55 protein-coding genes (2 of these 55 only partly in view) are annotated in these 56537 nt (G+C 61.2%); 18 read left to right on the forward strand and 37 right to left on the reverse strand.

What is annotated here, in order from left to right:
• A protein-coding gene (locus N5D22_RS18695) for a GTP-binding protein (RefSeq protein WP_279658292.1) crosses the window boundary here: on the reverse strand, positions 1-945 show its 5' portion. It extends 165 nt beyond the left edge of the window; 945 of the gene's 1110 nt are visible here — the first part of the coding sequence; the start codon lies at positions 943-945; the stop codon falls past the left edge of the window.
• Positions 946-1058: 113 nt separating this feature from the next.
• The gene (locus tag N5D22_RS18700; RefSeq protein ID WP_279658291.1) at positions 1059-1859 is read right to left on the reverse strand and encodes a creatininase family protein; all 801 of its coding nucleotides are present in this window, start codon (positions 1857-1859) and stop codon (positions 1059-1061) included.
• Positions 1860-1938: 79 nt separating this feature from the next.
• Here N5D22_RS18700 and N5D22_RS18705 point away from each other — a divergent pair, with 79 nt between their 5' ends.
• From N5D22_RS18705 to N5D22_RS18715, 3 genes are all read left to right on the forward strand, one after another.
• On the forward strand, positions 1939-2448 hold the full coding sequence (locus N5D22_RS18705; protein WP_279658290.1) for a MarR family transcriptional regulator: 510 nt from the start codon (positions 1939-1941) through the stop codon (positions 2446-2448).
• A 135-nt stretch (positions 2449-2583) separates the two neighbouring features.
• On the forward strand, positions 2584-3606 hold the full coding sequence (locus tag N5D22_RS18710; RefSeq protein ID WP_003505469.1) for a LacI family DNA-binding transcriptional regulator: 1023 nt from the start codon (positions 2584-2586) through the stop codon (positions 3604-3606).
• A gap of 339 nt (positions 3607-3945) precedes the next feature.
• A complete protein-coding gene (locus N5D22_RS18715) occupies positions 3946-4908 on the forward strand; it encodes a 2-hydroxyacid dehydrogenase (RefSeq protein ID WP_279658289.1) in 963 nt (320 codons plus the stop codon).
• A 284-nt stretch (positions 4909-5192) separates the two neighbouring features.
• On the opposite strand, the gene N5D22_RS18720 is transcribed toward N5D22_RS18715, so the two are convergent.
• The 11 genes from N5D22_RS18720 to N5D22_RS18770 form a co-directional block, all read right to left on the reverse strand.
• Complete coding sequence (locus N5D22_RS18720; RefSeq protein ID WP_279658288.1) at positions 5193-6320, reverse strand: Gfo/Idh/MocA family oxidoreductase; 1128 nt, start codon at positions 6318-6320, stop codon at positions 5193-5195.
• Between the two features lie 189 nt (positions 6321-6509).
• On the reverse strand, positions 6510-7322 hold the full coding sequence (gene iolB, locus N5D22_RS18725) for a 5-deoxy-glucuronate isomerase (RefSeq protein WP_003519834.1): 813 nt from the start codon (positions 7320-7322) through the stop codon (positions 6510-6512).
• A 190-nt stretch (positions 7323-7512) separates the two neighbouring features.
• A complete protein-coding gene (iolE, locus tag N5D22_RS18730; protein ID WP_279658287.1) occupies positions 7513-8421 on the reverse strand; it encodes a myo-inosose-2 dehydratase in 909 nt (302 codons plus the stop codon).
• Between the two features lies 1 nt (position 8422).
• Positions 8423-10249: a 3D-(3,5/4)-trihydroxycyclohexane-1,2-dione acylhydrolase (decyclizing) gene (gene iolD, locus N5D22_RS18735; protein ID WP_279658286.1), complete on the reverse strand. Its 1827-nt coding sequence runs from the start codon at positions 10247-10249 to the stop codon at positions 8423-8425.
• Positions 10246-12162, reverse strand: coding sequence for a 5-dehydro-2-deoxygluconokinase (iolC, locus tag N5D22_RS18740; protein ID WP_279658285.1), 1917 nt, complete (start codon positions 12160-12162; stop codon positions 10246-10248). The genes iolD and iolC overlap by 4 nt, the downstream gene beginning before the upstream one ends.
• 199 nt (positions 12163-12361) lie before the next feature.
• Positions 12362-13177, reverse strand: a complete 816-nt coding sequence (locus N5D22_RS18745; protein ID WP_080819069.1) for a MurR/RpiR family transcriptional regulator — start codon at positions 13175-13177, stop codon at positions 12362-12364.
• A 173-nt stretch (positions 13178-13350) separates the two neighbouring features.
• Entirely contained in the window at positions 13351-14067 is a 717-nt protein-coding gene (locus N5D22_RS18750; RefSeq protein ID WP_279658284.1) for an ABC transporter ATP-binding protein, read from the reverse strand.
• The gene (locus N5D22_RS18755; RefSeq protein WP_279658283.1) at positions 14048-14812 is read right to left on the reverse strand and encodes an ABC transporter ATP-binding protein; all 765 of its coding nucleotides are present in this window, start codon (positions 14810-14812) and stop codon (positions 14048-14050) included. Before N5D22_RS18755 ends, N5D22_RS18750 begins: the two co-directional genes overlap by 20 nt.
• The gene (locus N5D22_RS18760; RefSeq protein WP_279658282.1) at positions 14809-15816 is read right to left on the reverse strand and encodes a branched-chain amino acid ABC transporter permease; all 1008 of its coding nucleotides are present in this window, start codon (positions 15814-15816) and stop codon (positions 14809-14811) included. Before N5D22_RS18760 ends, N5D22_RS18755 begins: the two co-directional genes overlap by 4 nt.
• A gap of 1 nt (position 15817) precedes the next feature.
• Positions 15818-16681, reverse strand: a complete 864-nt coding sequence (locus tag N5D22_RS18765; protein WP_003519826.1) for a branched-chain amino acid ABC transporter permease — start codon at positions 16679-16681, stop codon at positions 15818-15820.
• Positions 16682-16769: 88 nt separating this feature from the next.
• A complete protein-coding gene (locus N5D22_RS18770) occupies positions 16770-17942 on the reverse strand; it encodes an ABC transporter substrate-binding protein (protein ID WP_279658281.1) in 1173 nt (390 codons plus the stop codon).
• 352 nt (positions 17943-18294) lie between these two features.
• Here N5D22_RS18770 and N5D22_RS18775 point away from each other — a divergent pair, with 352 nt between their 5' ends.
• Entirely contained in the window at positions 18295-18666 is a 372-nt protein-coding gene (locus N5D22_RS18775) for a hypothetical protein (RefSeq protein WP_279658280.1), read from the forward strand.
• A 23-nt stretch (positions 18667-18689) separates the two neighbouring features.
• Here the strand turns inward: N5D22_RS18775 and N5D22_RS18780 are convergent, their stop codons facing one another.
• The 5 genes from N5D22_RS18780 to N5D22_RS18800 form a co-directional block, all read right to left on the reverse strand.
• Entirely contained in the window at positions 18690-20423 is a 1734-nt protein-coding gene (locus N5D22_RS18780; RefSeq protein ID WP_279658279.1) for a M14 family metallopeptidase, read from the reverse strand.
• Between the two features lie 5 nt (positions 20424-20428).
• The gene (locus N5D22_RS18785; protein ID WP_279658278.1) at positions 20429-21277 is read right to left on the reverse strand and encodes an ABC transporter permease; all 849 of its coding nucleotides are present in this window, start codon (positions 21275-21277) and stop codon (positions 20429-20431) included.
• 6 nt (positions 21278-21283) lie between these two features.
• Positions 21284-22207, reverse strand: a complete 924-nt coding sequence (locus N5D22_RS18790) for an ABC transporter permease (protein ID WP_279658277.1) — start codon at positions 22205-22207, stop codon at positions 21284-21286.
• Between the two features lie 76 nt (positions 22208-22283).
• On the reverse strand, positions 22284-23819 hold the full coding sequence (locus N5D22_RS18795) for an ABC transporter substrate-binding protein (protein WP_279658276.1): 1536 nt from the start codon (positions 23817-23819) through the stop codon (positions 22284-22286).
• Positions 23820-23860: 41 nt separating this feature from the next.
• The gene (locus N5D22_RS18800; RefSeq protein WP_279658275.1) at positions 23861-25681 is read right to left on the reverse strand and encodes an ABC transporter ATP-binding protein; all 1821 of its coding nucleotides are present in this window, start codon (positions 25679-25681) and stop codon (positions 23861-23863) included.
• 15 nt (positions 25682-25696) lie between these two features.
• Here N5D22_RS18800 and N5D22_RS18805 point away from each other — a divergent pair, with 15 nt between their 5' ends.
• Both N5D22_RS18805 and N5D22_RS18810 read left to right on the forward strand, forming a co-directional pair.
• Positions 25697-26107, forward strand: a complete 411-nt coding sequence (locus N5D22_RS18805) for a hypothetical protein (RefSeq protein ID WP_279703368.1) — start codon at positions 25697-25699, stop codon at positions 26105-26107.
• Positions 26108-26167: 60 nt separating this feature from the next.
• Positions 26168-26470: a putative quinol monooxygenase gene (locus N5D22_RS18810; protein WP_279658273.1), complete on the forward strand. Its 303-nt coding sequence runs from the start codon at positions 26168-26170 to the stop codon at positions 26468-26470.
• Between the two features lie 77 nt (positions 26471-26547).
• Here N5D22_RS18810 and N5D22_RS18815 read toward each other — a convergent pair whose 3' ends face one another.
• Positions 26548-28449, reverse strand: a complete 1902-nt coding sequence (locus N5D22_RS18815; protein WP_279658302.1) for a bifunctional sugar phosphate isomerase/epimerase/4-hydroxyphenylpyruvate dioxygenase family protein — start codon at positions 28447-28449, stop codon at positions 26548-26550.
• 119 nt (positions 28450-28568) lie between these two features.
• Here N5D22_RS18815 and N5D22_RS18820 point away from each other — a divergent pair, with 119 nt between their 5' ends.
• Positions 28569-29261, forward strand: coding sequence for a TetR/AcrR family transcriptional regulator (locus tag N5D22_RS18820; protein WP_020810447.1), 693 nt, complete (start codon positions 28569-28571; stop codon positions 29259-29261).
• Here the strand turns inward: N5D22_RS18820 and aroQ are convergent.
• The 12 genes from aroQ to pcaD all read right to left on the reverse strand — a co-directional run bounded on the left by aroQ (position 29236) and on the right by pcaD (position 38545).
• A complete protein-coding gene (gene aroQ / locus N5D22_RS18825) occupies positions 29236-29679 on the reverse strand; it encodes a type II 3-dehydroquinate dehydratase (protein WP_279658272.1) in 444 nt (147 codons plus the stop codon). The two genes, N5D22_RS18820 and aroQ, sit on opposite strands and share 26 nt — an antisense overlap.
• Positions 29676-30545 carry a shikimate dehydrogenase gene (locus N5D22_RS18830; RefSeq protein ID WP_279658271.1) on the reverse strand — a complete coding sequence of 290 codons (870 nt, stop codon included), beginning with the start codon at positions 30543-30545 and terminating at the stop codon, positions 29676-29678. The genes aroQ and N5D22_RS18830 overlap by 4 nt, the downstream gene beginning before the upstream one ends.
• A gap of 72 nt (positions 30546-30617) precedes the next feature.
• Positions 30618-31376, reverse strand: a complete 759-nt coding sequence (locus N5D22_RS18835) for an amino acid ABC transporter ATP-binding protein (protein ID WP_003505500.1) — start codon at positions 31374-31376, stop codon at positions 30618-30620.
• 30 nt (positions 31377-31406) lie between these two features.
• The gene (locus N5D22_RS18840; RefSeq protein WP_279658270.1) at positions 31407-32246 is read right to left on the reverse strand and encodes a transporter substrate-binding domain-containing protein; all 840 of its coding nucleotides are present in this window, start codon (positions 32244-32246) and stop codon (positions 31407-31409) included.
• Between the two features lie 35 nt (positions 32247-32281).
• On the reverse strand, positions 32282-33121 hold the full coding sequence (locus tag N5D22_RS18845) for a transporter substrate-binding domain-containing protein (RefSeq protein ID WP_020810443.1): 840 nt from the start codon (positions 33119-33121) through the stop codon (positions 32282-32284).
• A gap of 40 nt (positions 33122-33161) precedes the next feature.
• Positions 33162-33812: an amino acid ABC transporter permease gene (locus tag N5D22_RS18850; RefSeq protein WP_279658269.1), complete on the reverse strand. Its 651-nt coding sequence runs from the start codon at positions 33810-33812 to the stop codon at positions 33162-33164.
• Between the two features lie 10 nt (positions 33813-33822).
• Positions 33823-34491, reverse strand: a complete 669-nt coding sequence (locus tag N5D22_RS18855) for an amino acid ABC transporter permease (RefSeq protein ID WP_059758436.1) — start codon at positions 34489-34491, stop codon at positions 33823-33825.
• A gap of 369 nt (positions 34492-34860) precedes the next feature.
• Entirely contained in the window at positions 34861-35922 is a 1062-nt protein-coding gene (locus N5D22_RS18860) for a 3-carboxy-cis,cis-muconate cycloisomerase (protein WP_279658268.1), read from the reverse strand.
• Between the two features lie 12 nt (positions 35923-35934).
• Complete coding sequence (pcaG, locus tag N5D22_RS18865; protein ID WP_065655341.1) at positions 35935-36555, reverse strand: protocatechuate 3,4-dioxygenase subunit alpha; 621 nt, start codon at positions 36553-36555, stop codon at positions 35935-35937.
• A 2-nt stretch (positions 36556-36557) separates the two neighbouring features.
• The gene (gene pcaH / locus N5D22_RS18870) at positions 36558-37298 is read right to left on the reverse strand and encodes a protocatechuate 3,4-dioxygenase subunit beta (protein WP_003505508.1); all 741 of its coding nucleotides are present in this window, start codon (positions 37296-37298) and stop codon (positions 36558-36560) included.
• Complete coding sequence (pcaC, locus tag N5D22_RS18880; protein WP_279658267.1) at positions 37295-37744, reverse strand: 4-carboxymuconolactone decarboxylase; 450 nt, start codon at positions 37742-37744, stop codon at positions 37295-37297. Before pcaC ends, pcaH begins: the two co-directional genes overlap by 4 nt.
• Before the next feature lie 3 nt (positions 37745-37747).
• On the reverse strand, positions 37748-38545 hold the full coding sequence (gene pcaD / locus N5D22_RS18885; protein WP_279658266.1) for a 3-oxoadipate enol-lactonase: 798 nt from the start codon (positions 38543-38545) through the stop codon (positions 37748-37750).
• 94 nt (positions 38546-38639) lie between these two features.
• Between pcaD and pcaQ the strand changes: the two genes are divergently transcribed.
• Positions 38640-39575: a pca operon transcription factor PcaQ gene (gene pcaQ, locus N5D22_RS18890; RefSeq protein ID WP_003519800.1), complete on the forward strand. Its 936-nt coding sequence runs from the start codon at positions 38640-38642 to the stop codon at positions 39573-39575.
• Positions 39576-39697: 122 nt separating this feature from the next.
• On the opposite strand, the gene pobA is transcribed toward pcaQ, so the two are convergent.
• Positions 39698-40870: a 4-hydroxybenzoate 3-monooxygenase gene (pobA, locus tag N5D22_RS18895; RefSeq protein ID WP_279658265.1), complete on the reverse strand. Its 1173-nt coding sequence runs from the start codon at positions 40868-40870 to the stop codon at positions 39698-39700.
• 117 nt (positions 40871-40987) lie between these two features.
• On the opposite strand from pobA, the gene N5D22_RS18900 reads away from it, so the two are divergent.
• Entirely contained in the window at positions 40988-41911 is a 924-nt protein-coding gene (locus N5D22_RS18900) for a helix-turn-helix domain-containing protein (protein WP_174046385.1), read from the forward strand.
• On the opposite strand, the gene N5D22_RS18905 is transcribed toward N5D22_RS18900, so the two are convergent.
• Positions 41881-42642, reverse strand: a complete 762-nt coding sequence (locus tag N5D22_RS18905; RefSeq protein ID WP_279658264.1) for an IclR family transcriptional regulator — start codon at positions 42640-42642, stop codon at positions 41881-41883. The two genes, N5D22_RS18900 and N5D22_RS18905, sit on opposite strands and share 31 nt — an antisense overlap.
• A 136-nt stretch (positions 42643-42778) precedes the next feature.
• Between N5D22_RS18905 and N5D22_RS18910 the strand changes: the two genes are divergently transcribed.
• From N5D22_RS18910 to N5D22_RS18950, 9 genes are all read left to right on the forward strand, one after another.
• Positions 42779-43486 (forward strand): 3-oxoacid CoA-transferase subunit A, encoded by a 708-nt coding sequence (locus N5D22_RS18910; RefSeq protein ID WP_174058767.1) that lies wholly within the window; start codon positions 42779-42781, stop codon positions 43484-43486.
• Positions 43483-44178 (forward strand): CoA transferase subunit B, encoded by a 696-nt coding sequence (locus N5D22_RS18915; RefSeq protein ID WP_003519795.1) that lies wholly within the window; start codon positions 43483-43485, stop codon positions 44176-44178. The genes N5D22_RS18910 and N5D22_RS18915 overlap by 4 nt, the downstream gene beginning before the upstream one ends.
• Before the next feature lie 10 nt (positions 44179-44188).
• Positions 44189-45394, forward strand: a complete 1206-nt coding sequence (pcaF, locus tag N5D22_RS18920) for a 3-oxoadipyl-CoA thiolase (protein ID WP_279658263.1) — start codon at positions 44189-44191, stop codon at positions 45392-45394.
• A gap of 415 nt (positions 45395-45809) precedes the next feature.
• Positions 45810-46838: a LacI family DNA-binding transcriptional regulator gene (locus N5D22_RS18925; RefSeq protein WP_279658262.1), complete on the forward strand. Its 1029-nt coding sequence runs from the start codon at positions 45810-45812 to the stop codon at positions 46836-46838.
• Between the two features lie 342 nt (positions 46839-47180).
• Entirely contained in the window at positions 47181-48104 is a 924-nt protein-coding gene (locus N5D22_RS18930; RefSeq protein ID WP_279658261.1) for a sugar ABC transporter substrate-binding protein, read from the forward strand.
• Between the two features lie 47 nt (positions 48105-48151).
• Positions 48152-49048: a sugar phosphate isomerase/epimerase gene (locus N5D22_RS18935; RefSeq protein WP_279658260.1), complete on the forward strand. Its 897-nt coding sequence runs from the start codon at positions 48152-48154 to the stop codon at positions 49046-49048.
• Between the two features lie 10 nt (positions 49049-49058).
• Positions 49059-50069, forward strand: coding sequence for a Gfo/Idh/MocA family oxidoreductase (locus N5D22_RS18940; protein WP_279658259.1), 1011 nt, complete (start codon positions 49059-49061; stop codon positions 50067-50069).
• A gap of 8 nt (positions 50070-50077) precedes the next feature.
• Positions 50078-50863 carry a TIM barrel protein gene (locus tag N5D22_RS18945; RefSeq protein ID WP_279658258.1) on the forward strand — a complete coding sequence of 262 codons (786 nt, stop codon included), beginning with the start codon at positions 50078-50080 and terminating at the stop codon, positions 50861-50863.
• Positions 50864-51069: 206 nt separating this feature from the next.
• A complete protein-coding gene (locus N5D22_RS18950) occupies positions 51070-52116 on the forward strand; it encodes a LacI family DNA-binding transcriptional regulator (RefSeq protein ID WP_279658257.1) in 1047 nt (348 codons plus the stop codon).
• A gap of 235 nt (positions 52117-52351) precedes the next feature.
• On the opposite strand, the gene N5D22_RS18955 is transcribed toward N5D22_RS18950, so the two are convergent.
• The 4 genes in view from N5D22_RS18955 to N5D22_RS18970 are tightly spaced (at most 2 nt apart) and all read right to left on the reverse strand, a layout consistent with a single transcriptional unit that may run on beyond the window.
• Complete coding sequence (locus N5D22_RS18955) at positions 52352-53401, reverse strand: carbohydrate ABC transporter permease (protein WP_137412009.1); 1050 nt, start codon at positions 53399-53401, stop codon at positions 52352-52354.
• Between the two features lie 2 nt (positions 53402-53403).
• Positions 53404-54399 (reverse strand): sugar ABC transporter permease, encoded by a 996-nt coding sequence (locus N5D22_RS18960; protein ID WP_034498130.1) that lies wholly within the window; start codon positions 54397-54399, stop codon positions 53404-53406.
• Position 54400: 1 nt separating this feature from the next.
• Positions 54401-55504 carry a sn-glycerol-3-phosphate ABC transporter ATP-binding protein UgpC gene (ugpC, locus tag N5D22_RS18965; protein ID WP_279658256.1) on the reverse strand — a complete coding sequence of 368 codons (1104 nt, stop codon included), beginning with the start codon at positions 55502-55504 and terminating at the stop codon, positions 54401-54403.
• A protein-coding gene (locus N5D22_RS18970; RefSeq protein ID WP_279658255.1) for a glycoside hydrolase family 28 protein crosses the window boundary here: on the reverse strand, positions 55504-56537 show its 3' portion. 319 nt of this gene lie beyond the right edge of the window; only the last 1034 of its 1353 coding nucleotides appear in the window; the start codon falls outside the window, past its right edge — the gene reads right to left on this strand; its stop codon occupies positions 55504-55506. Before N5D22_RS18970 ends, ugpC begins: the two co-directional genes overlap by 1 nt.

A 56537-nucleotide genomic window follows, 5' to 3' on the forward strand; every position in this document is an offset into this window, starting at 1 on the left:
ATCGCCCTTGAAGGCGATGATACCCTTGAGGCGCAGGATGTTCGGGCCGTCGGTCTGGGTGACCTTCTGGATCCAAGGGAAGAACCGCTCGGGGTTCATCTCGCCGCCGCGCAGCGACACCGACTGCACCGTCACGTCATGGATCGGCGAGACAGCGCCATGGTGATGGTGGTCGTGCCCATGGTCGTGATCGTGGTGATGATGCCCGTGATCATGGTCGTGATGATGGTGGTCATGGCCGTGATCATGGTCGCAATCGGGGCCGCAGACGTGGTCGTCATGGCCGTGCTCGAGGAAATGCGGATCGTTTTCCAGCGCGCGCTCCAGATTGAAGGCGCCCTGGTCGAGAACCCGGGCGAGATCGACGCCGGAACGGGTGGTCTTGTAAATGCGCGCGGACGGGTTGATGGCGCGCACGATATCCTCGATGCGGGCGACTTCCTCCGGTGAAACGAGATCGGTCTTGTTGACGACGACGACATCGGCAAAGGCGATCTGGTCTTCGGCCTCGCGGCTGTCCTTCAGGCGCAGCGGCAGGTGCTTGGCGTCAACGAGGGCGACGACCGCGTCAAGCTCGGTCTTGGCGCGCACGTCGTCATCCATGAAGAAGGTCTGGGCGACGGGAACCGGATCGGCAAGGCCTGTCGTCTCGACGATGATGCCGTCGAAACGGCCGGGACGGCGCATCAGGCCTTCCACGACGCGGATCAGGTCGCCGCGCACCGTGCAGCACACGCAGCCATTGTTCATTTCGTAGATTTCTTCATCGGACTCGACGATCAGATCGTTATCGATGCCGATCTCGCCGAATTCATTGACGATGACAGCGTATTTCTTGCCGTGGTTCTCGGAGAGAATGCGGTTGAGAAGCGTCGTTTTGCCGGCGCCGAGATATCCCGTCAAGACGGTGACTGGAATGGGCTTGGCTGTTGCTGTTTCGGTCATGGAAAACCCCGCGTGGAGAGAGGCCTGATGGCCTCAGGAAGATGTGTTGTCGTCCATATAGGCGCGACGTCCTGGCAGTTCAAAGAGATTTTGGCCGAATTCGGCCATGGCACTCAAATTTTGTTATGAAATAACGTTATGTCAAAAGCGTGGATATCTTCAAGCAGTTCGACAAGGCTATTCACAGCGTGTGAAATCAGCCTTTCGCCCTTTTCCGCTGTTGCGGCGGCGGCGTTTCCGGCAACGCCGTCGGGGTTGAGATCGCTCATCAGCCAGCCGAAGGCATGCGGGCCATAGGCGCGCAGGTGTTTGAAGCGGCTGGCGAAATCGCTCTGGCGGGAGGGGAAGTTTTCGGCCTTCTGCATCGCCACCCGCTCGGGATGAAGCGCCAGCATGACCGATGTCTCGATATCGCCGCCATGAATATCGACCGCCTTGTCCTTCGGTTTCACGATATCGGCCGGTACGCCGAAACGGGTCCAGCTTGTCGCGACCGCCAGCATGCCGAAACGGGCGCGGGCCTCGGTGGCGACGATGGTCATCAGCGGTGAATTGCCGCCATGGGCGTTCAGCATCACGAATTTGCGCACGCCCTTTTCATATTCTGCTTCCGCGATGCCGAGCCAGCGCTCGACGGCCTCATCGTAACGCAGCGTTTTTGTGCCCGGCACATTCATGTGCTCGATGGAATAGCCAACCGGTTCCACCGGCAGGAAGGAAACGGGCAGATGGCCGGGCAGGGCGGTCGCAAGGCGGGCAGCAATACCCGCTGCAATCAGCGTATCGGTCTCGAACGGCAGGTGCGACCCATGCTGCTCGTGTGCGCCGAGCGGCAGCACTGAAATTGCACCTGTTGCGCGAAGATGCGGGTCTGTTACGTTTTCGTCGTGATAATGCGTGTATGAGTTTGGCATCTGGCAGTCCGCGCGTGCATTCGTTAAGGATTTCCAGCAACATATATCGGTTCCGCCACAGGGTAAAAGGCACTCGCATATGAGCAAGGACAAAACCGGGCATAAGGACAAAAGCGCCAAGAAGGAAAAGGGCGGCAAGAAGGTAAAGGACGCCAAAAAGAGGGATGAGAATTTCAACCCTGAGGAACTGGCGCAATCCATTACCCAGGCGGCCCGTTCCATGCGCACGGCGCTGAGCCACAGCCTTGCCGAAAGCGGGCTTTATGCCGGCCAAGACGGCGTTATCCTGGCGCTGGCGCAGGAAGGCAGCCTCACACCGGGGCAGATCGCCCAGAAACTCGGCGTCAAGGCGCCCACCATGACGCGCACCATCGGCCGCATGGAGGCCCAGGGTTTCGTGGAACGCAGCGGCGACGACGAGGATGGCCGCGTGACGCTGGTGAAGCTGACGGAAGCGGGCCTGAAAAGCGTCGACCACATCAACACCTCGATAGCGGACTGTGGAGCAAGGGCGATAGAGGGGCTTTCAGCCAAGGATGTGCGCAACATCGTTAAACTTCTGAAGGCCATAGACGCCAATCTTCAATAATTTTTGTTGAAATTTTTAAAAGAAACATCTGTTTTGTGGGTATTCCTTAAACGGGTTGCGGATTTTGTTTAAATTGTTTAATTGCAATTTAAACAGGGACGTCCGTCGCTGACATGCGTTTGGGGGAGGAATGCCGTGGCCCAAAAGGTCAAACTGTCCACGATTGCCGAAAGCCTCGGTCTTTCGACCGCCACCATTTCGCTTGCATTGCGTGACAGTCCGCTGGTTGCGGCCGATACGCGCGACAAGATCAAGGAACAGGCGCGGGCGCTGGGTTATATCTATAACCGCCGCGCCGCCAGCCTGCGCACCTCGCGCTCCGGCATTGTCGGCGTGGTATTCCACGATGTGATGAACCCGTTTTACGGGGAAATTCTGAAAGCCATCGAAAGCGAGCTGGACCGCAGCCGCCAGACCTTCATTCTTTCCAACCACTACGATTCGGTGGAGAAGCAGCGCACCTTCATCGAAACGCTGCTGCAGCTCGGTTCCGACGGCATCATCATGTCGCCGGCCATCGGCACGCCGATCGAGGACATGACGCTGGCCGAAGAAAACGGCATGCCGGCCATTCTGGTGGCCCGTTCCATGGACGGCGTCGACATGCCGACCTATCGCGGCGACGACAGCTACGGAATTTCGCTCGCCACCAACCACCTGATCAGCCTCGGCCACCGCACCATCGCCATGGTTGGCGGCACCGACCAGACCTCGACGGGCCGCGACCGTTACCAGGGTTACGTCAATGCGCTGCGCAAGGCCGGCATCGAGGTCGATCCGAACCTGCGCATTCCCGGCCCGCGCTCCAAACAGGGCGGTTTCGAGGCGGCGGTGCATTTCCTCTCGTTGCCGCAGAAGCCTACCGCCGCCGTCTGCTGGAACGATCTCGTCGCCATCGGTCTCATGAACGGCATTTCCCGCGCCGGTCTGGTGCCGGGTGTCGATATTTCCGTCACCGGCTACGACGATCTGGAAGAGGCGGCGATTGCCACGCCGGCGCTGACCACCGTTTCCAACGGTCAGGCCGAGGTGGGGCGCCTGGCGGCCCGCGCGCTGCTGGACAGGCTGGCGGGCAGCCACGAGCCTGACGGTATTCACCTCATCAAGCCGGAAATGCGCATCCGGCAATCGACCGGGCCGGTGCGGCCGCGGGTGTAAGGCTTCAAACGATGGGAAATGGTGTGCATTCTGTGCATTGCACCTTTCCGTCATTCCGGCCTTGAGCCGGAATCCGGCCACCGCGTGTCCACGCGGTGAAAAAGACTCTCTCAGCCCAAGGACTTGGGCTGGCTGGATGCCGGATCCAGTCCGCCATGACGGTGAGGGCGCTTAAAAAAATCGGCATGAAACTTCCGTCTGCCCCCATAGCATCCCCTTATTGCCCTTTTCACGGCCGTCTTTGTTTGAAAGGATCGCCGCCCAGAGGAGTGGGATGGCGAAAGGTTCGCCTGAAACCCGCTCCGGCTATCGGAATGTTATCAGGAGGAATATCCGCTCATGTCTGACAAAAAGGCCGTCGTTCTCGTTCCCGGCAAGATAAACCCGCGCGTTCTCGAACGCCTCGAAGGCAAGGTCGAGATCGTGGCCGTGCCTGCCGGCGCCGAGCCGGTTCTGCCTGATGGTGTGGCCGAGCGTGTTAACGCCATTGCCGTTTCCGGCGTCGTCAACGCCAAATGGATCGATGCGCTGCCGAAGCTCGAGATCATCGCCAATTTCGGCGTGGGCTATGACGGCGTCGATGCCAAACATGCCGCCACGCGCAACATCGTGGTGACGAATACGCCTGACGTGCTGAACGACGAGGTGGCCGATACGACGATTGCGCTTTTGATCAACACCGTGCGCCGGCTCTATCAGGCCGAGACCTGGTTGCGCGATGGCAAATGGGTTGGCGAAGGTCCGTTCGCGCTGTCGCCGTTTTCGCTGCGCGGTCGCAAGGTCGGTCTCTTTGGCATGGGCCGCATCGGCCAGGAAATCGCCAAGCGGCTGGAGCCTTTCAAGGTGGAGATCGGATACCACACCCGCAGCAAGCGCGATGGCCTCCCTTACACCTATTACGGCTCGCTGAAGGAGATGGCGGAAGCGGTCGATATATTGATCTGCATCGTGCCCGGCACGCCGGAAACGCACAAGGCGATCAACGCCGAAATCCTGACGGCGCTTGGGCCTGAGGGCGTGTTCATCAATGTCGGGCGCGGTTCCAGCGTCGATGAGGATGCGCTGCTTGAGGCGCTTAAGAGCGGTGCTGTGGGGGCTGCCGGTCTCGATGTGTTTTATGCCGAGCCGAAGGTGCCGGAAGCCTTCCTGTCGCTGCCGAATGTCTCCCTGCTGCCGCATGTCGCCTCCGCCTCGATCCCGACGCGCAACGCCATGGCCGATCTGGTGGCCGACAATATTCTCGGCTGGTTCAGGGATGGCAAGGTGCTGACGCCGGTGCCGGAAACGCCGGTCAAGGGGTGAGGCTTTGGGGAAGGGGCGAGGGCTGCGAAGAGCAGCCTTCGACGTGTAGACTGGGGCGAAGGCTTCGCCCTCTCCTTCGTCATCCCCGGGCTTGACCCGAGGATCTAAAACCCAGCCTAACCATGGATCCTCGGGTCAAGCCCGAGGATGACGTCGCGGGGGGGGCGGCAAAGTTCCAGGGTTGTCCCGGGGATGGCCCCAAGTGAGCGGTAAAGTTGCCCTAAACCCCTCGGTAGATGACGTCGAGTGGGGAGGCCTTGCCGCCACCCCACGAATGCTTTCACCTATTCCGCAATCTCCGCGCTTCCCACCCAGCGCCCTTCGGCAAACGATCGGGCCATGGCATGGATGCTGCGCTCGATCTTCAGGCCTTCCTCGAAATCGATGATATGCGCCTTTTTGCCCTCGATTGCCGCGATCAGTTCCCGGCATTCGATCACCTTCAGATCGTTGAAGCCGAGGCCGTGGCCGGGGGCGGGGATGAAGCGGTCATAGGGCTTGTGGTGCGGCGCGGTGAGGATGGTTCTGAAACCCTGTTCTTCCGGGCGTCCATCCGTGGTGTAAAGCTGGAACTCGTTCATCCGCTCCTGATCGAACAGGATCGAGCCGGTGGAGCCGTAGATCTGGATGGCGATACGGCCCTTGCGGCCCCAGGCGGAGCGGTTGGCGATGAGCACGGCGGAAATGCCGCCTTCGAGCTTCAGCAGCACGCTGGCGAGGTCATGTGTTTCGACGGCGCGGTCGCCACCGCCGGCAAGCGGCCGGGTTTCGTAAGGTTTCACCATGTCGGTGATGGCGCTTTCGGCATGGCCGAAGAGAGCGAAGAGCAGCGACAGCGGGTGCACGGCAAAATCATCCAACGCGCCATAACCGGAGGAGGCTTCGCTCTTCCAGTAGAAGGGTTGGGTGGCGTCGGCCATGAAGTCCTCGTCCATTTCGGCGCGGGCATGATAGACCTTGCCGATGGCGCCTTCGTCGATCAGGCGGCGGATATGGCGAATGACGGGGTTCTGAATGTAGTTGTAGCCCATCGCCGCTGCCTTGCCGGAACGGCGGGCCGCATCGCGCATCTTCACCGCGTCAGTAAAGGTGGGCGCCATCGGCTTTTCGCACCAAACATGTTTGCCGGCCTCAAGGGCGGCAATCGCCATTTCCGGGTGGAAGGCGTTGGGCGTGGTGACCGAGATCACGTCGATCTCGGGGTCGGAAAGCAGGTCGCGCCAGTTGCCTGTCGAGCGGGCAAAGCCGAACTCGGCGGCTTTCTTCGCGGCAAGCTCGGGATTGACTTCCGCGAGCGTCACAAGGCGGGGGCGTTCCACATCGCCGAAGACGCTGGTGACATTGTTCCACGCCAGCGCGTGGCATTTGCCCATGTAACCGGTGCCGATAAGGCCCACGCCAAGAGCGGCCATGGTATTCTCCTCCCGAGAGTTTAGATTCAAATGGCTTGCGTTTTCCTCTCCTCATTCCTGTGCTTGTCACAGGAATCCAGCCGACACGCGTCTGCGTGGCGGGAAGAGTCCTTTCAGCCCAAAGACTTGGGCTGGCTGGATCCCTGTGACAAGCACAGGGATGAGGCGTGCGCTGTGTACGTTGGCGGCTTAAGGATTATCCCGCTTGAAAATCCAGTCGTGATCCGGGTGGTTCTTGAAGCGCCATTTGCGCATCGGCCCGGCCATCACGTTCAGATAATACATCTCATAACCATAGGGCGCGCCGCAGGGGTGGTGGCCCTTGGGCACCAGCACGACATCGCCGTCCGACACCGCCATGGTCTCATCCAGCGAACCGTCTTCGGTGAAGACGCGCTGGAAACCGAAACCCTGCGCCGGGTTGAGGCGATGATAATAGGTCTCCTCCAGATAGGTCATATCGGGATAGTTATCCTCATCATGCCGGTGCGGCGGATAGGAGGACCAGTTGCCCGACGGCGTGAAGACTTCCGTTACCAGCAGGCTGTCGGCCACATCGCGTTCTTCCATGGCGATGGGGAAGATGTAACGCGTATTGGCGCCTTTGCCACGCTCGGTGAGCTGCACGCCGTTCGGGCCGATCTGCTGCGCCTCGCGACTGCCTTTTTCGCCGGGCGCGGTGCAGACGCCGACGGTGCAGTCGGTCGTGGCGGTCAGCGACCATTCGGAGCCGGCGGGCACGTAGACGCAGTGCGGCGGCTTGCGCTCGAACACATTCATGCGGTCGCCGAGTTCACCGAAATCCTTACCGCCTGCGGAAATCGTCGCCTTGCCTTCGACCAGCACGAGGATGACTTCCGTATCGCCGGTGTTTTCCGCCGCCGTTTCGCCCGGCTTCAGGCGATAAAGGCCGAAACCGACATAGCCCCAATCCGCGCTTTGGGGCGTGATATCATGCACCTTGCCGCTGGTCGCGACCGGCTTGCGCAGAAGTGAGGTCATGGTGGTGTTCCTTTTTGGTCAGTCGTTCGTTGGTTCTTGCCGTCTCGTCACCCCGGCCTTGAGCCGGGGTCCAGCCGACGCGCGTCCGCGCGGCGGGGACAACTCTTTTCAGCCCAAGGACTTGGGCTGGCTGGATACCGGCTCAAGGCCGGTATGACGGGCGGGGTGCGCCACCCGCTGTCGGTTCAACTCAAGCAGCCTGAGCCTTGTCCAGCCCTGCTTCGCGCGCAAAAGCCTTCAGCGATTTCAGCCCGAGGCTCTGATATTCGAACGGGTTGCGCACGTCAGGGTCCTGTTCGGCCTCGATCACCAGCCAGCCGCTGTAACCATGCTCGGCCGCCACCTTCAGCACCGGCGGAAAGTTCACGCCGCCTTCGCTGTCGCCGGGAACGGTGAACACGCCGCGGCGCACGCCTTCGAGGAAGGAGAGCCGCTCATTGCGCACCTGATCGGCAATGACCGGACGCACGTTCTTGGCGTGGATATGGCCGACACGATCCATGTATTTCTGCGCAACGCGCACGGGATCGCCGCCGCCGAACAGGCAATGGCCGGTATCGAGCAGCAGATGCGTCTTCGGGCCGGTATGCTTCATCAGAAGGTCGATTTCCTCTTCGCTCTCGACCACCGTTCCCATGTGGTGGTGATAAACGAGGGTGATACCCTGTTCTGCGGCAAAGGCGGCCAGCGCCTCGACACCCGCACCGAATTTCGCCCAGTCCCCGGCCGCAAGGCGCGGACGGTCGACCAGCGCCTTGTTGTCATCGCCGTGGATGGCATTGGAGGTCTCGCAGACGATGATGACCTTCGAACCCATGGCCTTCAGGAGATCGAGCGCCGGTTGCATCGCCTTCTTTTCGGATTCGATGTCGTCGGTCAGAAGGTTCAGCGAATGCCAGCCGGAGACGAAGGAGAGGCCGCGCGGCGAAAGCACGCCCTTCAGGCCTTCCGGCTCGGTCGGGAACTTGTGGCCCTTCTCGATGCCGTCGAAACCGATCCTGGCGGTTTCATCGAGGCATTGTTCGAGGCTGATATGAGCGCCCAGCGTGCGGTCGTCGTCATTGGACCAGGCAATCGGGTTGGTACCGTAACGGATCATCTTACTGTCTTTCCTTGAGATGGTTTTCATAACGGGCGCGGGCCGGGCCGATTTCGGCGCGGTCGGAAACTTCAGGCACCGCGACATCCCACCAGTGACCGCCGGCCTGCGGCGTCGGGTAAGGGTCGGTATCGATGACGATGACGGTGGTGCGGCTGGATGCGCGGGCCGCGGCAAGCGCCTCTTCCAGCTCGGTTATGGTGGAAACCTTGCGTGCATCCGCGCCCATCGAGCCCGCATGGGCCACGAAATCAATGGCAATCGGGTTGACGTTGGTATGGGCGTAGAGATTGTTGAACTCCGCGCCGCCGGTTTCCATCTGCAGGCGGTTGATGCAGCCGTAACCCCTGTTGTCGGTGATGACGAGCGTGATCTTCACGCCCATGGCAACCGATGTGGCAAGCTCGGAATTCATCATCATGTAGGAGCCGTCGCCGACCATGACGATCACGTCGCGGTCCGGTTCCGCCATCTTGATGCCGAGGCCGCCGGCCACTTCATAACCCATGCAGGAGAAGCCGTATTCCATGTGATAGGAGAGCGGCAGCTTGGATTTCCACAGCTGGTGGAGCTCGCCCGGCATGGTGCCCGCCGCGCATATGACGACGGTATTGTCACGCGACTGGCGCTGCACCGCGCCGATGACCTGCATGTCGGTGGGCAGGCTGTTGGCGTTGTCCTCGCCCGGCGCTGCCGTATCGGCATCGGCCTTTTTAAACCATGCAGCCTTGAGACCGGCATCCGGCGCCGCAAACCGGTGGCTGCCGAGTGCTGCGGAAAGTTTCTCAAGCCCGATCTTCGCATCCGCCGTCAGGCTGATCGCATCATGCTTGGCGCTGTCATAGGGCTGAACGTTGAGCGCAAGAATTTTACGGTTCGGGTTCTTGAACAGCGCCCAAGAGCCGGTGGTGAAATCCTGAAAACGGGTGCCGACGCCGAAGACCAGATCGGCCTTTTCGCTGATGATATTGGCGCTTTCCGCACCGGTAACGCCGACAGGGCCGAAATTGAGATCGTGATCCCACGCCAATGCCGATTTGCCGGCCTGCGTTTCGACGACGGGAATGGAGTGGGTTTCGGCAAAGCGCTTCAGCGTTTCGGTTGCGCCGGCAAAATGCACACCGCCTCCGGCAACGATGATCGGGTTTTTTGCCGCCTTGAGGGCCGCGACGGCCTCTTCGAATTCCACCACATCCGGTTCCGGACGGCGCTGACGCCAGACCCGCTTTTCGAAGAAACTTTCAGGATAATCATAGGCTTCCGCCTGCACATCCTGGCAGAAGGCAAGCGTGACGGGGCCGCAATCGGCCGGGTCGGTCATGGTGCGCATGGCGCGGGGAAGGGCTGTCAGCAACTGTTCCGGCCGCATGATGCGGTCGAAATAACGGCTGACCGGGCGGAAGCAGTCATTCACCGTCATCGTGCCATCGCCGAAATCTTCGAGCTGCTGCAAGACCGGATCGGGGCCGCGATTGGCGAAGACGTCGCCGGGGATCAGCAGAACCGGCAGGCGGTTGACATGCGCGAGCGCTGCCGCCGTCACCATGTTTGCAGCACCCGGTCCGATGGAGGAGGTGACCGCCATGGCGCGTCTGCGGCGCAGCTGCTTGGTGTAGGCAATGGCCGCATGGGCCATGGATTGCTCGTTCTGGCCGCGATAGGTCGTCAGTTCGTCCCTGATACCATAAAGCGCTTCGCCGATGCCGGCGACATTGCCATGGCCGAAAATGGCCCACATGCCGGCGATATAGGTTTCGCCATGTTCATTCATCTGCGCCGCCAGGTAACGAACCATGGCCTGCGCAGCCGTCATTCTGATTGTCTTCACGCTGCCTCTCCCTTTTTGGCGCGCGCCTCATCCCAAATGCGGCACAGGCTGGTATAGCGCTGCGCCATATCCCTGACCGCTTCCTCATCGGTCATCTTGCCGCCGAGCCAGCTGCGGGCGGCATCCGCAAAAATCGTGCGGCCAACCGCGAAACCTTTGACCAGATCGAAACCGGCGGCAAGGCGGAAGCTCTCCTCCAGCTCGCTTTGCGGTGCGTCGAGACCGAGAACGACGATGCCCCGCACGTAAGGATCGTTGCGATGCACCGCGTCGCAGGCGTTTTTCCAGGCTGCGCGGGTCTTCATCGGCTCCAGCTTCCACCAGTCGGGATAGACCCCGATTTCGTAAAAGCGCTCGATGATGCGGGCGGCGGTGAGATCGTCGGTCGGGCCGACCTTGGAGGGAATGACCTCCAGCAGCATTTCCAGCCGGTTGCGGCGTGTCGCCTGGAACAGACGCATGACCGTCTCTTCCTGCGCGGCGCGCATCTCATCCGTATCGTCGGGATGATAGAAACACAGAACCTTGACGACATTTTCAAGCGGCCATTCGGAAAGACCGCCGAAATCCTTGCCGAGATCGGGTTCCAGCGTCAGAGGGCGCGAACCCGGCCATTCCACCGGGCGGCCGATCCACAGGCCTGAGCCGCTGGCGGCAAACAGGGCGTCACGGCCGAGACGACCGTCGCAGAGAATGCCGTAACCCGGCCTGTCGCCCGCAACATGCTGCGCGGCCTGAAGGCAGAGCTTCTTGAAAGCGCCGATCTGCTCGTGCTTCACGCCAAGCTCGTCGGCGATGGCTTCCAGCTGCATGCGGTGGTCGAAGGCGAAGACGCGCATCGTGTCCCAGTCGCCCTTGCGGTTGGTCGACCAGTGCACCTGCTCCAGTGCCTCGTCCTTGCGCAGCGCCTTGTTGCGAATGCCGGCCTTGAAGAAATATTGCAGTTCTTCCCAGCTTGGATAGGCCGGCGTGCAGCCATGGCGGGAGACGGCGAAGGCGCCGCAGGCATTGGCGTATTTCAGCGTCGTCGGCCAGTCTTCGCCGCGCAGCCAGCCGCGGAACAGCCCGGCCATGAAGCCGTCGCCGGCACCCAGAACGTTGAAGACCTCGATCGGAAAACCCTCGCCAGTTTCGCCATCGTCGAGGCTGGAAGGAATTTCGCCGGCGAAAACCGAAGCACCCATCGGGCCGCGCTTGCACACCAGCGTCGCATTCGAGACCTTGCGCACGGCCTTCAGCGCGGTCAGCGTATCGGTGGAGCCGCCGGCAATGTGGAATTCCTCCTCGGTGCCGACGATCAGATCGAAGAGATGCAGGGTGGATTGCAGCTTGGCGGTGACCTTCTGCGATTCGACGAAACGGCTCTCGCCATCGCCATGGCCGGCCACACCCCAGAGGTTGGGCCGGTAATCGATATCGAGCGCGGTCTTCGCGCCATTTTCGCGGGCGAGTTTCAGCGCCTTCAGCACCGCCGCTTCCGTCTTCGGATGCGACAGATGCGTGCCGGTGGCGCAGACGCAGCCTGCCTCGGCAATGAAGGCGGGATCGATGTCGTCTTCGCTGAGCGCCATGTCGGCGCAATTTTCGCGATAAAAGATCAGCGGGAACTGGTTCTGGTCGCGAATGCCGAGCAGCACCAGTGCGGTCAGCCGCTCCGGGTCCGTCTTCACGCCGCGCACGTCGACGCCTTCGCGCACCAGCTGTTCGCGGATGAAGCGGCCCATATGCTCATCGCCGACACGGGTGATGACGGCGCTATTGAGCCCCAGGCGCGCAGCCCCTGCGGCGATATTGGTGGGAGAGCCGCCGATATATTTGGCAAAGGAGGCCATGTCCTCCAGACGGCCGCCAACCTGCGAACCGTAAAGATCGACAGACGAGCGCCCGATCGTGATGAGATCAAGTTTTTTCAAAAGGTTCCTCCTTAGCACCGCGCTTTGGCGCGGTGTGCCTCATGGTGTCGGGCGGATCAGTCATGCCGCCACCTATCGCCATCCCGTTTCGGTGAGCCTCCTCCGCTCACATATCCCGTCACGAGACGAACGATTATGGAACGCCCGTTTCATGGATTTGGATCATAAATTCTATTTTTCCCGTTTTCAATAAAAATATTCAGGCCGTCTTGCGAGTTCCCACAGCCACGGCCAGCGTAATGGCGAGACAGAGCGTGGCGGAAAGCGAGCGGAACGCGCCGAAATCGATCTCGGTGACGGTCAGCAGCGTCGCGCCGGATTTGCGCAGCGGATTGACGGCGGAATCGGAAAGCGCCACGACCGGAATACCGTTGGCGCGGGCGTTTTCCGCCAGCTCCAGCGTCTCAGTGGAATAGGGGGAAAAGGTGATCGCGATCAGCGCATCGTCACGGGAAATGGCGCTGATATTGCCGAGCCCGCCGACCGCACTGTGCAGAACCGCCGGCACCTTCATCTTCTCGAAGGCGTAAGCGAGATAGCTGGCAATGGGGAAAGAGCGCCGCAGACCGATGATATGCACGGTGCGCGCCTTCGCCAGCGCCGAAACCGCCTCGTCAAGCTGGCGGGTATCAACCGATTTCAGCAGCATTTCCAGCGAGGAACGGCCGGCCTCCACGAATTCGGCAAGCAGGCCGGATGCGCTTTCATCGCCCTTCTCCCGCAGATGGTCGAGCCGCGTGGCATAATCCGGCCAGCCGCCGACATAGGAATCACGGAACAGCCGCTGCATTTCCGAAAAGCCGGAAAAGCCCATGATCTGGCAAAACCGCATGAAGGCCGAGGGCTGCACGCCGGCACCCTCAGCCATTTCGGCGACGGTGGAAACGGCAATGCGATCCTGATTGGAAGCGACATAATCGGCGCATTGCCGCAATCGTTTCGGCAAACCCTCCGCGACCTGGAGCAGCCGCTCCTCAAAAGCCTTTACGGATTCTGGCGCCTCGATTGCCGTCATTGTCGTTCCTTTGTGCAGACTGAAATCGTGTGCACTTTAACTGCAGTGGAATTTTTATTCCATTGGGTTTTTTAGGAGACGGTAAATGAGGCTGGGTGGTGCCCGCGAGGCATCGCTTCCGTCATTCCGACGCAAGGCCGGAATGACGGGCTGAAGGTGAATAGCGTTTCAGGTTAGTGCAACCCGCCAACGCCAAGATGCGTATTGATAATATCCGGGTTCTCCGCAAGGTCGCTCGACGGTCCTTCCCAGACGATGCGGCCGCGTTCCATGATGATGGCGTGGTCGGCGAAGTCGATGGCCATCTGGATGCGCTGTTCGACGAGGAGAATGGTCATTTCACCCGATTGCGCCAGTTTGGAGAAGGCCGCCATCAGCTCCTCGCAGATGACGGGGGCGAGGCCCTCCAGCGGCTCGTCGAGCAGCAGCACGCGCGGCTGGCCGAGAATCGTGCGGGCGGTGGAGAGCATCTGCTGTTCGCCGCCGGAAAGTTGCGAGCCAAGATTGCGGCGGCGCTCCTTCAGGCGCGGAAACAGCGTGTAGGCTTCCTCGATGGCCGATTTCGGCCGGGTCTTGAGGCCGACGAACAGGTTTTCCTCGACGGTGAGCGTCGGGAAGACATCCCGCGTCTGCGGCACGTAGCCGAGGCCGGCTTTGGCGCGGGCAGCGCTCGGAAGGGCGGCGATGTCCTGCCCGCCGATACGGATATCGCCGGCAAAGCGTTTCGTCTGGCCGGCCAGCGTGGCGAAGAGGCTGGTCTTGCCGACGCCGTTGCGGCCAAGAACCGCGAAACGCGAGCCCGACGGCACGGAAAGCGACAGGCCCTCGATGACGCGGGTGGGGCCATAACCGGCGGTGAGGTTGACGATTTCAAGCGGCGCTGCGGGCATCGGCGTAACTTCCCAGATAGGCTTGGCGGACTTCCGCATTGCTGGTGACGTCTTCAGGCGAACCGTCGAAGATGACTGCGCCTGCGGCGAGTACCACCACACGTTTGGCAAAACGGAAGACCAGATCCATGTCGTGCTCGATCATCAGGATCGCGAGGTCGGCCGGCAGCCGGTCGAGCGCCTGTTCGATTCGCGCGGTTTCCGTGGAAGGCACGCCGGCGGCCGGTTCGTCGAGCAGCAGGATTTTCGGGCGAAGCGCCATGGCAAGCGCGATCTCGATCAGCCGCTGCTGGCCATAGGCGATTTCGCGCACCTTTGTTTCGGCAAGTGCGAGAAGGCCAAGCGTGCCGAGAATGTCGCGGGCTTCGCTCATCACCGCAGGCATGGCGCGGTAACGGCCTAAAATCCGGCCCGTCTTGCCTTCGCGCTGGAGAATGGCAAGTGCCACATGTTCCTCCGGCGTCATGTCCTGAAACAGCCTTGTGACCTGGAAGGAGCGCACGAGGCCGCGCTTCACCCGCTGGCTGGCGCTGAGGCCGGTCACGTCCTCGCCGGCGATGCGCACCGTGCCGGCCGAGGGCTTGATATTGCCGGTGACGAGATTGACGAAGGTGGTCTTGCCGGCGCCATTGGGGCCGATCAGCACCGTGCGGTCTCCCGGCGAAAGCGACAGCGAGACATTGTTGGTGACGACGAGGCCGCCGAAATTCTTCTTGAGGCCGGAGACTTCGAAAATGGCGCTCATTTGTGACCTCCACGGATGCGCGCAATGATCTGCTCACCCGCGCCATAAAGGCCGCGCGGCGCAAAAAGCACGACGGCAATCAGCAGCAGGCCGACAATGGTGAGCCAGTGGAACGGATTGGCGGCGGAAACGACATCTTCGAACCACATGAAGGTGACAGTGCCGATCAGCGCGCCGTAAAGCGAACCCGCGCCGCCGAGCACCAGCATGACCAGCGCTTCGGCCGAAAGCGTGAAGCTGAGGCTGTCGAGACCGACGACCTGGGTGGAAATGGCGTTCAGCGCACCGCCAATGCCGGCGACGACGCCTGATATGACGAACATCTTCAAAATTGTGCCGTTGACGGCGCCGCCCATGGCCTGAATGCGGATGCTGTCCTGCTTGACGCCACGGCACAACATGCCGAAGGGCGAATTGACCACGACCCTGAGGGCGAGGAAAACGACGAGCAGCAGACAGACGCCGTAAATATAGGCGGTGCGGCCGAAAAGATCGAATTCGAAGGTGCCGAACAGCGCGTCCGGGGAAACGCCGGCAAGCCCGTCGCTGCCGCCCGTCCAGCCCGATGCCTTGTTAGCAGCCTCATGGAACAGGTGGATGACGGCGATGGAAAGAACGAGCTGCGGCAGGCCGTGGGCGCGCAACAGAACCGTTCCGGAGACCAGCCCGGCAACGCCGCCCGCGCCCGCGCCGATTGCGGTCATCAAAAGCGGATCGGTAATCCCGAAATGGGCGGCGGCGATGCCGGCGGCATAAGCGCCCGCACCGAAGAGGGCGGCGTGGCCAAGCGTGGCGACGCCGCAATAACCGGTGACGAGATCGATCGACAGCACCAGAAGCGCGATGGCGATGATGCGGGTCAGAAGCGCCAGATTATCCGGAAACAGGTAATAACCGGCAATCGCGGCGGCGATGATGAGGAGCGGCCCTGCAAGCGTACGCAGCGGCGAGCGCGCCTTCGGGATCTCCGCCGTTTCAGTCACGTCGTTCATGAGCACCGCCATCTCATTTCGCCCTTCCGAGAAGGCCGCGCGGGAACAGCGTGATGATCACGATGACCGCCAGATAAAAGAAGAATTCGCCATATTCGGGGGCGAGATACCGCCCGGTCGTATCGATGGCGCCGAGCAGCAGGCAGGCGATCAGCGCGCCCGGAATGGAGCCCGCGCCGCCGACCGAGACCACCACGAGGAAGGTAACCATATAGCGCAGCGCATAATAGGGTTCGACCGGCAGCAATTCCGCGCCGATGACGCCGCCCATGGCGGCAAGGCCGACGGCGATGGCGAAGCTGACGGCATAGATAACCTCGGTGCGCACGCCGAGCGCGGCGGCCATGGCGGCATTATCGACAGCAGCGCGCAGCTTGATGCCGAAGGCGGTCTTTTCGAAGGTGAACCACAATGCGCCGGCAACAGCCAGACCGCAGGCAATGGCGAAGATGCGATGCGTGGCGATGGTGCGGAAGCCGAGATCGGTGGGGCCGGCCAGCTGCTGCGGCAGCGGAATGGTCTTCAGCGTCGGGCCGAAGACGAAATTGGCGATGCCGATGATGCAAAACGTGATGCCGATGGTCATCAGCACCTGCGTCAGCTCCGGCGCGCCATAGATGCGGCGATAGAGGAAACGCTCAAGCGGTATGGCAATGACGATGGTGCCGACAATGGCGACGAGGATCGCCACGGCATAACCGAGACCGAGGCCGTGGGCGGCATAAGAGGCGAGATAACCGCCGATCATGGCGAAGGCGCCATGCGCCAGATTGACCACCCGCATCAGCCCCATCGTCACCGAAAGGCCGATGGAGATGATGAACAGGACCATGCCATAGGCAAGCGCATCGACAAGGATGCTGAAGACCGTCTGCATGCTGAAAAGCTCCTCCCGGTACTGCAATACCCATCCGGGCCGGAACCAGGCCGCGACGGGCGGCCCGGAACGTCTTTATAAACCGCCGTTATTTTGCGGCGGCGAGGCCCGGATCGCCCTGTTTTTCAAAGGTCTGGACTTCCTTGTTGTAATAATTGCCGTCATCGCCCTTGGCCACTTCGCGCAGATAGATGTTCTGCGTGATGTGGCGGCTTTCCGGATCGATGCTGACAGGGCCGCGCGGGCTTGTCCAGGAAAGACCCTTCACCGCGTCCACCGCCTTTTCGGCATCCTGTTTGCCGCCGGTGGCCTCGATCATCTTGCTGATGACATACATGCCGTCAAAGGCGCCGACGGAAGGGAAGGAGAGCTCCTTCGGATTGCCGATCGCCTTGGCGGCAGCTTCCACGAAGGTCTTGTTCTCAGGGGAATCGTGCGAGACGGCGTAATGGAAGGTCGTCTGCATGCCGAGTGCGGCTTCGCCAAGCGCCGGCAGGTCGGATTCCTGCGTCAGATCGCCCGGTGCGAAGAGCTTGACGCCTGCGGATTTCAGGCCGTTATCGTTGAAGGCCTTGACGAAACCGAGCGTGGTCGGGCCCGACGGCAAGAAGGCGAAAACGCCTTGCGCGCCGGAATCCTTCACGCGCTGCATGATCGGGCTGAAATCATTGGTGGAAAGCGGCATGCGGATGCTTTCGACAACCTCGCCGCCGGCGGCGGTGAAGGCCGCCTTGAAAGCATTCTCGGCATCGACGCCCGGGCCGTAATCGCTGACGAGCGAGATGACCTTCTTCACGCCGCCATCAAAGGCCACCTTGGCGATGGGGGTGGAGGTCTGCCATGTCGTGAACGAGGTGCGCACCACATAGGGGCTCTTGGTCACGATTGCCGAAGTGGCGGCATTCATAATGACCATCGGCACATTGCCCTGCTTCAGCAAAGGCGTAACCGCCATGGCGTCGGGAGTGAAATAGAAGCCGGCGAGATATTGCACGCCTTCCTTCACCACCAGTTCCTGCGCCAGCGCCTTGGACTGCGCCGGATCGGCCTGCGGCACATCGCGATAGACGACCTCGACCGTATCATCGCCGACCTTGTTGCCGTGCAGGGCGAACCAGGCATCGATGCCGGCCTTGAAGTTCTTGCCCTGCAGCGCGAAGGGGCCGGAGAACGGACCGACCACGCCGACCTTGATGGTCTCGGCATAAGCGGCGGAACTGAAGCAGATGGCCGCGATTGCGACGGTGATCCGAAATTTCATGATTTCCTCCCAATTGATCCGTGGCTCCCATCCACCGATCCAGACTGCCAGATTGATGAGTAGCGTGGCCAAAGTAAAATGAAATAAGGGGGGTAATAAATAACCTGACGGTTATCAATACCGCGCCATATGCTCCCTCCGCCGGTGGTTTCCCGCGCGGGGCGATGTTGACTGCGACACGGCCCGGCTTCGCGGTTTCTCAAAAATGCCGGCTGCTTCGTCGTGAAAACAGCTTCGGGCAAACTCGGCGCGCAATAGTGCTCACACAAAGGTGAACGCGGTGCCTTAACCAGTTCTAAGGGGATTGTCCGTAGTCTCCCGAAGCATATTTTGGAACTTTATTCGGTGTCTGATGAGCGAATATCAAAATAGAGCCGTTGAGCTGATGCGTAACCGCGTCGGAGAAAGTAGACTGAGCAACAAGATCGAGCGCCGCGAGGCGTTTCTTCGCAAGGCGCTATCGCTCTATCTTACCATGGGCGGAACGACGGAAGGTATTCAGGAGGCCGCGAAGGACGCCGCCTCCACGCCGCCGCCGACCGTCGATATCGCCGTCGGAGATGTCATGTACAAGCTGGCGGCGATCGGACACGTCGCGGATATCGATATCATCCAGGCGGCCTATAACAAGCTGGACGCCGCCAACCTGCAAATTCTCGACAAGGGCAAAAAGTTGCTGCAGAAGCAGCGGGACCAGAAGCTTACGGTCACGCCGGCAAAGTAAGCCGCCCGTTAAGGGCGGCCGCATCAGACCGTTTCGCCTGCGACAATCTCCTGCCAGGCCTCATAGGCGGAGAGAACCGTTTCCATCTGCGCCGTATGACCGGTGATGAAATCGTCGCCGTAAATCGTTTCATCGGGATATTCGGTAATCAGCGTCATCGGCACGGTGTGGCGGTCGTCGATGGAGGACAGGCACGGGAAGCCGTTGATGATGCGGAAACCGGTTTCGCCGGCGTGGGTTTCATAAAGCGCGATCTGGCGGTTGTTGTAATCCAGAAGGCCGGGAATGGCGCCAAGATGGCGGGTGACCCGGTCGAGCAGGGCTTCTGCCTGCCTTTCCCAGTCCGCATGGTGGCGGATGATGAGGAAGAACCCCTTCGGCAGCGTCCACATGGCAAAATTGCGCGGCACATAACCGGATAGAGGCCGGGTCCATTCATGGGAAGGATAACCGTGCAGGTTGACATGCAGGCTCGCGCCGCTCATCTCCTGCGCCTTGAAGCGGATTTCCTTTTCGTTGATATGGCTGCCGGAATTCTCCGGTGTGCGATATTCGAGATCGTCGCCGAGCGCCGTGTAACGTGCGGCATGGTGCATATGGCGCGGATTGTCGGCGCGAAGCCGCTGGTGCAGGGCGTAACCGTCAGGATTCTCCAGCGGCGAAATGGTGAAATGCGCGCCCCTGCGTTCTGCGAGTTTGCGGGCGGCGCGGATGGCGCCGACGATGCCTGTCGTCTCGTTGGGGTGCTGGCCGCCGCTCACCATCACGGCGGCATCGCTGCCGGCCACGTAACGGGCGGAAAGGACGCGACCCGAGCGCGAGCGGGCCTCGAAGGTCTCGCCGCCGATCTCTTCAAGCAGCTTTACGAGCTGGCCTGCCGCGACCGGTTCGCGGGCCGTATCGATCGGCTGCTCGCCGCCATCGAGGAAGGTGGTGCTGAGCTTGCGGGTCTCGATGCGCAGCGAGATTTCACCTTGGCTTTTCACGATTTCCGGCACGATCTGGCCGGGCTTCAGGCCCCGGTCGCCCAGCGGCCGGCCGGACTTCTTCTGGAAGAACTCCAAGAGCGAGAAATAGAAATCCTCATGTAGCGCCTCGCGCAGGCTGACGACCTCATTGCCGAGGGAGAGCGGCAGGTCTTCGGCCGGATGCGCGACACGGATGTTCAGTTCCTCGAAATAGGGTTCTTCATCGCCCCAGCCGTGGTTGGCGACGGCATGGATCGCCGCTTCGAAAAGCCGTTCGTAATCCGTCTCCAGCCGCTCGCCTGAAGCGTCGCCGGCAAGCCGGAACCAGCCGGTGGGTGAAACATTGGTTTCGCCGACGATATCCGTGTGCACCCGGTTTGGCGCCAGAATCTTCAGGGTTTCCTTCTTGCCGTTGCGGCTCAGCGTAACGTCATAATGGAAGGCGTCGTCTTTTCGGGCGGTGAAATCGATTTTGGCATCGCCCACCAGAGCCGCCAGCGGATAGGCTTCCAGCCGGAAACGGTTGGCGGGCGCGTTGGCGTGCACGGGGTAACGCACCTCGATGGTGTCGACGCCATCCAGATTGATCTCTTCCAGAAAGGTGAAGAGAAGCGGTTTGTAGGCGCTGCGGATGCGGGCGCTGACGCCCTTTTTCTTCAGCCGGTTTTCGGTTTCGCGGCGGCTTTTGGCGTCGTCGAAGCTCCATGCCTCGAAAGACTGGCCGGGCTCGGCATTGGCGAGAAGCGCATCCAGCGTGCGTTCGAAAGTCTGGTCGAAAATCTGGCTCATCTGGATTACCTCGAGGTTCTGCCTGTTGGGTCGAGGCTGTCGCGCAGCCAGTCGCCGAGAAGGTTGAGGCCAAGCACGGTGAGCAAGATGGCAAGACCCGGGAAGACGCTGACCCACCATGCCGTCTGCAGATAGGTGCGGCCATCCGCCAGCATGCCGCCCCAGCTCGGGATGGTCGGATCGACACCGAGGCCGAGGAAGGTGAGGCTGCTTTCAAGCAGGATGTTGTTGGCGACATTGAGCGTCATCAGCACGATGACCGGGCCGATGAGGTTCGGCAGCAGGTGCTGGAGAATGATGCGCCAGTCCTTCACGCCGATGGCGCGGGCGGAAAGGATGAATTCCCGCTCCCTGAGCGTCAGCACCGAGCCGCGCACGAGGCGGGCATATTGCACCCATTGCGAGACGACGAGGAGGATGATGGTGTTGGTGAGGCTGCCGCCGACAATGGCGATGAAGGTGATGGCGAGCAGAATGAAGGGCATGGCGAGCTGGATATCGGCAAAGCGCATGACCAGCATATCCCAGAAGCCGCGATAATAACCGGCCACCAGACCGACCGCGACGCCGAAGATGACCGCGCCGATGACCGAGGTGAAACCGACCAGCAGCGAAATCTTGCCGCCGGCGACGACACGGGCGAGCACGTCACGCCCCAGCGGATCGGTGCCGAGCGGATGGGCGGCATTGGCAAAGGGCTTGGCAAGGCGCGCCATCAGGTCGATCTTGTCCGCGCCGCCCGGAAACAGCACGTCGGAAAAGACGACGGCAAGGCAGATGACCACGGTGAGGAACGCGCCGAGGACGAATTCGAGATTGGTGAAGCGCGCGAGACGCGAGGTTTTGGCAGCCATCGTCACTTACTCCGTGCGGATGCGCGGATCGACAAGCCCATAGGCGATATCGACCAGAAGGTTGATGCCGACGATCATCAGCGACAGCACGGTGATGACAGCCTGAAGCACGGGATAATCACGCGCGCCGACCGCATCGAAAGCCAGCGTGCCGAGGCCCGGCCAGTTGAAGACACGTTCGATGACGACGATGCCGCCGAGCAGCCCGCCAAATTGCAGGCCGAAATAGGTGATGAGCGGAATGGCGCAGTTGCGCAGCGCGTGTTTGTAGAGAACCTTGTTTTCGCTGAGGCCCTTGGCGCGCGCCACCATGATATATTGCGAGCGCAGCGTATCGAGCATGGCGGTGCGCACAAGGCGCACATTGGTTGCTGTCAGGATGACGCCCATGGTGACGGCGGGCATGATGTAGCTGGCGAAACCACCCATGCCGCTTGGCGGTAGCCAGCCGAGCGTGATGGAGAATAAGAGCACCAGCATCGTGGCCAGCCAGAAATTCGGGAAGGACAGGCCGACGAGCGAAAAGATGCGGATCACCTGATCGGCCGTCTTGCCGCGCGAGGTCGCCGCCTTGATGCCGAGCGGGATGGAGAGTGCAATCGACACCGCCATGGAGATGAAGGCGAGCAAAAGCGTGGCGGGCAGGGCATCGGCGATGAGGCGCGAGACCGGCGTGCTGCCGGTGAAGCTGCGGCCGAAATCGAGCGTCACGAGGCCCTTCAGGAAGCTGAAATATTGCACGAAGAACGGCCGGTCGGTACCGAGCGCCGCGCGAATGCGCGCCAGATCGTCTTCCGTCATGCTGCCGCCGCCCTGGAACATGGTGACAGCCGGATCGCCGGTGAGGCGAATGGCGAAGGAAACGAGAAGGGTGATGGCGATGACGACAAAAATCGCCTGCAGCAATCGCTTGATGAGGAAACCGGCCACGTTTTTTACCTTGAAGAGAGACCCGGCCTTGCCCGCATTGCGGCGGGCAAGGTGTGTTGATCAGAAAACAGCCTGATTATTCGACGGTCACGTCGGTCAGCTTCAGGCGGTTATCCGGGGGTGCGACGAAACCCTTGACCCGCTTGTTGATGCCGTAAATGGCATTGGTGTTGTAAAGCGGAATTTCCAGCGCGCGGTCGGCGGTATAGCTGCCGATTTCCTTGAGGATCTTTTCGCGCTCGGCACGGTCGGTCAGCGGACGCTGGGATTCAAGCAGCTTGTCCAGCTTCTCGTCCTTGTCATAGGGGTTCCACTTTTCACCCGAGTGGTACATGGAATAGGCCGTGTTGTCGTAGTCGAAGGTCCAGCCGCCCCATTTCTGCTGGAACATCGCGCCGGTCTTGCCCTGCGGGATGATGTCGTTCAGCAGCACATTGGTTTCATAGGGCTTGATGGTGGCGGTGATGCCGACCATGGAGAGGTAGCTGGAAATGACCTGCGCCACCTCGTTCATCGTCGCGTCATTGCCGCGGATGTCGATCTGCAGCGCCGCACCCGGCTTGACGCCGGCTTCCGCGAGCAGCTTCTTGGCACCTTCCGGATCGTAAGGCAGCGGCTTCAGCTCCGGATCGTAACCGAAGGACAGCGCACTCTGGAAGCTCGCGATTTCGGATGCCTGGCCGGCGAGGATCGACTTGACGATGGTGCCGCGGTCGACGGCCATGATGATCGCCTTGCGCACCTTCGGATCGGCGGTGATGCCGTCACGGGTGTTGAAGCGCAGCGCATCGACCGTCGGGCCGGGCACGCTGACGATCTCAAGCTTGGAATCGCCTTGGATAACCGGGATCATGCCAATCGGAATGGTCGGCGGAATGACGAGATCGACGCGGCCGGCCTGCAATTCGGCAACGGCGGTCGCCGGCTCGGCGATGAAGCGATATTCAAGCTCGGAAAGCTTTGGCACACCGCCCCAGTAATCGGGGTTGGCTTCGAGCTTGATGTTGGTCTTCGGTGCGTAGGAAACGAATTTGAACGCGCCGGTGCCGACGGGGTTGAGGTTGAAATTGTCCTCGCCCTTTTCCTGAATATATTTCGGCGGAACGATCATGCCGCCATAACCGGCAAGCTTGGTGAGCAGCACGGGATCCGGCGCCTTCAGCTTCATGTCGACGGTGTAGTCATCGATGACATCGACGCTTTCGATGGCGACATAGTTGGAGCGCTGCGGACCCTTGGCACCCTGTTCGCCAAGAAGGCGCTCGAAGGTGAACTTGACGGCGGCGGCGTTGAAGGGCTCGCCATTGTGGAACTTGACGTTCTGGCGCAGCTTGAAGCGGATGCGCTTGCCTTCATCCAGCTCTTCCCAGGATTCGGCAAGGCCGGGCACGACCTTCAGGTCCGGGCCGCGATAGGTCAGGCCATCGAAGATGTTGGTGGCGACGGCAGCCCATTGCACGAGGAAGGTGTCGATCGGATCCCAGCTGCCGGGGTCCTGCGGGCTGGAAATGGTCATCTTGCCGGCGGCGAAAGCCGGTGCGGCGGTAAAGGCCGTGGCGGCCATGGCAAGTGCGACGAACGTTGTCGTCATCCCCTTCTTGATCATTGTCATCTACCTGTTCCTCTTCAGATGGTTGTGGGTCTGGTTGTTATTCAGGCGCTCTTCGCGATGAAGTGGCCCGGATTGATTTCCTCATGGGCGAGAATGGCCGGCTCATCGCCGACACGGCGCACGGGATTGGGAATTTCGCCTTCGATCATGGCGGTGTGGCGCTCAATTGTCGGATCGGCGACCGGCACGGCCGAAAGCAGGCGGCGGGTATAATCATGCGTCGGCGTTTCGAAGACCTGCCGGCGGCTGCCCATTTCCATGATCTGGCCGAGATAAAGCACGGCAACGCGGTGGCTCATCTTTTCCACCACCGCCATGTCATGGCTGATGAAGAGATAAGCGAGCCCGCGCTCGGCCTGCAAATCCATGAACAGATTGATGATCTGCGCCTGAATGGAGACATCGAGCGCCGACAGCGCCTCGTCCGCGATGATGAGCTTCGGATCGGAAGCCAGCGCACGGGCAATGCAGACGCGCTGGCGCTGGCCGCCGGAGAACTCGTGCGGATACCGCGCGGCATGTTCGGAGCTGAGGCCCACACGCTCCAGTAATTCATCCACGCGCCGCTCTACGGCCTTCTGATCGTTGATCAAACCATGGGTGTTGATTGGCTCGGCAATTGAAAAACCGACCGTCTTGCGCGGATCGAGCGAAGCGAAGGGGTCCTGGAAGATATATTGCACTTCCTGGCGCATGCGGAAACGCTCCGCCGCCGACATCTGAGAATAGCTGCGACCATTGAAGGCAATTTCGCCCGAGATGGCCGTCTGCAGCTGCTGGATGGTGCGGCCGATGGTGGATTTGCCGGAACCGGATTCGCCCACCAGCGCCAGCGTTTCGCCGGCGTGAATATCGAAACTCACCTTCTGCACGGCGCTGCAACGGTGCGTCGCCTTGCCGAACAGGTTCTTGCGGATATCGAAGCGCACGAACAGGTCCTTGACCGACAAAAGCGGCTTCGCGTCATATTTCGCCGTGTTTTGCACGCGTTCCTCACCGACCACGACCGGCTGGCCGTCCTGCAACACGGTGAGCGGCAGGCGCTTGGGAAACTCTTCGCCTTCCATGCTGCCGAGGCGCGGAACGGCGGAAAGCAGGGCGCGCGTGTAAGGGTGTTGCGGATTGGCGAAGATATCCTTGACCGGACCTTCCTCCACCTTCTTGCCCTTCCACATGACGACCACGTCGTCGGCCATTTCCGCCACCACGCCCATATCGTGGGTGATGAAGACCATGCCCATGCCGAGCTTCTTCTGCAGGTCGCGCATGATGTTGAGGATTTGCGCCTGAATGGTCACATCCAGCGCCGTCGTCGGCTCGTCGGCGATCAAAAGCTTCGGCCGGCAGGCGAGCGCCATGGCGATCATCACGCGCTGGCGCATGCCGCCGGAAAGCTGGTGCGGATACCGTTTCAGAAGTTCGGCCGCATCGGGCAGGCGCACCATTTCGAGCAGCTTCTGTGCTTCCGCCAGCGCTGCCTGCTTGCCCATCTTTTCATGCAGCACAAGCACTTCGCAGATCTGGTCGCCGATGGTGAAGACGGGGTTGAGCGAGGTCATCGGCTCCTGGAAGATCATGGCGATCTCCTTGCCGCGGATCGCGCGCATCTCTTTCTGAGATGCCTTCAGCAAGTCCTTGCCTTCGAACAGGATTTTGCCGGTGGGGTAGGTGGCGCCCATCATGTCCGCAAGGCGCATGGTGGAAAGCGAGGTGACCGATTTTCCCGATCCGGACTCGCCGACGACCGCGACCGTGCGGCCGGGCTCGACGCTGAAGGAGATATTGTCCACGACGCGGCTATTGCCGAACTCGACGCTCAGGCCTTCGACCGAGAGGAGGGCGTTTGCGGGTGCGGCAGTCATGTCAGCGTCTCCGGCGTGGCCTGCGCGGCAAAGCTGGCGCGGCCATGTGAAAATGAGGAAGGGAAAAATGTCTCGGGCAGGCGCGTGCTGGGCGATGCCATGGGCAGGGACGGGAATGTCGCGAAGAACTGCATGTCTTCAGGCCGCTTTGTCGGCAAAATGCGCATTGGCCGTCGCCCGCGGACACTGCACATTCGATGTCACCGAAGCGCCGCAGGCAACCTCATCGGTACCGGCCGGATGATTTGCGTCGGCCGCAGATTCGACGATGCGCATGTAACTCTAATTCCCCACCCTTGTTTTGCGAAAAAGCTAACAAAACCGAACAATCATGTCCAGAGTGTTGAACAATTTTTGTGTACTGCTCTACAAATGCGCAGCTGCACCGATTTTGAGCGCGCATTCCTGAAGAATGCTTCGCAATGATGCGTGTATTCCACGGTTATTGTCGCTAAAAACCTTTGAGAAGAACGATGAGGAATGGGAATGCCGCGCATGAACAACAAGGCAGGCGCAGTCAGGCTGAGGGGCTTTTTACGGTGCTTGTCCAAGGATGATGTCGAACTGGTGCGGCGCCACCTTCCCGAACATCTGCGTCTGACCAGAGCGGAACCCGGCTGTCTTTCCTTCGAAGTGTCCGAGACAGACGATCCCCTGATCTGGCAGGTGGAGGAGCTTTTCGCCGACCGTGCCGCCTTCGATTTCCATCAGCAGCGGACACGGGCGTCCGAGTGGTTCACGGCGACCTCCGCCATACCACGCGACTATGAGATAACGACATTGGCGTGAATGAGAACAGGCCGCAGCGGCATTCCTGCCGGCTGCGGCCTGATTGGATTTCTCCGATTGTATTTCGGTGCCGGGAGTTATTCCTTCGGCATGCCGACCGGCGGCGCAAGCCGTCTTTGCGCGGCGATGCGGAAGGGGGCGTTCATCGCGCCATAACCGCCATAGGCTCCGCGCCTTTCGATGATTTCGAAGAAGAAACCCTCGCCGAAGGTGCGGCTGTAAATCTGGAAATATTCGCCATTGTCGTCGCGGTCATAAAGAATGCTCGCGGCCCTGAGCGCATCGGAAAACTCCGGCTCCAGCCCGAAACGGGCTTCCAGATCGTCGTAATAATTGCGCGAGATCGGCAGGGCGTGGAAACCGCGCGCCTGCAGGGCTCTTGCTGTGGCGAAGATATCGTCGGTGGCAAACGCGATGTGCTGGATGCTGGTGCCGAAGCCCTCGGCCAGAAATTTGCCGGCGAAAGTCTTGCGATTGTCCGCACCGTTCATGGTCAGGCGGAAATGCGGTGAGGGCACGCTTTCAATCGCCTGGCTGCGCACCAGCCCGCCCGGATCGACCACATCGACCATCGGCGTGCGCCGCGTCGCAAACAGAGAGGTGTAGAATAAAAGCCAGGTCAGCATTTCATCGTAATGCGTTGTTTGCGCAAGATGATCGATCCGCCTGAGGCCGGCATCGCCTTCCGGCGTTCGGCCTTCCGTCGGCACGAATTCATTGTCCCAGATGGAGGAAAGCTCTGGTGAGTCGTCGAGGAAATAGATGACGCCGTTGCCCACGCCCTGAATGGCGGGAACGGCGACTTCGCCTGACTTACGCGGCTCGGCGAAGGTGGGCGCGCCGAGCGCTTCGGCCCGCGCCAGCGCTGCTGCGGCGTCATCCACCTTCAGCCCGAAGGCATAGGCATTGGTGCCGTGGATGGAATAGGAGGCTCCCGCGAAACTGTCGCCGCCATCACTTGTATTGATGACGATGCGAATATCGCCCTGCGTATAAAGATCGACATCGCGATTGCGGTGCCGGGCGGTGTTTTCAAAGCCGAGCGTGGCGAGAAGGGCTTCCAGATTGGGTTTTTCTTCCGGCGCGGTGGTGAATTCGACGAATTCCACGCCTGCCGTCTCCACCCGTTCCGGCATGGCGGGCACATCGATGCGGATATCGGGTTCGAGACGGCGCACCTGGTCCATCAGGTTGATGAGCGAGCGGTGGCCGTCTTCGGCCAGCAGCCGGGCCGAGCCGCCACGGAACTGGTCGTTGAAGATTTCGAGCGACAGTGGGCCGCTATAGCCGGTTGCCGCCACGGCGCGCATGAAATCCACCACCGGCAGATCGCCTTCGCCCGGCATGTTGCGGAAGTGGCGGCTCCAGTAAAGCAGGTCCATGTCGATCAGCGGCGCATCGGCAAGCTGCACGATGAATATCTTGTCGCCGGGAATGGAGCGGATCGAATTGGGATCGATCTTGCGCGACAGCGTGTGGAAACTATCGAGGATGATGCCGACATTGGCGTGATCGGCGCGGCGCACCACCTCCCAGGCATCGCGATGGTCGCTGATATGGCGGCCCCAGGCCAGCGCCTCGTAACCGACGCGCACGCCATGTTTTGCCGCAAGCTCGCCGAGGTGATGGAAATCGGCGGCGGCGCGGTCGATGCCGCCGAGCGAGACCGGTGAGACATTCGAGCAGATCAGCATCAGGTCGGTGCCGAGTTCGCCCATGATGTCGAATTTGCGCTCGGCCCTTTCAAAAGCGCGGCTCCGGTGCGGCTCCGGCATGCCTTCGAAATCGCGGAACGGCTGGAAAAGGGTGATATCCAGCCCGTGATCGGCGGCCAGCGCTTTCACCTCGCGCGGCGAGGCGTCGTAGGTCAGGAAATCGTTTTCGAAAATCTCAACGCCGGAAAAGCCCGCTTTGGCGATGGCCGCCAGCTTTTCGGGGAATTCGCCGCTGATCGACACGGTTGCAATGGATGTGCGCATTGGCATGCCGTGTCTTATTGTGTCATAGCTCGCCATATTGCCTTCCTTTTCAGCCTTATGTACTGATTGGTTAATAAAGGGGACGCAGCCAGAGGCCAGCCCCGTCCAGGGAATGAAGCATGAGCAAAAGCACGACCTCCAAAGGCACCCGCGATACCCGGCAGGCGAAGCGCGATCCGGAAGGGGTGCGCCGGGATATTCTTTCGGTCGCGATGGAGGAGTTTTCGCAGAACGGCCTGTCTGGCGCCCGCATCGATGAGATTGCGGCGCGCACGCGCACGTCCAAGCGCATGATCTATTATTATTTCGGCGACAAGGAAGGCCTTTACAAACGCGTGCTGGAGGAAGCCTATGCGCAGGTGCGCGGCGGCGAAGGCAGTCTTGAGCTGGATGATCTCGAGCCGGTCGCCGCACTTGAGAAGCTCTGTCGGTTTACCTTCGAGCACCATCGCCGCAACCCCGCTTTCGTGCGGATGGTGATGACGGAAAACATTCACCACGGCAGGCATATCAGGGTTTCCGAAGCGATCCGCAACGTCAACCGACCGGCCATTGAAATCATGCGCCGAATATTGAAGCGCGGGCAGGATGCCGGCGTGTTTCGGCCCGGACTGGACGCTCTTGAATTGCATTGGCAGATCAGTGCTTTGTCTTTTTATAACGTCTCGAACACGGAGACGTTTTCGTTCAATTTTGGCGACACGCTTTTTAGCGAGGCCGGCCAGGAAGCGCTGTCTGCGCATGTGGCGGAGATGTTGCTGCGCTATGTATTGATGCCCGAGCATATTACGCGGATCGGGAAAGGCGATTGATGAGGTGGCGCAGCGCCACCTCATAACCATCGATGCCGAGGCCGGCGATCACGCCTTCGGCGCGGGTCGAGATATAGGAGTGGTGCCGGAAAACCTCGCGTTTGTGGATGTTGGAAATATGCACCTCGATCACCGGCCCCTCGAAGGCATTGAGCGCATCGAGGATCGCGACCGAGGTGTGGGTAAAGGCGCCGGGATTGATGACAATACCCGCGGACTTGCCGCGGGCTTCGTGTACCCAGTCGATCAGCTCATATTCCCGGTTGCTCTGGGCAAAAAACAGATTGTGGCCCGCGGTTTCGGCGATCCCACGGCAATTGGCCTCGATATCGGCCAGCGTTTCATAACCATAGATTTCCGGCTGGCGCTGGCCGAGCAGATTGAGGTTGGGACCGTTCAGAACAGTGAAAAGGCTCATGCGACGCCCTCCGCCATACAAAGCTCGGTGAAATGCGCCGTCATGCGCCCGGCATCCGGCTCGCGGCCGCAGAAGAGGCGGAATGCGCCGACGGCCTGAAACACCGTCATGCCGCCGCCGGGCAGGGTGCGACAGCCCTTTTTCGCCGCCGTCGCCAATAGCTCGGTGACAAGCGGCATATAGACGATATCGGCCACCCAGTGCCGCCGTTCGATGAGATGGGCCGGAACCGGCATGCCGGGATGGGCGGGCATGCCCATTGGCGTGGCGTGGATCAGGCCATCGGCAAAGGGCAGGGAGGCGGCGGGGTCTTTGACGGCAAGCGCGCGGCCCTCGCCGAAGCGGGCATTGAGTTCCCGGGCCAATTGCTCCGCCCTTGGGAAATCCCGGTCGAGAATGTCGAGACTGATAATATCGAGCTTCAATGCGGCATGGGCCACCGCAACGCCAGCGCCACCCGCGCCGACCAGAAGCGCCCGGTCACGCCGCGCATCCGGCAGGCCGCGCACGAAGCTTTCGTAAAAGCCGTACCAGTCGGTATTGTGGCCGATGCGGCGTCCGCCCCGGAAGACGACCGTATTGACCGCGCCCAGCATGCGGGCATCGTCCGACAGTTCGTGCAGATGCGGAATAACGGCCTGCTTGAAGGGATGGGTGATGTTGGTGCCGGAAAACCCGCGCGCTTCCAGCTCGTCCAGCAGGTCGGGAAGGGCGCTCGGCGGCAGCTTGCGGGCGGTGACATCCACCAGCTCGTAGGAGTAATCGAGGCCGTGGGCCGCCCCTTCGCGCATGTGCAGCGCGGGCGATTTGGAAAGCTGTATATCGGCGCCAATCAGGCCGACCTTGAAGGATGTTTTCTCTGTCATGATCACGTGTCGCTCATCGGACGGTGTGGGAGAGGCGGGATTATCCCCGCCTGTCTTAAGAGCGCGCGAACCTCAGTGGTGGGCGAGAATTTCGCCGAGGAACGTGCGCGTGCGCTGGTGCTTGGGATCGCGGAAGAATTCCTCCGGCGGGCCTTCCTCGATGATCTCGCCTTCCGACATGAAGATCACCCGGTCGGCCACCTGCCGGGCAAAGCCCATTTCATGGGTCACGCAGATCATCGTCATGCCGTCGCGGGCAAGGCCGATCATGGTGTCGAGCACTTCCTTGACCATTTCCGGGTCGAGCGCCGAAGTCGGCTCATCGAACAGCATGGCTTTCGGCTCCATGCACAGCGCCCGGGCGATGGCGGCACGCTGCTGCTGGCCGCCGGAAAGCTGGGCCGGGTACTTGTCTGCCTGGTTGAGAATGCGCACGCGTTCCAGATATTTGCGCGCCGTCGCCTCCGCATCGGCTTTCGACAGGCCCTTCACCCGCATGGGCGCGAGCGTGCAGTTTTCCATGATGGTCTTGTGCGGGAAGAGATTGAAGCTCTGGAACACCATGCCCACTTCGCGGCGAACCGCATCGATGGCGCGGCTGGAATCCGACAGCGTCGTTCCCTCGACCGTGATCTTGCCCTCCTGGATCTCCTCCAGATGGTTGATGCAGCGGATGAGCGTGGATTTGCCCGAACCGGACGGCCCGCAAAGAACGATTTTTTCGCCCTTGCGAACCGTCATGTTGACGTTTTTAAGCGCGTGGAAGGCTCCATACCACTTTCCCACCCCTTCAAGGGCGATCAGCGGAGCCTGAGCGGCGGATTGCGGCATGGAACTTTCCTTCATGCTTTGGCAGCAGTGTTAGTTGACGGTGTAGGGAATGTCGGGAAGCGAAGCCGGGAACTGCGGTACCGGGCGCTTCATCCATTTTGCGTAGACTTTTTCGAGGTCGCCATTGGCCTTGATCTTGTCCAGATAGGCGTTCAGCGCTTCGTTCCAGTCCTTTTCGCCGGGGCGTGTGGCGGCGCTGTTGTAAAGGGTCACGAGGTCGAACTTCACCTCGTAATCCTTGCCGCCGGCAGCCGCGAGACGGTCGCCATAGAACTGGTTACCGCCGATCGCCTCGATCTGGCCCGACAGGATCGCCTGAATGGTGGCGGCGTCATCATCGAAGCGAAGGATATTCGCCTTGGCGCCAGCCCCTGCGGTCAAGGCCGTATCCATCGGGCTGGATTTCGGTGCGCCGACGGTCATTCCGGTCAGATCGTCGAAACCGGCGATCTTCTTGTCCTTGGTGGCATAGACCGACATGACATTATGCGCGTAGGGCTGCGCATATTGCACGTTCTTCGCCCGTTCCGGCGTCATTCCCATCGATGCGAACAGGGCATCGACCTTGCCGGTGCGAAGCGAAGGAATGCGGTTGGCGACGGCAAGCGGCACGAATTCCACCTTCAGTCCCAGATAGTCCGCAAATCCCCTTGCGAGATCGGCGTCGTAACCCTCCTGAACGCCGGTGGAATTGATGAAACCCCAGGGCGCATTATCGCCCTGGATACCGATCACGACCTTGCCGCTGGCTTTTGCCTCGTCAAGCGTTCTCGCATCTGCCGCCACCGGCGTCAGAACCGGCAGCAAAGCTGCCGTCAGTCCCGCCGCAAGGGTTGCTCGCCAACCCGTCAGGGTTTTCAAGATTCTCATTGTTTCCTCCTCCCAAGTCCAGACGGAACCCGTCGTTACTTCACGGTGAACGGGATGTCGGGCAGGCTGTCCGGGAAGGCCGGGACTTCGCGCTTCATCCACTTGTCGTAGATTTTGGCGAGCTGGCCGTCGGACTTGATCTTGTCGAGGAAGGCGTTGACGGTTTCGTTCCAGTCCTTTTCACCGGGGCGGGTGCCGGCGCCGTTGTAGAGCGTCGTCAGGTCGAATTTCGGCTCGTATTTGCCTTCGGCAGCCTTGTTCAGGCGGTCGCCGTAGAACTGGTTGCCGCCGACGACCTCGACCTGGCCGGAGATCAGCGCCTGAATATTGGCGGCGTCATCGTCAAAACGCAGGATATTGGCCTTGGAGCCGGCGCCGGCGGTGATTGCCGTATCCATGGCGCTGGACTTCGGAACGCCGACGGCGATGCCGGTCAAATCGTCATAACCGCCAATCTTCTTGTCCTTGGGGCCATAGACGGAAAGCACGTTGCCGGCATAGGGCTTGGAATATTGAATGGTCTTGGCGCGTTCGGCCGTCATGCCCATGGTTGCGAACAAGAGGTCGACCTTGCCGGTCAGAAGCGCCGGAATGCGGTTGGCCACGGCGAGCGGTACGAACTCAACCTTGACGCCGAGATAATCGGCAAAGGCCTTGCCGATATCGGCATCGAGGCCATCCTGCACACCGCTGGAATTGACGAAGCCCCAAGGCGAGTTGTCGCCCTGAATGCCGATGACGACCTTGCCCTTGGCCTTGGCCTCTTCCACCGTGCCGGCGAAAGCATCGACCGGTGCGACGAAGGGCAGGGCAACCGTTGCCGCGGCAAGCGCGAGCAGGGCGCGACGAGAGAATTTCATGCTGGTGGTTTTCATCTTTTGCTCCTCCTTACAAAGCTGATGAGATATTCATGACTTAGCGGGTTGCGGTCTGCAGCCGCTTTTCAACGCTGGCGCCCCACAGGGAAAGCGGCCAGCAGATCAGGAAATAGATGACGCCGACGAGGGCGAAGACGGTGAGCGGGCGGAACGTCTGGTTGGAGACGATCTGGCCGGCGCGAGACAGCTCGACGAAGCCGACAATGGCCGCAAGCGAGGTGCCCTTGATGAGCTGCACGAGGAAACCGATGGTAGCAGGCAGCGAAATCTTGAAGGCCTGCGGCAGAACCACGTCCTTCATGCGCGAGATGTAATGCAGGCCGAGCGCATTGGCGGCTTCCGTCTGGCCCTTCGGCACCGCCTGAATGCCGCCGCGCCAGATTTCGCCGAGGAAGGCGCTGGCATGCAGCGTAAAAGCGATGGCGACCGCAATCCAGGCATCGACATTGAGGCCGGCAAGCGCCACGCCGTAATAGACCACGAAAAGCTGCATGAGCAGCGGCGTGCCCTGAAAGACGGCGATGTAACCGGTGCTGGCGCGCTGGATTGCCGGGCTTTCGGCGACACGGGCAAGCGCCACGCAAAGGCCGAAGACGCCGCCGCCGATAAAGCCGATGATGGTCAGCGCAAGCGTCCATTTCAGGCCTTGCAGCAGAAAGAAGAGTTCATTGGGACCGATGGATGCCATTGTCTTTTCCTCACTTGACCGGATAGCTGAAGGATGCGCGGGAGATGAGCGAGAAAATGCCCATCATCAGCGAGGAAATGACCAGATAAAGCAGCGTGATCGAGAAATAGACCTCGAAGGACCGGAAGGTATCCGCCTCGATCTTCTGCGCCACCGAAGTCAGCTCGTAGGCGGCGATCGAGGTGCAGACCGAGGTGGTCAGCGTCAGCATGATGAACTGGCTGGTGAGCGAGGGATAGACCGCCCGCAGCGCCGGCTTCAGGATGATGTGCCGGAAGATCTGCGCGCGGTGAAGGCCGAGCGCAAGCCCCGCCTCCACCTGGCCCTTGGGAATGGAATCGACCCCGCCGCGAATGATTTCAATCGCATAGGCGCCGCCGTTCAGAGCCAGCGCAATGATGGCCGTCACTGTCGGGTTGAGCTTGATGCCGATCTGCGGCAGGGCGAAGAAGATGAAGAATATCTGCACCAGAAACGGCGTGTTGCGGATTGTTTCCACAAAACCGATGACGAGGCCGCGCAGCAGCTTGAACCGCGAGCGGCGGGCGACGACGCCCAAAACGCCGATGACGGTGGCGAGCGACATGCCGGCAATCGCAAGGCCGATCGTCGCCAGACAGGCTAAAAGCAGCTCGGGAAGGCGGTCTATGACCGCCGAAAAATCGAGACTGTAAGACATTCTTCCTCCCAACCCGTTCGGGTCCGGACAGGCGTTTCGCCTTGTCCGCATCGCTTTGGAAACCTTGCGGCGCCAAAGCCCTCCATTTGTCGTTCACTGTCGCCGCAGGCTTCAAACCCCTGTCGGCGGCAGGCTGTTAATCTTAATGTTTGTACCAGTTAGTTCATTTTTGTGTCAAGCGGCATGTCCGGTTAAAAAGCAGCTTTCATGCTGTTTTTTTATTTTCTGGATTTCTGAATAAAGTCTTTTTTATCAATGACTAATGCGGGAAAGCGCAAGCGCTTTCCACGCGTCGTCATGCTGCCTCCGGCCTGCCGTTCGGCAGCGCACGGAAGCCCTGTTGGCGCCCGAAATCGACCGGCCCTGCGGCTAGTTTTCGCCTGCGCCCAGCCTGTCTATCTGCCCCGCCAATCGCTCGGCGATCAGCAGCGAAGCGCCCGTTGCCGTCACCATTTGCGGCAGCGATAGCCATTCCAGCATCCAGCCGGCGCCGGACCTTTCCTGTTCGTGGACCAGCGACTGGTGCAGGGCGGATATCTGCACGGCATTGAAACGTGCGAGCGTCACCAGCGTTTCGGCATTGACCGGGTTCTGTTTGTGCGGCATGGCCGAGGAGCCGCCGCCGCCGGAGAGGCGGATTTCCGCACCGAGCTCGGCCATCAGCGCGATATCCTGCCCGAACTTGCCGAGCGCGCCTGTCATCAGCGAGAGGATATTGGCGAATTCGGCGATGCCGTCACGCTGGCTCTGCCATTGCGGCCTGTCGGCAAGGCCGAGCCGTTTTGCGAGATCGGCACGCACCGCTGCGGCATTGTCGCCAAGCTTTTCCAGCGTACCGGCAGCCCCACCGAATTGCAGGGCGAAGCCGCTCTGCGTAAAACTTTCGAGCCGCAGCAGGTGGCGTTCCAGCGGCGCAGTCCAGCTCGCCGCCCGGTCGGCCACGGTGATGCCGATGGCGGCCTGCATGCGGGTATAGCCCGTCACCGCGTTATGGCCGTCGCGGGAGGCAAGGTCTCCCAGCGTATCGATGAGGTGACCGAGCCGGGCGGCGATGATTTCCGCCGCCATCTTCAGCCGCAGCATCAGGCTGGTATCGATGACATCCTGGCTGGTCGCGCCGAAATGCACCTTGTCCGCCGCCTTGCCGGCGACTGAGGCCCGCATCTGCCGGATGAGTTCGGGAACCACAACGCCGTCCTTTGCGACGCCGTTGCGAAGTGCGGTCATATCGGCGGCAAAGTTTGAAAGTCCCGAGACGATCGTTTCCGCTCCATTCTCGGAGATGATGCCGGCCTGTGCTTCCGCCTGCGCCAGCCCCGTCTCGAAACGGACCATGGCGTCGATATCCGTTCTTGCCGAAAACAGCTCGACGATCTCGCTGTCACCGAAAAGGCCCGAAAGGAACGGATGTTCGAAGGGGGAAAGGCTCATCTTCCGTCTCGCTCAGATATCGAAAAACACGGTTTCGCCTTCGCCCTGAAGGCGGATATCGAAACGATAGACGTTGCCTTCCTCTTTTTTGGCGACAAGCGTGGCGATGCGGCTTTTCTGCTCGATGCGGGCAAGAACCGGGTCGGCGGCATTGGCCTCCTGTTCTTCCGGGAAATACATGCGGGTCTGCAAGCCGATATTGATGCCGCGTGCGACGATCCAGAAGGTGATGTGCGGCGCCATCGGCCGGCCATCGCGGAACGGCACCTTGCCCGGCTTGATGGTTTCGAAGACAAACTCACCCGTATCCATGTCGCCGGGCGAGCGGCCCCAGCCGATGAAATTCGGATCGGCCTTGCCCCGCGTTTCGCTGGGGCTGTTGTAATAACCGTCGGTATCGGCCTGCCAGATTTCGATCAGCGCGTCCTTCAGCGCCATTCCGGCGCCGTCATAGACCGTGCCGCGCACGCTGATGCGTTCGCCGCGGGCCTTGTCGTTATAAAGCGGACCGGAACCGAGATCCTTCTCGAACACGCCCTCGATGCCGACGAAATTCGGCGTGCAGCCGATATGCACGTAAGGGCCCGCCGTCTGCGAGGCGGTTTCCTTGAGATAGTTGAGCGGCTGAACCATGGTCAGTTGCCCTCCATGCGGTTTTCGAAAAGGGTCGAGCGGCGGCCGCGCAGAACGATATCGAACTTGTAGGCCAGCATGTCCATCGGCAGCGTCGCATTCATGTCCAGCGGCGCGATCAGTCTTCTGATCGCATCCTCATCCGGAATGGTTTTGACGATCGGACATTTCCAGATCAGCGGGTCGCCTTCGAAATACATCTGGGTGATGAGCCGCTGGGCGAAACCGTGGCCGAAGACGGAGAAGTGAATATGGGCCGGCCGCCAGTCATTGACGCCGTTCGGCCAGGGATAAGCGCCGGGCTGGATGGTCTTGAACCAGTAATAGCCGTTTTCGTCGGTGATCGTGCGGCCGACGCCGCCGAAATTCGGATCGATGGCGGCGAGGTAGCTTTCCTTCTTGTGGCGGTAACGACCGCCGGCATTGGCCTGCCAGAATTCCACCAGCGCGCCATCCACGCCGCGGCCGCGCTCGTCCAGCACCCGGCCGTGCACCAGAATGCGCGGCCCGACCGGCATTTCGCCGGGGCGGGCATAGTTGAGGATGAGGTCGTTATCCAGCGGGTTCAGCATGCCATGGCCGAAGACCGGGCCGGTGATTTCGCTTTTTGTGCCTTCCAGCGAAATCAGCGCGCGCTGCGGCGAGCGCAGGATCGAGGTCTTGTAGCCGGGCGCATAGGCGAGCGGATGGATGTCGCGGTTGCGTGCGAAGAACGGTCCGGTTTCCGGCGGCTGGTTGCTCATTTCGTCTCCTCCTCATCGCCAGAATTATAAGTGCCAGAATTATCAGGGGAACTATCGACTTTCATGCTGGCCAGGGCAAGCTTGGCGATTTTGAAAGCGTGGTTGGCGGCGGGCACGCCGGCATAGATCGCCACATGCAGCAGCGCCTCGCGAATATCCGCCTCGGTGGCGCCGGTATTGGCGGTGGCGCGCACATGCATGGCAAGCTCTTCGTCCTGCCCGAGTGCTGCAAGCAGGGCGATGGTGACCATCGAGCGCTCGCGCTTCGTCCAGTGGTTGCCCGACCACACCGTGCCCCAGGCGGCTTCGGTGATGAGCTGCTGGAAAGGCTGGTCGAAACCGGACGTCATGGTCTGCGCCCGGTCGACATGGGCGTCGCCGAGCACGGAGCGGCGGGTCTTCATGCCCTGTTCGAATCTTGCGTTCTTGTCGATATGGTCCGCCATCGGTCAATGCTCCGGCAAGGTCTTGAGAAAAATGGAGGCTGCCTGCGCGTAGGCGAGCGGCTGTTCAAGGCAGGGAATGTGGCCGCAGCCGGCGATGGTGACGAGACGGCTTGCGGGAATGAGATCCGCCAGCGACCGCACCAGTTCCGGTGGGGTGGAGCCATCCTGATCGCCCGCCACGCAAAGCGTCGGCACGGCGATGTGCCCGGCGGCTTCGGTAAAATCCGCATCGCGGATGGCGGCGCAGGTGCCGCTGTAACCGGCTTCCGGCTGTTGCGAAAGCATGTTGCGCGCTCCGGCATAGGTGGCATTGTCAGGCTTGCGGAAGGCGGGTGTGAACCAGCGCTCCATGACGGGATCGACCAGCGAGACGAGGCCGTCCGCGGCGATCTTGTCGATGCGGGCGTTCCACATCTCGGCCGTGCCGATCCTGTGGGCGGTGTTGCTGAGCACGAGCGCGCGCAACAGATCGGGACGGCGGGCATAAAGCCCCTGCGCAATCAGGCCGCCCACCGACAGGCCCCAGATGATCGCGCTCTTCACGCCAAGATGATCGAGCAGCGCGATCAGATCGCCGGCATGATCGTCGATGGAATAGGGAGCGTGCCCGACATCGGAAAGCCCGTGGCCGCGCTTGTCGTGCAGCACATAGGCATAATCATCGCCGAGCGCTTCGATCACCGCATCCCAGATGCGGAAATCGGTGCCGAGCGAATTGATGAAGGCGATGACCGGCTTGCCTGTGTCCAATCCCTTGACGCGGTAATGGATCACGGTCTCGCCGCAGCGCAGAAAATGCATGATGTGCTCCTCCTGCAGGGGATATTGCAAGCCGGTTCCGGTTAAGTAAAATGACATTATCGATGAAAATCATAACCTGTGGATTATATGAGCGATGGTCGATCAGCGTATCAAGTTCCGGCACCTGCAAACTTTCGTGGAGGTGGCGCGGCAAAAAAGCGTCATCCGGGCTGCGGAAATCCTGCATGTCAGCCAGCCGGCGGTGACGAAGACGATCCGTGAACTGGAAGATATTCTCGGCGTCTCGCTGTTCGACCGGGAAGGGCGCGGCATCCGCATCAGCCGTTATGGCGAGGTGTTTCTGCGCCATGCGGGCGCGACGATGACGGCGCTCAGGCAGGCGGTCGATTCGGTATCGCAGGAGGCGGCGCGCGCCGGTCCGCCGGTGCGGGTCGGCGCTCTGCCCACGGTGTCTGTTCGCATCATGCCGAAGGCGATGGCCGGGTTTCTGGCCGAGAAAACTGGCAGCCCGGTGAAGATCGTGACGGGCGAAAACGCCGTGCTGCTGGAGCAGTTGCGCGTCGGCGATCTCGATCTTGTTGTCGGCCGTCTGGCTGCACCGCAGAAAATGGCGGGTTTTTCCTTCGAGCATCTCTATTCGGAAAAGGTGCGCTTCGTGGTGCGCGCCGGGCACCCGCTGTTGTCACCCGGCCTTTCGGTGTTCGATCACCTGCATGAATATCCGGTGCTGATGCCGACGCGCCAATCGGTCATCGGCCCTGTCGTTGAGCAGTTCCTGATCGCCAACGGCGTGCCGGCCCTGCCGATCCGCATCGAAACCGTGTCCGACGCCTTCGGCCGCGCCTTCCTGCGCACCAGCGATGCGATCTGGATCATCTCGGAAGGCGTGGTGGCGGCCGATGTGGCGGATGGTATTCTGGCGATCCTGCCCGTCGAGACCGGCGATACCAGTGGCCCGGTGGGGCTGACGGTGAGGGCCGATACGCAGCCCTCGCTGCCGCTTTCGCTGCTGATGCAGGCTATTCGCGAGGCGGCGGGCGAGTTGCTGGATGGTAGGGCTGAAGGGTGAACACACTCTCGACGTCATCCTCGGCCTTGTGCCGAGGATCTAATCACGTCGAGTAAAATCACTACGTTGCAGATCCTCGGGACAGGCCCGAGGATGACGTCGACACAAGTGGCGTGGCCGCCCTAATAGGGAAGCCCCACATAATTCTCCGCAAGCGCGGTGGAAGCGGCGCGCGATTGCACGAGGTAGTCCAGCTCCGCCTCCTGAATGCGCTGGCCGAAATCTCCGGTATCGGGAAAACGATGCATCATCGTCGTCATCCACCAGGAGAAGCGCACGGCCTTCCAGACGCGGGAAAGCGCCTTCTGGGAATAGCCGTCGAGGCCGGCCTCGGACTTCTCGCGATAAAATTCGATCAACGCCTCGCTCAGATAATGCACATCGCTGGCGGCAAGGTTGAGACCCTTCGCGCCCGTCGGCGGCACGATATGGGCGGCGTCTCCGGCCAGAAACAGCCTTCCGAACCGCATCGGTTCACAGACGAAGGACCGGAGCGGCGCGATGGATTTTTCAAAGGACGGGCCGGTTACCATCACATCCGCATGGTTTTCCGGCAGGCGACGGCGGATTTCATCCCAGAAGCGCTCGTCGCTCCAGTCCTCCGGCCGGTCCTCCAGCGAACATTGAATGTAATAACGGCTGCGCGTGTGCGAGCGCATGGAACAGAGCGCAAAACCGCGCGGGTGGTTGGCATAGATGAGTTCATGGTTGACGGGCGGCACCTCGGCCAGAATGCCGAGCCAGCCGAAAGGATAGACCTTCTCGAATTCCTTGATCGCGCCCTGAGGCACCGATTTGCGGCTCACCCCGTGGAAGCCGTCGCAGCCGGCGATGAAATCGCAATCGATACGGTGGGTTACACCGTCTTTCTGATAGGTGACATAGGGGCTGGCGCCATCGAAATCATGCGGTTCGACATTGCCGGCATCGTAGATGGTCACAAGGTTTGCCGCTTCGCGGACATCCATCAGGTCATGGGTCACCTCGGTCTGGCCATAAACCATCACATGGCTGCCGCCGGTCAGGTCGAAGAGATCGATGCGGTGGTCGCGGCCGTCGAAGGTCAGCGAAAAACCGTCATGCGGCAGGCCTTCCCGGTGCAGGCGCCTGTCCGCGCCGACCTTTTCCATGAGCTGCACCGTGCCTTCTTCCAGCACGCCAGCGCGGACACGGCCGAGAATGTAATCCTTGCTGACCCGGTCGAGAATGACAGTCTCGACGCCTTCTCTGGCCAGAAGCTGGCCAAGCAGAAGCCCCGAGGGGCCGGAGCCGATGATGACGACCTGGGTGCGCATTGTTTCCTCCCGAACTTGTCTCCTATCAAGAAATTGACCAAGCGATGCGGCAAGCTCAATGGACTTTCTGATCGGCAAATTGCACAATCCGACCATTGTGCTGAGGAGCGAAGGAACATGCGGCTTGCTGCGAGTGAGGGTTTGTATGGCGAAGAAGCGGTGCAAGGCACTGATTTCCGCTTTCATTGCGAGACGCTTTTTTCCAGAAGCAGCCTGCACCGCTTTGAAATCGGCCTGCATCGTCACGCTGCCTTTCAGCAAATCTTGTACATTTGGGGCGGCGAGGGCGATGCGCTGCTGGATGGTCGCATCGAGGCGATCCGCCCACCGGTCGCCATTGTCGTGCCGCCGGGGTTCGAACACGGCTTCCGGTTTTCGCGCGATATTGGCGGGGTGATCGTTACCGTGCTGCCGGGCGCCCTGCCGGCATCGGTGCAGGCGCTGTTGCTGCGGAATTTCCACCGGCCTGTCCTGTTGCCGCTGCGGGATTTTGCCGATGGCGAACGCCTGCGCAGCGGGTTCGAACAGATTTCCGCCGAATATGAAACACGCGAGACAGGCCGGGATGCCATCATCGAAGGTCAACTGGCCATCGTGACGGCGCTTCTGGCGCGGGCGGCGCGGCCGCTCATGGAAGGAACCGGAGAAGGTCTTGCGGAACAGCGTTTCGAATTTTTGCTGTCACTGATTGCACGCCATATTCGCGAGCCGCAAAAGGCGGAGTTTTACGCGAAAAAGCTCGGTCTTTCCGAGACGCATCTCAACCGTCTGGTCCGCTCCGTTTCCGGCCTCAGCCTGCAGCGGCTGATCGCTAAGCGTCAGATCGAGATCGCTCAACAGGAGCTTATCTTCACGGTCTCGACCGTGCAGATGATTGCGGAGGGGCTGGGTTTTGCCGATCCGGCCTATTTCAACCGGTTCTTCAAGCGCGAGACCGGCATGACCCCGCGCGCCTGGCGGCTGGCGGAGCAGCGGAAAATGGGGGATTCCGGCGCGCGGCAGGTGCCGCTTCAGACCAGCATTCTTGCCAGTTCCCGCTGAACGGCAAGAAGCGCGGGCAGGTATCGCTCCACGAGGTCCTCCATCGAGGCGACCGAGGCGGCAAGCCCGACATTGAGGGCGGCCACCGTCTGGCCGCGCATGGTTTTCAGCGGCACCGCGATGGAGCGAAGGCCGATCTCGACCTCCTGATCGATCAGTGCATAACCGCGATTGCCGGTAGCCTCGATTTCGGTGAGCAGGGCGTCCATCCTGGTGATCGTCTTTTCCGTGCGCGGCACCAGCCGGGAGGCTTCGAGAATGTCGCGCTGCCGCTCGGCCGTCTGCGCCGAAAGAAGAACGCGGCCCATGGAGGTGCAATAGGCGGGCAGGCGCGAACCCGGCATCAGCGCAATCGACATGACCCGCTGCTGCGCAGCGCGGGCGACATAAACGATCTCGGTCTCATCCAGAATGGAAACGGAGGTGCTCTGTCCGATATCTTCGGAAAGCCGGTCGAGCAGCGGCTGCACGATGCGCGGCAGCGGCATGGTGGCTAGACAGCCGGTGCCAAGCCGCAGCACCTTCGGTGTCACGGTAAAGAACTTGCCGTCATAAGCGGCATAACCGAGTTCCGAAAGCGTCAGCAGGCAGCGTCGCGTCGTGGCGCGGTCCAGCCCGGCAATCTCGGCGGCATCGGAAATCGACAGGCGTGGCCGTTCCGCGCTGAAGGCCTCGATGACCCGCAATCCCTTGGCGAGACCGCCCATCATGTCTCTTTCGCTGACAGCCATGTTGTAGCTCCATTTGTGCGATATACGAACAAAAATCATATAGCGCACAAAACCCTTGCCGTCGAGCCGGTTTCGGATTTACCTCACGGTCAGGCAGCCTTGCGGGTTCCATCCGTCCGGCTGAATGGAGGTTTTAATGGACAAGACAATCAAGAGCACCGAAGAGGCGCTTTCCGGCATCGGCGACGGTGCGACGATCATGATCGGCGGTTTCGGCGGCTCCGGCGCGCCCATCGAGTTGATCCATGCGCTGATCGACAAGGGCCCGAAGAACCTGACGGTCATCAACAACAATGCCGGCAACGGCCGCATCGGCATCGCCGCGATGATCGACGCCGGCATGGTCAGGAAGATGATCTGCTCCTTCCCGCGCTCTTCCGATCCGCGTGCCTTTACAGACAGATATCTGGCCGGCGAAATCGAGCTGGAACTGGTGCCGCAGGGCACGCTTGCCGAGCGCATCCGCGCCGGCGGTGCCGGTATTCCGGCCTTCTACACCCCCACCGGCTTCGGCACGGAACTGGCCGAAGGCAAGGTGATTGCCGAATTCGACGGGCGGTCTTACGTGCAGGAACGCTGGCTGAAGGCGGATTTCGCCATCGTCAAGGCGGAGCTTGGCGATACCTATGGCAACCTCACCTACAACAAGGCGGGCCGTAATTTTAACCCGCTGATGTGCATGGCCGCAAAGACCACCATTGCGCAGGTCTCGAAGATCGTCGAAGCCGGCGAGATCGATCCGGAGCATGTCGTCACGCCAGGCATTTTCGTGAACGGTGTCGTGGAAATCCCCGATCCGCAACAGGAAGAAGTCCTCATTCGCGCGGGAGTAGCCTACGCATGACCACGACCATCGACACCCGCGAAGACATCAAGCTTTCCAACGCCCAGATCGCCTGGCGCGCGGCGCAGGACATCGAGGACGGCGCTTACGTCAACCTCGGCATAGGCTTTCCGGAAATGGTGGCGCGTTACCAGCCGCCCGGCCGTCAGGCGATCTTCCACACCGAAAACGGTATTCTCAATTTCGGCGAAGCGCCGCCGGAAGGCGAAGAGGACTGGAACCTTATCAATGCCGGCAAGAAGGCTGTGACGCTGAAGCCGGGTGCGGCCTTCTTCCACCATGCCGACAGCTTCGCCATGGTGCGCGGCGGGCATCTGGATGTGGCGATCCTCGGGGCCTATCAGGTGGCGCAGAATGGCGATCTCGCCAATTGGCGCGTCGGCTCCAAGGGCGTGCCGGCCGTCGGCGGCGCCATGGATCTGGTGCATGGCGCCAAGCAGGTCTTCGTCATCACCGAACATGTGACCAAGAACGGCGAACCGAAGCTCGTTGAAAAATGCGCCTTTCCGCTGACCGGCGTTGGCTGCATCACCCGCATTTATACCAGCCATGCTGTCATCGACGTGGTGGATGGCCGTTTTGTGCTGCGTGAAAAACTGCCGGCGATGACCTTCGATGAATTGCAGGCCATGACCGGAGCGCCTTTGGCGGTCGATGGCGAGGTCGCCGATCTCGTCGCCCCGGAACTTTAAGGAAAAACCGATGACCGATGCATTCATCTGCGACTATATCCGCACGCCCATCGGCCGCTTCGGCGGCGCGCTTTCTTCGGTGCGGGCCGACGATCTCGGCGCGGTGCCGCTGAAGGCGCTTGTCGAGCGCAATCCCTCCGTCGACTGGGAAGCGGTCGAGGATGTGATCTTCGGTTGCGCCAATCAGGCGGGTGAGGATAACCGCAACGTCGCACGCATGTCGCTGCTGCTTGCCGGCCTGCCGGTTTCGGTCAGCGGTACGACCATCAACCGACTGTGCGGTTCGGGCATGGATGCCGTCATCGCCGCCGCCCGCGCCATCAAGTCTGGCGAGGCGGAGCTGATGATCGCCGGCGGCGTCGAAAGCATGAGCCGCGCGCCCTTCGTTCTGCCGAAGGCGGACAGCGCCTTCTCGCGCAATGCCGAAATCTACGACACGACCATCGGCTGGCGTTTCGTCAACCCGCTGATGAAGGCGCAATATGGCGTCGATTCCATGCCGGAAACGGGCGACAATGTCGCCGTCGATTATCAGGTGTCGCGGGAAGATCAGGACGCCTTTGCCGTTCGCAGCCAGGAAAAGGCGGCCGCGGGGCAGGCCAATGGCCGCCTCGACAGGGAAATCGTGTCCGTGACCATCCCGCAGCGCAAGGGCGATCCGCTGGTGGTATCGAAGGACGAACATCCGCGCGCGACGAGCCTTGAAGCGCTGGCGAAGCTGAAGCCTGTCAACAGGCGTGATGGCGCGACGGTGACGGCGGGCAATGCATCCGGCGTCAATGACGGCGCGGCCGCACTCATCGTCGCATCGGCGGAAGCGGCGAAGAAATACGGGCTGACGCCGATTGCCCGTATTCTCGGCGGTGCCGCCGCCGGCGTGCCGCCGCGCGTGATGGGTATCGGCCCGGCCCCTGCCTCCGCGAAGCTGCTGGCCCGGCTCGGGCTGAAGCAGGAGCAGCTCGACGTGATCGAGTTGAACGAGGCTTTCGCGAGCCAGGGTCTTGCAACGCTTCGCCAGCTCGGCATTGCGGACGACGATGCGCGGGTCAATCGCAACGGCGGCGCCATTGCGCTCGGCCATCCGCTTGGCATGTCCGGGGCGCGCATTGCCGGCACGGCGGCGCTCGAACTTTCTTTGACCGGCAATCGTCTTGCGCTCGCCACCATGTGTATCGGCGTCGGGCAGGGTATTGCCGTGGCGCTGGAACGGGTCTGATTGTCTGGCGGCATTCGGTATCGTCAAAACGGTGCGAATGCCGCTGCCGCAGTTTCCTTACGTGTGACAGTGGCCATTCAGGCTACTCGGCGAGCGGGGGATTTTCTTGCTCTGACTGTCCCGGCCTCCTCATTCCTGTGCTTGTCACAGGAATCCAGCCGACGCGCGTCTGCGCGGCGAAAGGACTCTTCTCAGCCCAAGGACTTGGGCTGGCTGGATCTCTGTGACAAGCACAGAGATGAGGGGGAAGAGGCGTGCTGGACAAGGCAAGTGGGCCCTGCGGCGCAGCTCTGGCCTGATTATTTTCTGATAGAGCACTCCACGCCCATATCTCTTCACGCATGTTGGATTCCATCATGATTCGTGACATGTTTTGCGAGATATGATGGAAATCTTTCCGTCTGGGGGTATCTTCATGAAACGTCCGACCATCACAGATGTCGCAAAGGCCGCCGGCGTCAGCGTCGCCACCGTCGACCGGGTGCTGAACGGTCGCCTGCCGGTGCGCGAGGAAACCTCGCGGCGGGTGTTCGAGGCGGCGGAGAAGATCGGTTTTCATGCCACCAACATCATTCGCCAGCGCATGCTGGCCGACATGCCGTCCTATAATCTCGGCATCATCCTGCGCAAGGAACGGCACGCCTTTTACCAGACCTTTGCCGACGAGCTGGAGCTTGCGGCGCGCAATGTCAGTGATCGCCACCTCAACCTGCGCATCGAATTCGCCCAGTCGGGCGAGCCGGGGGAGCTTGCGGCGCTGCTGACAGGCATGAAGGGCCGCGTGCAGGCGGTGGCCGCCACCGGGCCGGACCATCACGGTGTTACGGCCGCCGTCGAGGCGCTGAAGGCCAGGGGTATCCCGACCTTTTCGCTGCTGTCCGATTTTGCCCAGGGCGTGCGGGAGGCCTATCTCGGCGCCAACAACATGAAGGTCGGGCGCACGGCGGCGTGGATGATCTCGCGGCTGGCGCGCAGCAGGGGCAAGGTGCTTCTGCTGCTGGGCGGCCACAGGTTCCATGGCCATTCGCTGCGCGAAACCGGTTTTCGCAGCTACATGCGGGAATATGCGCCGGAATTCGAGGTGATGGATGCCCTCATCACGCTGGAAACGCGGCGGCTGACCTATGAGCTTGTCATGGACACAATCGCCAAGCACCGGGATCTCGTCGGCATCTATTGCATCGGCGGCGGCATGGAAGGGGTGATCGAGGCGCTGCAGCAGGAGAACCGGCAGGACACCATCGTCTGCCTCGTGAATGAACTGACGCCCGAATCCCGTCAGGCGCTTTTGGAAAAGCGCATCAGCGGTGTCTTCCAGACATCGCTTCGCGAGCTGTGCGCCGACCTTCTGGCCACCATGGTGCACACCATCGAACATGGCATGGCGGACACGCCGGGGCAGAGGTTTGTGCCCGCGCATCTGTGGGTTCCTGAGAGCCTTTGATGGTTTGATGAATTCCATCATGAAGCCGATGCCCGTTTCTATCAGGCTTGATGGTTTCCGCGCTTCCTGACGCGTTGACGCCGGCTCCGGACTGGGAAATCTTGCCTGCGTGCGGAACGGGCAGGAGGCCGGGTCCATACGATATTAAACCATCTCAAGGCCGTTTGACGCCGCGGGTTTTCCTTCGTGGCGAAGGATCGGCTTTTGCCGGAAAACGGCGGCCGGGCGGCTGAGCCGCGGCCTTGCCCAGACGGCCCGAACGCGCCGGAGCCGGCAAGACAGACGGCCGGCTCCGGCGAAACAGGATGATTGAACGAGCGGCAATTTCCGTGGGAGGAAAACTTGAAAAAATTATTGGTGGCGACAGCACTGTGCATCTTCGCGACACCGGCCCTTGCCGAGACCCGCATTGCGGTGTCGATGACGTCTTTCGACAATCCGTTCCTTACGATTTTGCTGAACGGTATCAGGGCTGAGGCCGGGCGCGATAAAAACATCGAGCTTCTGGTCGAGGATGCCCAGCTCGATCCGTCGAAGCAGCTCAATCAGGTGCAGAATTTCATTGCCAACGGGGTCGATGCGATCATCGTCAATGCCGTGGATGGCGATGCCACCTCGGCGATCACCAAGGCCGCGTCCGCCGCAAAAATTCCGCTCGTCTATGTCAATCATCCGCCCGCCGAACTGGAAACCGGCCTGCCTGACGGCACGGCCTTTGTCGGTTCCAACGAGCTCGATTCCGGCACCATGGAAGCCGAAGCCGCCTGCAAGCTGATGGGCGGCAAGGGCAAGGCCGTGATCCTGATGGGACCTTTGGAAAATCACGCGGCGCTGGTGCGCACCAAGGATGTGGAAACGGTATTTTCCATACCGGAGTGCAAGATCGACATCCTCGAAAAGCAGACGGCGAACTGGAGCCGCACGCAGGCGCAGGACCTCGTTTCATCTTGGCTGACAGCGGGCATCCAGTTCGACGCCGTCATCGCCAATAATGATGAAATGGCGATCGGCGCCGTGCAGGCGCTGAAGGCGGCGGGTGTTTCCATGAAGGATGTCGTCATCGCCGGTATCGACGCCACACCCGACGGCCTTGCCGCGATGCAGGCCGGCGATCTCGACATTACCGTTTACCAGAATGCGACGAAGCAGGGCGAGGTCTCCGTCCAGACGGCGGTGAAGGCCGCTGCCGGGCAGGGCACTGAGAAGACGCTCTGGGTGCCGTTCGAACTCGTCACCCCGGAAAACATGTCCGCCTACGCGAAATAAGCGGGGGCTTCGGCCCCGGTGCATTTATCACTCCACTGGAAACAGCCATGAAACATACGCTCGATCCCCACATGTTCCGGCACCTCTCCTTGGCCGAAACATGCCGCAAGGTCGCAGACCTCGGTTATGATTATGTCGAACTTTCGCCCCGCCCGGATTTCCTTTCCTGGTGGACCCGGCCGAAGGTCTATCCCGAACGCGTCGCCGAATTCAAAAAGGCGCTGAAGGACCATGGCGTCGGCCTCGCCACGCTGCAGCCCATGTATCGCTGGGCAAGCCCCTATCCGGACGAATGGGAGGTGGCGATCGACAACTGGAAACGCGCCATCGAGATTGCCGTCGAGATGGAATGCCCGATGTTCGTTTCGGAGTTCGGCCGTGGCGGCTCGCCGGAGCGCAGCCTCAATGACCGTTCCGGCCTGCACCGCCCGGAAACCTGCGAAGCGCAGTTCTTCCGCGCCATGGATATTCTGGTGCCTATCCTCGAGCGGGAAGGGCTGGTGCTGTCGCTGGAGGCGCATCCCGAAGACTGGATCGAGGAGATCGCGCCGGCCATCGACATCATCAAGACCATCAATTCCAAGGCGGTAAAGGCCTCCTTCATCGCGCCGCACACGTTCTTTTACGGGCCGGACATGGTGGCGAACCTGCGTGCGACCGAGGGCCATCTGGTGCATGTGCGGCTTGCCGATACCTATGACCACAACAAGTCGTCGCAGCTGCGTTACATCGTCAATCCCCCCGGCTCGAAGGTCAGGGTGCACCAGCACACCGATTTCGGCCAGGGTGAGATCGACTGGGAGACCTTCTTTGCGACGCTCGCCGACATGAAATTCGATGGCGTGCTGTCGAACTGCGTCTTTGCCTGGGAAGACCGTGTCGATGAAAGCGCGCGGTTCATGCTCAGCGAAACCCGGCGATATGTCGCCAAATACTGGAAATGAGGTTTTTCAGATGACTGTGAAAATTGGTGTCGTCGGCACCGGCGCAATCGGGCGCGATCACGCCCGCCGTATCAACAAGGTTCTGGGCGGCGCGAAGATCGTTGCGCTGAGTGACGTCAACCGCGCTTCCGCCGAGGCGGTCAAAAACGACATCGCCCCGGATGCCGTCGTTTTCGCCACCGGCGAAGAGCTGATCGCATCGCCGGACGTCGATGCCGTGCTCGTCACCTCATGGGGTGCGACGCATGAGCAATATGTGCTGGCGGCGATTGCCGCCGGCAAGCCGTGCTTCTGCGAAAAGCCGCTGGCGACGACGGCCGCGGGCGCAAAGCGCATTGTCGACGCCGAGGTGGCGCATGGCAAGCGGCTGGTGCAGGTGGGTTTCATGCGGCGGTATGATGCCGGCTATATTGCGCTGAAAAAGATCGTGGACACGAAGATCGGCGCACCGATCATCGTTCATGCCGCCCATCGTAATCCCACGGTTCCGGAACAATATGTGACGCCGATGGCGATCAACGATACGTTTGTTCACGAAATCGACGTGCTGCGCTGGCTGCTCGATGACGATTATGTCTCCGCCCGCGTCCTCTTCCCCCGCTCCGCCGCGCGCAGCCATGCTAAGCTGAAGGACCCGCAGATCGTCATTCTGGAGACGGCGAAGGGCACGATCATCGACGTCGAAATCTTCGTCAATTGCCATTATGGCTACGATATCCAGTGCCAGGTGGTGGGCGAGGACGGCATTGCCAGCCTGCCGGAGCCGATGTCGGTGCAGACCCGCCTCGGCGCCAAGCTGCAGAACGATATCCTAACCGACTGGAAAGACCGCTTCATCGCCAGCTACGATGTCGAATTGCAGGACTTCATCCATGCGGCGGTGAAGGGCACGGCATCGGGGCCCAACGCCTGGGACGGCTACGTGGCCGCCATCACCTCCGACGCCTGCGTGGCCGCGCAGGAAACGGACGGGGCAGCCGTCGCAATCGAGCTTCCCACCCGTCCCGCCCTTTATCAGTGAGGTCTTTCATGCGTTTTGCCATCAACCACATCACCGCGCCGAAGCTTTCCCTTGAAGCGTTCTTCGCGACAGCCCGCGAACTCGGCCTGACCGAAGTCGAAATCCGCAACGACCTGCCTGATATCGTCGGCACGGTGGAGCCGGCGGCCGTGAAGGCGGCGGCCGAAAAGGCGGGTGTGACGATCATCTCGATCAATGCGCTTTACCCCTTCAACGTCTGGTCGGGCGACCTGCCTGCGCGGGCCGTCGCAATGGCCGATTATGCGGCGGCAAGCGGCGCGAAAGCGCTGGTCATGTGCCCGCTTAACGACGGTACGCCGGTGTCCTTTGACGATCTCGTCACGGCGCTGAAGGCCATGAAGCCGATCCTTAGGGAACGCGGCCTCACCGGTTTCGTTGAGCCGCTCGGTTTCCCGGTCTCTTCGCTGCGCACCAAGGCCGAAGCGATCAGGGCCATCGATGCGGCCGGTGGCGGCGATGTCTACAGGCTCGTGCATGACACCTTCCACCATCACCTTGCGGGCGAGACGGAGTTCTTCCCGGAGCGAACGGGACTGGTCCACATTTCCGGCGTGATCGATCCTGCCGTCTCCGTAGCCGACATGCTCGACGCCCACCGTGTTCTGGTGGATGGCGGCGACCGGCTGGAAAATATCGCCCAGATCAGGACGCTTGAGGCGGCCGGTTACAGGGGGCCTTACAGCTTCGAACCCTTCGCGACGGAAGTACACGAGCTGAAGGATCCGGCCGCTGCCGTAAAGAGCAGCATCGACCATATCTCCCGGGCGCTCTGACCGCCTCGCCGCCCGCGGTTCGCCGCGGGCGGCGTTTCTTACGGGGGATTAAAAACCCAGAGAAATCAATTCCGCATTTACGGATGATGCTGTAGTCTTCCGGCGACGAGAGAGCAGCAGACAGGCACGGGTATTCTTCAGATCGACTGCGTGGGGCAGGCTTTCTGCCCGCACCGTCCGAAGTAGAGTGGTTGAATTTCCCCTTTATGAAAATAGACAGGAAAACGACGCTTAAGGACGTGGCGCGGGAGGCGAATGTTTCGCTGAGCACGGCTTCGCATGCGATTAACGGCACTGCGCCCCTGACCGTGCAGGTTCGCGAGCGGGTGCTGGAGGCGGCACGCGCACTTGGTTATCTCGAAAACCGGCGACAGAAGGCGACGATCGCGACTTTGCGCGTCGTGCTTCTGGCCATGACCAATGATGCAGCCCCCCAGAGCGATCTCAACATGGTCAGCTGGACCATGCTGAACGGCTTCCGGCGCGAATGCGAGCGGCGCGGCATTCGCATCGTTCCCTATGTCAGCGCAACGAACCGGCTCGACCCCGCTACGGTGGTGGCGGCGGCGGATGCCGACAATGTCGACGGTATCGTGATCCTCAACGATGACAGGCCGCAACTGGTCGAGGCGCTGGCTGCGCTTGCGCGGCCGGTGGTGCTGATCAATGGCGAAGACCCGGCCATGATCGTCGATACGGTGACGGCAGAGAACCGTTTTGGCGCGCGGCTCGGTATCGAACATCTGCTGTCGCTCGGGCATCGCAATATTCTGCACATCACCTGGAAGGGCCGCACGACCATCCGACGCCGTTACGATGGTTACAGCGACGCGTATCTCGCGGCAGGGCTCACTGTTCCCGCCGATATGGTCATCGAGGTGGAGAGCTACGAGCCGGAATGGGGCGAGGCCGCCACCCGCCGCCTGCTGGCCGAGGAAAAACCGCTTAGAAACGCCACGGCGATTTTCTGCGCCGCCGATAATCTGGCGCTCGGTTGCCTGAAGGCCCTGACAGAAGCCGGGATCCGGGTGCCGGACGATGTTTCGGTCTTGGGGTTTGACGATATCATGCCGGCGGCCTTCAGTGCACCGCCGCTCAGCACCATCCAGTTGCCCGCCGACAGGCTGGGCGGCGCGGCGCTTGCGCTGCTGGAGCAGCGGCTTGTGGCGGCCGATCCGACGCGCCCGGCGCATCGGCTGGAACTCGGTTGTCGCCTTGTGCTGAGGGGCAGCATCGCGCCGCCGCCGAAGTAGGGTGTTGGAGTATCGTCTTGTGTTGACCGCTGAACAAACTCCAGACGATCAATTCTCCCGTCATTCCGGCCTTGAGCCGGAATCCAGGCAGCCCAAGTCCTTGGGCTGAAAAGAGTCCTTTCGCCGCGCAGACGCGCGACGGCTGGATCCCGGCTCAAGGCCGGGATGACGGGTGGAGGGGCTGTAACATTCCAATCGTGACGGCCTGCTATCTCACCGCAACGCTCTACTCTCCTTATTTCATTCCCGTGCCGGCAATGCCTGTCGTGATGTAACGCTGCAGGAACAGGAATACGACGGTGACAGGCGCCAGGCTGAGGAAGGTCATGGCGAGGATATAGTGCCATTGCACCGAGAATTCGCCCTGGAAGGCGTTCAGCCCCACCTGCAGCGTGAAGTTTTCACGGCTGCTGAGAACGATCAGCGGCCAGAGGAAGTCGTTCCAGCGCCAGAGTACCGAGAAGATGGCGAGAACCGCAAGCGCCGGGGCCGTCAACGGCAGGATGATACGCCAGAAGATACGGAATTCGCTTGCCGCATCGACGCGGGCCGCCTCGATCAGCTCGTCGGGGATGGTCAGCATATATTGCCGGAGCAGGAACACGCCGGTCGGCGTCGCGACCGTCGGGATGATGACGCCCCAGAGATTGTCGACGAGACCGACGCCGACGATGACGAGATAGGCCGGCACCATGACGACGGTGAGCGGGATCATCAGGGTGGAGATGATCAGCACGAAGATCGCCTTTTCTCCGCGGAAGCGGTATTTGGAGAGGGCAAAGGCGGCCATGGCGTTGACGATCAGCGTCAGGACGGTTGCGACGAAGGTGACGAAGACCGAGTTCTTGAGGAAGGTCAGAAAGCTGAAGCGGGTCAGTGGATCTGTGAAATTCTCCGTCGCGACGGTCAGTTTCTGGACGGGCGTGATTTCCCGCGTGTCGACGCTGACCGGCGGGCCGGGATTGGCCGGGTCGACCATCTGGGCTTTAAGGCCGATGCGGCGGACCATGGCCATTTCCCGCTCCATGCCGTCGATGGGGGCTTTCCATAGGCTGAGAGGTTTGTCGTAACCCTGCACTTCCACCTGCACGGCGGCGCGCGGCAGAAGGCTCGGCGGAAACCGGGTGATTTCGGCCTCCGGTTTCAGCGATGACATGGCGGCCCAGACGACCGGGATGAGGACGGCGAGCGTGCCACCGATGAGCCAGACCCAGGACAGGATATCGGTAAGGCCGATCCGGCCGGGGCGGCGGGTGCGCGTGAGAAAGGAGACGGCGTTGGACATGGTCAGGACTCCATCTTTTTGCCAAGGCGCAATTGCACCAGCGTCAGTGCGAGAAGCACAAGGCCCATCAGAACCGATGCGGCGGATGCAAGGCCGAACAGCCTCAGATCGCTGCCGAAGGCCATCTGGTAGATATATTGCACGACGAATGTATTGGCCGTGCCCGGCCCGCCGCCATTGGTCAGAACCCAAGCTTCGTCAAAGATTTGCACCGAGCGGATCATAAGCAGGATGAGCACGACGAGCAGGTTGGGCCCAAGCAGCGGCAGGGTGATGCGCAGCAGGGTGCGCCGGGGCGAGGCGGCGTCGATGGCGGCGGCTTCATAGAGGTCCTTCGGGATGGCCTGAAGGCCGGCGAGCAGGATCAGCGTATAAAAGCCCATGTGGAACCAGACCGAGACCACCACGACGAAGAAACGCGACCAGCCGACGTCCAGCAGGAAGATTTCCGGCGGCACGCCGAGCATCTGGAAAAAGGCGTTCAGCAGGCCGTTGCGGTCGAGGAACCATTTCCAGATGAGGCCGATGACGACGGGCGACAACAGGACCGGATAAAAGAACATGGCGCGGAAGAAACCGCGCGCGGCAATCGCCCGGTTGAGGATGAGGGCGGTGATGAGCGCGACAAGCAGCGTGGCGATGACGTTGAAGCCCACGAACCACAGCGTGTTCCAGATCGCCGTCCAGAACAGCGATTCCCGGCAGCTTCCGGGGTCCATGTAGCTCTGGCAATCCAGCAGCTTGCCGAAGTTTTCCAGCCCGACGAAGGGGCGGTCGGTGATGAGAAGTTCGGTGCCGCCGGTGAAGGCGTAACCGACGGCAATGGCAATCGGCAGGAAGGTGAAGATGCCGAAGAGAACGAGGTTCGGCATCAGGAAAATATAAGGCATGCGCCTTTTGCCGATCAGCCGCTCGATGAAGTTGAGCGGCACTTCGGCAATTGCCATCACGGCATCGAGCGCACGGTCGGACAGTCTCGCAAGCGTCGGATTGGCCATGCTAACCCCTCCCTTCGCTGTCGAGGCGCGGCAGCGCCAGTTCGGTGGCGGGATCGAAGACATGCACCTTTTCCCGCGCCGGCATGATCTTCAGCACCGAGCCGGAAGGGGGGGCGAAATGGCCCGCCTGATGCACGATGATCTGCTCCTTCTCGCCCTGGAGATTGCCGTAGAGATAGGTCTCGGTGCCGAGGCTTTCATGATACTGCACCTCGAAGGGCAATCCTCGATCCGCGATGGTGAAATGCGAGGGGCGGATGCCCGCGAGAACCGCCTGCCCGGGGCTGACGGCTGCCGGATCGACGAGGCAGGGCAAGGACACACCGTAGCCGGCGTCGATGGCGATGCCGCCGTCGCTGCCCTTGGTGATGGTGCCCTTCAGCATGTTCATGCGCGGCGAGCCGAGGAAACCGGCGACGAAGAGATTGCGCGGATTGTCGAAAAGCTCGAGCGGGCTGCCCACCTGCTCGATGCGCCCGGCGCGCAGCACGACGATCTTGTCCGCCATGGTCATGGCTTCCACCTGATCGTGGGTGACATAGATCATCGTCGTCTTGATATCGCGATGCAGGCGGGTGATTTCGGCGCGTGTCTGCACGCGTAGCGCCGCATCGAGGTTGGAAAGCGGCTCATCGAACAGGAAGATGTCAGGTTCGCGCACGATGGCGCGGCCGATGGCGACACGCTGGCGCTGGCCGCCGGAAAGCTGTTTCGGCTTGCGGTCCAGATAGGGCTCGATGGCCAGCATGCGCGCAGCCTCGTTGATGCGGCTTTCGATTTCCGCCCGCTTGAAACGCAGGTTTTCCAGACCGAAGGCAAGGTTCTTGCGCACGCTCATATGCGGATAAAGCGCGTAGGACTGGAAGACCATGGCGATCTTGCGCTCGGCCGGAGACAGCGCGCTGACATCGCGCCCGCCAATGCCGATGGTGCCGGAGGTGGCATCCTCAAGGCCGGCGATGATGCGCAGCAGCGTCGACTTTCCGCAGCCCGAAGGGCCGACGAAAACGACGAATTCGCCGTTCTCGATCTGAAGATCGATGTCATGCAGCACATGAACGGCGCCGAACGCCTTGTTGAGGTTTTCGAGTTTCAGACTTCCCATCACCTGCTCCCTTCGGGCAAGCTCGTCGTCGCGACGATCTCTTGGCTGTTCCAGCCCTTGGGCAAGGGCGTCGTTCTTTTAATGGCGACATCGCGCGCCGCAAATCCTTCCACGCCGGCAAGGTAAACCGCCGGCATTCCGCCGGGATAATCCTCCAGACCGACGATCCTGCCTTCGGCATCCCGCGTCCAGGCGTTGGCACGGCCTGCCGCATCGGGGCTTGGGGCAATATCGGCATTGGTGGGACGCAGATCATATTGCAGACCGGTGCCGAGCGTGCCGGGCTGCTGTGCCAGCGTGATGCGCTCCAGCCTGACATTGTGGATGCCGGCTTTCGACGTGGCGACGAGGTTGATCGCGCCTTCCATCGAGCCGCTCAGATATTCCACGACCAGATTATCGACGCTGCCGGCCTGACGCTCGGGGCGGCGGTCGACGACGGTGACGGTCACAGCTTCGCCGGAGCCCCAGAAGCCGCCCGGCGTTTCGTGGCACTGGGCCTCGATCCGTGAAAAGCGGATATTGCGCATGGCGCCGCCATCGCGGGAGAAAAGGCCGATGCCGCGATTGGACTCGACGATTTTACAATCCTCGAACGCCACATTGGTGAAATCGCCGAAGGATTCCGTGCCAAGCTTCAGGGCGCAGCTGACGCTGGAAACGATGCAGCGGCGAACCGTGATGCCATCGCAGACACCGACCGCCTTGCCGTCCGGCCCGGCGCTGGTCTTCAGGCAGATGCCGTCATCTGCAGTCGAGATAAAGCAATCCTCGATCAGCGCGCGCCGGCAGGCATCGAGCACAATGCCATCGGTATTGGGCAGACGGCGGTCGTTTTCGATGCGCAGACTGCGGAAATGAAGGTCTTCGCAATCGACCATGTGCAACGTCCACATCGGCGAACCGCTGACAGACAGGTTTTCGAGGCGCACGTTGCGGCAGCTTTCCAGCACCATCACGCGTGGGCGCTTTTTCGCCGGGACATAGGTGCCCATGGCCTTGTCGTCGCCAACGATGAAGTTTTCACCGCCGG

Source organism: Agrobacterium sp. GD03872 (genome assembly GCF_029840625.1).
Classification (GTDB): Bacteria; Pseudomonadota; Alphaproteobacteria; order Rhizobiales; family Rhizobiaceae; genus Agrobacterium; species Agrobacterium fabrum_A.

Bases quoted from the DNA above. Each gene is read 5' to 3' on its own strand.
- N5D22_RS18700 (WP_279658291.1), bottom strand. From the start codon at position 1,859: ATGCCAAACTCATACACGCATTATCACGACGAAAACGTAACAGACCCG.
- N5D22_RS18705 (WP_279658290.1), top strand. From the start codon at position 1,939: ATGAGCAAGGACAAAACCGGGCATAAGGACAAAAGCGCCAAGAAGGAA.
- N5D22_RS18715 (WP_279658289.1), top strand. From the start codon at position 3,946: ATGTCTGACAAAAAGGCCGTCGTTCTCGTTCCCGGCAAGATAAACCCG.
- N5D22_RS18720 (WP_279658288.1), bottom strand. From the start codon at position 6,320: ATGGCCGCTCTTGGCGTGGGCCTTATCGGCACCGGTTACATGGGCAAA.
- iolB (WP_003519834.1), bottom strand. From the start codon at position 7,322: ATGACCTCACTTCTGCGCAAGCCGGTCGCGACCAGCGGCAAGGTGCAT.
- iolE (WP_279658287.1), bottom strand. From the start codon at position 8,421: ATGATCCGTTACGGTACCAACCCGATTGCCTGGTCCAATGACGACGAC.
- N5D22_RS18745 (WP_080819069.1), bottom strand. From the start codon at position 13,177: ATGACGGCAATCGAGGCGCCAGAATCCGTAAAGGCTTTTGAGGAGCGG.
- N5D22_RS18750 (WP_279658284.1), bottom strand. From the start codon at position 14,067: ATGCCCGCAGCGCCGCTTGAAATCGTCAACCTCACCGCCGGTTATGGC.
- N5D22_RS18755 (WP_279658283.1), bottom strand. From the start codon at position 14,812: ATGAGCGCCATTTTCGAAGTCTCCGGCCTCAAGAAGAATTTCGGCGGC.
- N5D22_RS18760 (WP_279658282.1), bottom strand. From the start codon at position 15,816: ATGGCGGTGCTCATGAACGACGTGACTGAAACGGCGGAGATCCCGAAG.
- N5D22_RS18765 (WP_003519826.1), bottom strand. From the start codon at position 16,681: ATGCAGACGGTCTTCAGCATCCTTGTCGATGCGCTTGCCTATGGCATG.
- N5D22_RS18770 (WP_279658281.1), bottom strand. From the start codon at position 17,942: ATGAAATTTCGGATCACCGTCGCAATCGCGGCCATCTGCTTCAGTTCC.
- N5D22_RS18775 (WP_279658280.1), top strand. From the start codon at position 18,295: ATGAGCGAATATCAAAATAGAGCCGTTGAGCTGATGCGTAACCGCGTC.
- N5D22_RS18780 (WP_279658279.1), bottom strand. From the start codon at position 20,423: ATGAGCCAGATTTTCGACCAGACTTTCGAACGCACGCTGGATGCGCTT.
- N5D22_RS18785 (WP_279658278.1), bottom strand. From the start codon at position 21,277: ATGGCTGCCAAAACCTCGCGTCTCGCGCGCTTCACCAATCTCGAATTC.
- N5D22_RS18795 (WP_279658276.1), bottom strand. From the start codon at position 23,819: ATGACAATGATCAAGAAGGGGATGACGACAACGTTCGTCGCACTTGCC.
- N5D22_RS18800 (WP_279658275.1), bottom strand. From the start codon at position 25,681: ATGACTGCCGCACCCGCAAACGCCCTCCTCTCGGTCGAAGGCCTGAGC.
- N5D22_RS18810 (WP_279658273.1), top strand. From the start codon at position 26,168: ATGCCGCGCATGAACAACAAGGCAGGCGCAGTCAGGCTGAGGGGCTTT.
- N5D22_RS18815 (WP_279658302.1), bottom strand. From the start codon at position 28,449: ATGCGCACATCCATTGCAACCGTGTCGATCAGCGGCGAATTCCCCGAA.
- N5D22_RS18820 (WP_020810447.1), top strand. From the start codon at position 28,569: ATGAGCAAAAGCACGACCTCCAAAGGCACCCGCGATACCCGGCAGGCG.
- aroQ (WP_279658272.1), bottom strand. From the start codon at position 29,679: ATGAGCCTTTTCACTGTTCTGAACGGTCCCAACCTCAATCTGCTCGGC.
- N5D22_RS18830 (WP_279658271.1), bottom strand. From the start codon at position 30,545: ATGACAGAGAAAACATCCTTCAAGGTCGGCCTGATTGGCGCCGATATA.
- N5D22_RS18835 (WP_003505500.1), bottom strand. From the start codon at position 31,376: ATGCCGCAATCCGCCGCTCAGGCTCCGCTGATCGCCCTTGAAGGGGTG.
- N5D22_RS18840 (WP_279658270.1), bottom strand. From the start codon at position 32,246: ATGAGAATCTTGAAAACCCTGACGGGTTGGCGAGCAACCCTTGCGGCG.
- N5D22_RS18845 (WP_020810443.1), bottom strand. From the start codon at position 33,121: ATGAAAACCACCAGCATGAAATTCTCTCGTCGCGCCCTGCTCGCGCTT.
- N5D22_RS18850 (WP_279658269.1), bottom strand. From the start codon at position 33,812: ATGGCATCCATCGGTCCCAATGAACTCTTCTTTCTGCTGCAAGGCCTG.
- N5D22_RS18855 (WP_059758436.1), bottom strand. From the start codon at position 34,491: ATGTCTTACAGTCTCGATTTTTCGGCGGTCATAGACCGCCTTCCCGAG.
- N5D22_RS18860 (WP_279658268.1), bottom strand. From the start codon at position 35,922: ATGAGCCTTTCCCCCTTCGAACATCCGTTCCTTTCGGGCCTTTTCGGT.
- pcaG (WP_065655341.1), bottom strand. From the start codon at position 36,555: ATGGTTCAGCCGCTCAACTATCTCAAGGAAACCGCCTCGCAGACGGCG.
- pcaH (WP_003505508.1), bottom strand. From the start codon at position 37,298: ATGAGCAACCAGCCGCCGGAAACCGGACCGTTCTTCGCACGCAACCGC.
- pcaC (WP_279658267.1), bottom strand. From the start codon at position 37,744: ATGGCGGACCATATCGACAAGAACGCAAGATTCGAACAGGGCATGAAG.
- pcaD (WP_279658266.1), bottom strand. From the start codon at position 38,545: ATGCATTTTCTGCGCTGCGGCGAGACCGTGATCCATTACCGCGTCAAG.
- pcaQ (WP_003519800.1), top strand. From the start codon at position 38,640: ATGGTCGATCAGCGTATCAAGTTCCGGCACCTGCAAACTTTCGTGGAG.
- pobA (WP_279658265.1), bottom strand. From the start codon at position 40,870: ATGCGCACCCAGGTCGTCATCATCGGCTCCGGCCCCTCGGGGCTTCTG.
- N5D22_RS18900 (WP_174046385.1), top strand. From the start codon at position 40,988: ATGCGGCTTGCTGCGAGTGAGGGTTTGTATGGCGAAGAAGCGGTGCAA.
- N5D22_RS18905 (WP_279658264.1), bottom strand. From the start codon at position 42,642: ATGGCTGTCAGCGAAAGAGACATGATGGGCGGTCTCGCCAAGGGATTG.
- N5D22_RS18910 (WP_174058767.1), top strand. From the start codon at position 42,779: ATGGACAAGACAATCAAGAGCACCGAAGAGGCGCTTTCCGGCATCGGC.
- N5D22_RS18915 (WP_003519795.1), top strand. From the start codon at position 43,483: ATGACCACGACCATCGACACCCGCGAAGACATCAAGCTTTCCAACGCC.
- pcaF (WP_279658263.1), top strand. From the start codon at position 44,189: ATGACCGATGCATTCATCTGCGACTATATCCGCACGCCCATCGGCCGC.
- N5D22_RS18925 (WP_279658262.1), top strand. From the start codon at position 45,810: ATGAAACGTCCGACCATCACAGATGTCGCAAAGGCCGCCGGCGTCAGC.
- N5D22_RS18935 (WP_279658260.1), top strand. From the start codon at position 48,152: ATGAAACATACGCTCGATCCCCACATGTTCCGGCACCTCTCCTTGGCC.
- N5D22_RS18940 (WP_279658259.1), top strand. From the start codon at position 49,059: ATGACTGTGAAAATTGGTGTCGTCGGCACCGGCGCAATCGGGCGCGAT.
- N5D22_RS18945 (WP_279658258.1), top strand. From the start codon at position 50,078: ATGCGTTTTGCCATCAACCACATCACCGCGCCGAAGCTTTCCCTTGAA.
- N5D22_RS18950 (WP_279658257.1), top strand. From the start codon at position 51,070: ATGAAAATAGACAGGAAAACGACGCTTAAGGACGTGGCGCGGGAGGCG.
- N5D22_RS18955 (WP_137412009.1), bottom strand. From the start codon at position 53,401: ATGTCCAACGCCGTCTCCTTTCTCACGCGCACCCGCCGCCCCGGCCGG.
- N5D22_RS18960 (WP_034498130.1), bottom strand. From the start codon at position 54,399: ATGGCCAATCCGACGCTTGCGAGACTGTCCGACCGTGCGCTCGATGCC.
- ugpC (WP_279658256.1), bottom strand. From the start codon at position 55,504: ATGGGAAGTCTGAAACTCGAAAACCTCAACAAGGCGTTCGGCGCCGTT.